The 57,671-nt window shown below is 35.5% G+C and carries 52 protein-coding genes and 2 riboswitches (2 of these 54 running past the window's edge); of the genes, 8 read left to right on the forward strand and 44 right to left on the reverse strand.

What is annotated here, in order from left to right; all coding sequences use genetic code 11:
* The 8 genes from cbiB to NSQ89_RS20890 all read right to left on the reverse strand — a co-directional run.
* Window positions 1-829 carry the 5' portion of an adenosylcobinamide-phosphate synthase CbiB gene (gene cbiB / locus NSQ89_RS20855; protein ID WP_341133244.1) on the reverse strand. 134 nt of this gene lie to the left of the window's left edge, so the window shows 829 of its 963 coding nt (coding positions 1-829); it begins with the start codon at window positions 827-829; its stop codon lies off the left edge, out of view.
* Complete coding sequence (locus tag NSQ89_RS20860) at window positions 826-2,292, reverse strand: adenosylcobinamide amidohydrolase (RefSeq protein WP_061800152.1); 1,467 nt, start codon at window positions 2,290-2,292, stop codon at window positions 826-828. The genes cbiB and NSQ89_RS20860 overlap by 4 nt, the downstream gene beginning before the upstream one ends.
* Complete coding sequence (locus tag NSQ89_RS20865; protein ID WP_172865823.1) at window positions 2,292-3,329, reverse strand: FecCD family ABC transporter permease; 1,038 nt, start codon at window positions 3,327-3,329, stop codon at window positions 2,292-2,294. The genes NSQ89_RS20860 and NSQ89_RS20865 overlap by 1 nt, the downstream gene beginning before the upstream one ends.
* Entirely contained in the window at window positions 3,316-4,281 is a 966-nt protein-coding gene (locus tag NSQ89_RS20870) for an ABC transporter substrate-binding protein (RefSeq protein WP_144545980.1), read from the reverse strand. The genes NSQ89_RS20865 and NSQ89_RS20870 overlap by 14 nt, the downstream gene beginning before the upstream one ends.
* Window positions 4,282-4,407: 126 nt before the next feature.
* Window positions 4,408-4,606: riboswitch (cobalamin riboswitch) on the reverse strand.
* 80 nt (window positions 4,607-4,686) lie between these two features.
* Window positions 4,687-5,409: a DNA/RNA nuclease SfsA gene (sfsA, locus tag NSQ89_RS20875; protein WP_341133245.1), complete on the reverse strand. Its 723-nt coding sequence runs from the start codon at window positions 5,407-5,409 to the stop codon at window positions 4,687-4,689.
* Between the two features lie 27 nt (window positions 5,410-5,436).
* Window positions 5,437-6,213: a hypothetical protein gene (locus NSQ89_RS20880; RefSeq protein WP_047944203.1), complete on the reverse strand. Its 777-nt coding sequence runs from the start codon at window positions 6,211-6,213 to the stop codon at window positions 5,437-5,439.
* 312 nt (window positions 6,214-6,525) lie between these two features.
* Window positions 6,526-6,663 carry a hypothetical protein gene (locus NSQ89_RS20885; protein WP_176474081.1) on the reverse strand — a complete coding sequence of 46 codons (138 nt, stop codon included), beginning with the start codon at window positions 6,661-6,663 and terminating at the stop codon, window positions 6,526-6,528.
* Window positions 6,664-6,762: 99 nt separating this feature from the next.
* The gene (locus tag NSQ89_RS20890; RefSeq protein WP_047944204.1) at window positions 6,763-8,097 is read right to left on the reverse strand and encodes a 5'-deoxyadenosine deaminase; all 1,335 of its coding nucleotides are present in this window, start codon (window positions 8,095-8,097) and stop codon (window positions 6,763-6,765) included.
* 63 nt (window positions 8,098-8,160) lie between these two features.
* A riboswitch (purine riboswitch) is annotated at window positions 8,161-8,259 on the reverse strand.
* 227 nt (window positions 8,260-8,486) lie between these two features.
* Here NSQ89_RS20890 and mgtE point away from each other — a divergent pair.
* From mgtE to NSQ89_RS20915, 5 genes are all read left to right on the forward strand, one after another.
* Window positions 8,487-9,845 carry a magnesium transporter gene (gene mgtE, locus NSQ89_RS20895; RefSeq protein WP_341133246.1) on the forward strand — a complete coding sequence of 453 codons (1,359 nt, stop codon included), beginning with the start codon at window positions 8,487-8,489 and terminating at the stop codon, window positions 9,843-9,845.
* Window positions 9,846-9,999: 154 nt separating this feature from the next.
* On the forward strand, window positions 10,000-11,160 hold the full coding sequence (locus NSQ89_RS20900; RefSeq protein ID WP_341133247.1) for an FtsW/RodA/SpoVE family cell cycle protein: 1,161 nt from the start codon (window positions 10,000-10,002) through the stop codon (window positions 11,158-11,160).
* A 276-nt stretch (window positions 11,161-11,436) separates the two neighbouring features.
* Window positions 11,437-11,889 carry a Dps family protein gene (locus tag NSQ89_RS20905; RefSeq protein WP_172865829.1) on the forward strand — a complete coding sequence of 151 codons (453 nt, stop codon included), beginning with the start codon at window positions 11,437-11,439 and terminating at the stop codon, window positions 11,887-11,889.
* A gap of 177 nt (window positions 11,890-12,066) precedes the next feature.
* A complete protein-coding gene (locus tag NSQ89_RS20910) occupies window positions 12,067-12,726 on the forward strand; it encodes a potassium channel family protein (protein WP_047944208.1) in 660 nt (219 codons plus the stop codon).
* 305 nt (window positions 12,727-13,031) lie between these two features.
* On the forward strand, window positions 13,032-14,537 hold the full coding sequence (locus tag NSQ89_RS20915; RefSeq protein ID WP_095322693.1) for a mechanosensitive ion channel: 1,506 nt from the start codon (window positions 13,032-13,034) through the stop codon (window positions 14,535-14,537).
* A 199-nt stretch (window positions 14,538-14,736) separates the two neighbouring features.
* Here the strand turns inward: NSQ89_RS20915 and NSQ89_RS20920 are convergent, their stop codons facing one another.
* From NSQ89_RS20920 to NSQ89_RS20955, 8 genes are all read right to left on the reverse strand, one after another.
* Window positions 14,737-15,522 (reverse strand): divergent polysaccharide deacetylase family protein, encoded by a 786-nt coding sequence (locus NSQ89_RS20920; RefSeq protein ID WP_095331064.1) that lies wholly within the window; start codon window positions 15,520-15,522, stop codon window positions 14,737-14,739.
* Between the two features lie 95 nt (window positions 15,523-15,617).
* Window positions 15,618-16,691 (reverse strand): ABC transporter substrate-binding protein, encoded by a 1,074-nt coding sequence (locus tag NSQ89_RS20925; RefSeq protein ID WP_095331066.1) that lies wholly within the window; start codon window positions 16,689-16,691, stop codon window positions 15,618-15,620.
* Complete coding sequence (locus tag NSQ89_RS20930) at window positions 16,688-17,491, reverse strand: ABC transporter permease (RefSeq protein ID WP_047944212.1); 804 nt, start codon at window positions 17,489-17,491, stop codon at window positions 16,688-16,690. The genes NSQ89_RS20925 and NSQ89_RS20930 overlap by 4 nt, the downstream gene beginning before the upstream one ends.
* A gap of 1 nt (window position 17,492) precedes the next feature.
* Window positions 17,493-18,290, reverse strand: a complete 798-nt coding sequence (locus tag NSQ89_RS20935) for an ABC transporter permease (protein ID WP_341133248.1) — start codon at window positions 18,288-18,290, stop codon at window positions 17,493-17,495.
* Window positions 18,280-19,386: an ABC transporter ATP-binding protein gene (locus tag NSQ89_RS20940; protein ID WP_047944214.1), complete on the reverse strand. Its 1,107-nt coding sequence runs from the start codon at window positions 19,384-19,386 to the stop codon at window positions 18,280-18,282. Before NSQ89_RS20940 ends, NSQ89_RS20935 begins: the two co-directional genes overlap by 11 nt.
* Before the next feature lie 45 nt (window positions 19,387-19,431).
* Entirely contained in the window at window positions 19,432-19,974 is a 543-nt protein-coding gene (locus NSQ89_RS20945) for a helix-turn-helix domain-containing protein (protein WP_047944216.1), read from the reverse strand.
* Between the two features lie 272 nt (window positions 19,975-20,246).
* Window positions 20,247-20,483: a hypothetical protein gene (locus NSQ89_RS20950; RefSeq protein ID WP_341133249.1), complete on the reverse strand. Its 237-nt coding sequence runs from the start codon at window positions 20,481-20,483 to the stop codon at window positions 20,247-20,249.
* A 416-nt stretch (window positions 20,484-20,899) separates the two neighbouring features.
* Window positions 20,900-21,613, reverse strand: a complete 714-nt coding sequence (locus NSQ89_RS20955; protein ID WP_341133250.1) for a hypothetical protein — start codon at window positions 21,611-21,613, stop codon at window positions 20,900-20,902.
* Between the two features lie 211 nt (window positions 21,614-21,824).
* Here NSQ89_RS20955 and def point away from each other — a divergent pair, with 211 nt between their 5' ends.
* On the forward strand, window positions 21,825-22,406 hold the full coding sequence (def, locus tag NSQ89_RS20960; protein ID WP_061800113.1) for a peptide deformylase: 582 nt from the start codon (window positions 21,825-21,827) through the stop codon (window positions 22,404-22,406).
* A 62-nt stretch (window positions 22,407-22,468) separates the two neighbouring features.
* Here def and NSQ89_RS20965 read toward each other — a convergent pair whose 3' ends face one another.
* The 20 genes from NSQ89_RS20965 to NSQ89_RS21060 form a co-directional block, all read right to left on the reverse strand.
* Complete coding sequence (locus NSQ89_RS20965; protein ID WP_061800108.1) at window positions 22,469-23,371, reverse strand: peptidylprolyl isomerase; 903 nt, start codon at window positions 23,369-23,371, stop codon at window positions 22,469-22,471.
* Between the two features lie 186 nt (window positions 23,372-23,557).
* A complete protein-coding gene (locus tag NSQ89_RS20970; protein ID WP_235850480.1) occupies window positions 23,558-24,997 on the reverse strand; it encodes a S1C family serine protease in 1,440 nt (479 codons plus the stop codon).
* A gap of 195 nt (window positions 24,998-25,192) precedes the next feature.
* Window positions 25,193-26,614, reverse strand: a complete 1,422-nt coding sequence (locus NSQ89_RS20975; RefSeq protein ID WP_341133251.1) for a sensor histidine kinase — start codon at window positions 26,612-26,614, stop codon at window positions 25,193-25,195.
* Between the two features lie 288 nt (window positions 26,615-26,902).
* A complete protein-coding gene (locus tag NSQ89_RS20980; RefSeq protein WP_341133252.1) occupies window positions 26,903-27,784 on the reverse strand; it encodes an ROK family protein in 882 nt (293 codons plus the stop codon).
* A 32-nt stretch (window positions 27,785-27,816) separates the two neighbouring features.
* Window positions 27,817-28,809 (reverse strand): Gfo/Idh/MocA family protein, encoded by a 993-nt coding sequence (locus tag NSQ89_RS20985; protein WP_341133253.1) that lies wholly within the window; start codon window positions 28,807-28,809, stop codon window positions 27,817-27,819.
* A 174-nt stretch (window positions 28,810-28,983) separates the two neighbouring features.
* Complete coding sequence (locus NSQ89_RS20990; protein ID WP_047944225.1) at window positions 28,984-29,934, reverse strand: siderophore ABC transporter substrate-binding protein; 951 nt, start codon at window positions 29,932-29,934, stop codon at window positions 28,984-28,986.
* A 284-nt stretch (window positions 29,935-30,218) separates the two neighbouring features.
* Window positions 30,219-30,977: an iron ABC transporter ATP-binding protein gene (locus NSQ89_RS20995; RefSeq protein WP_047944226.1), complete on the reverse strand. Its 759-nt coding sequence runs from the start codon at window positions 30,975-30,977 to the stop codon at window positions 30,219-30,221.
* Window positions 30,971-31,924 carry an iron chelate uptake ABC transporter family permease subunit gene (locus NSQ89_RS21000; protein WP_144581008.1) on the reverse strand — a complete coding sequence of 318 codons (954 nt, stop codon included), beginning with the start codon at window positions 31,922-31,924 and terminating at the stop codon, window positions 30,971-30,973. Before NSQ89_RS21000 ends, NSQ89_RS20995 begins: the two co-directional genes overlap by 7 nt.
* Window positions 31,914-32,870: an ABC transporter permease gene (locus NSQ89_RS21005; RefSeq protein WP_095322682.1), complete on the reverse strand. Its 957-nt coding sequence runs from the start codon at window positions 32,868-32,870 to the stop codon at window positions 31,914-31,916. The genes NSQ89_RS21000 and NSQ89_RS21005 overlap by 11 nt, the downstream gene beginning before the upstream one ends.
* Before the next feature lie 233 nt (window positions 32,871-33,103).
* The gene (gene qoxD, locus NSQ89_RS21010; protein WP_047944233.1) at window positions 33,104-33,409 is read right to left on the reverse strand and encodes a cytochrome aa3 quinol oxidase subunit IV; all 306 of its coding nucleotides are present in this window, start codon (window positions 33,407-33,409) and stop codon (window positions 33,104-33,106) included.
* Between the two features lie 6 nt (window positions 33,410-33,415).
* A complete protein-coding gene (gene qoxC / locus NSQ89_RS21015; protein ID WP_047944235.1) occupies window positions 33,416-34,024 on the reverse strand; it encodes a cytochrome aa3 quinol oxidase subunit III in 609 nt (202 codons plus the stop codon).
* Complete coding sequence (gene qoxB / locus NSQ89_RS21020) at window positions 34,024-35,976, reverse strand: cytochrome aa3 quinol oxidase subunit I (RefSeq protein WP_047944236.1); 1,953 nt, start codon at window positions 35,974-35,976, stop codon at window positions 34,024-34,026. Before qoxB ends, qoxC begins: the two co-directional genes overlap by 1 nt.
* Window positions 35,966-36,895, reverse strand: coding sequence for a cytochrome aa3 quinol oxidase subunit II (gene qoxA, locus NSQ89_RS21025; protein ID WP_047944237.1), 930 nt, complete (start codon window positions 36,893-36,895; stop codon window positions 35,966-35,968). The genes qoxB and qoxA overlap by 11 nt, the downstream gene beginning before the upstream one ends.
* A 618-nt stretch (window positions 36,896-37,513) precedes the next feature.
* On the reverse strand, window positions 37,514-39,613 hold the full coding sequence (locus NSQ89_RS21030; RefSeq protein WP_047944238.1) for a PBP1A family penicillin-binding protein: 2,100 nt from the start codon (window positions 39,611-39,613) through the stop codon (window positions 37,514-37,516).
* A gap of 427 nt (window positions 39,614-40,040) precedes the next feature.
* Window positions 40,041-41,192: a mannitol-1-phosphate 5-dehydrogenase gene (locus tag NSQ89_RS21035; protein WP_047944239.1), complete on the reverse strand. Its 1,152-nt coding sequence runs from the start codon at window positions 41,190-41,192 to the stop codon at window positions 40,041-40,043.
* A 4-nt stretch (window positions 41,193-41,196) separates the two neighbouring features.
* Window positions 41,197-41,628: a PTS sugar transporter subunit IIA gene (locus tag NSQ89_RS21040; RefSeq protein ID WP_047944240.1), complete on the reverse strand. Its 432-nt coding sequence runs from the start codon at window positions 41,626-41,628 to the stop codon at window positions 41,197-41,199.
* A 15-nt stretch (window positions 41,629-41,643) separates the two neighbouring features.
* Window positions 41,644-43,722 carry a BglG family transcription antiterminator gene (locus tag NSQ89_RS21045; RefSeq protein WP_047944241.1) on the reverse strand — a complete coding sequence of 693 codons (2,079 nt, stop codon included), beginning with the start codon at window positions 43,720-43,722 and terminating at the stop codon, window positions 41,644-41,646.
* 246 nt (window positions 43,723-43,968) lie between these two features.
* Entirely contained in the window at window positions 43,969-45,405 is a 1,437-nt protein-coding gene (locus NSQ89_RS21050) for a PTS mannitol transporter subunit IICB (RefSeq protein WP_047944242.1), read from the reverse strand.
* 241 nt (window positions 45,406-45,646) lie between these two features.
* Window positions 45,647-46,951: a hemolysin family protein gene (locus tag NSQ89_RS21055; protein WP_047944243.1), complete on the reverse strand. Its 1,305-nt coding sequence runs from the start codon at window positions 46,949-46,951 to the stop codon at window positions 45,647-45,649.
* 388 nt (window positions 46,952-47,339) lie between these two features.
* Window positions 47,340-47,477, reverse strand: a complete 138-nt coding sequence (locus tag NSQ89_RS21060) for a MerR family DNA-binding transcriptional regulator (protein ID WP_186440704.1) — start codon at window positions 47,475-47,477, stop codon at window positions 47,340-47,342.
* Window positions 47,478-47,706: 229 nt separating this feature from the next.
* Here NSQ89_RS21060 and NSQ89_RS21065 point away from each other — a divergent pair, with 229 nt between their 5' ends.
* The gene (locus NSQ89_RS21065) at window positions 47,707-48,738 is read left to right on the forward strand and encodes an AI-2E family transporter (protein ID WP_047944244.1); all 1,032 of its coding nucleotides are present in this window, start codon (window positions 47,707-47,709) and stop codon (window positions 48,736-48,738) included.
* Window positions 48,739-48,829: 91 nt separating this feature from the next.
* On the opposite strand, the gene ilvD is transcribed toward NSQ89_RS21065, so the two are convergent.
* On the reverse strand, window positions 48,830-50,506 hold the full coding sequence (gene ilvD, locus NSQ89_RS21070; RefSeq protein WP_047944245.1) for a dihydroxy-acid dehydratase: 1,677 nt from the start codon (window positions 50,504-50,506) through the stop codon (window positions 48,830-48,832).
* A 410-nt stretch (window positions 50,507-50,916) separates the two neighbouring features.
* Window positions 50,917-51,816, reverse strand: a complete 900-nt coding sequence (locus tag NSQ89_RS21075) for an aldo/keto reductase (RefSeq protein WP_235850483.1) — start codon at window positions 51,814-51,816, stop codon at window positions 50,917-50,919.
* 174 nt (window positions 51,817-51,990) lie between these two features.
* On the opposite strand from NSQ89_RS21075, the gene NSQ89_RS21080 reads away from it, so the two are divergent.
* On the forward strand, window positions 51,991-52,620 hold the full coding sequence (locus tag NSQ89_RS21080; protein ID WP_053215787.1) for a VanZ family protein: 630 nt from the start codon (window positions 51,991-51,993) through the stop codon (window positions 52,618-52,620).
* 82 nt (window positions 52,621-52,702) lie between these two features.
* Here the strand turns inward: NSQ89_RS21080 and murB are convergent, their stop codons facing one another.
* The 6 genes from murB to NSQ89_RS21110 form a co-directional block, all read right to left on the reverse strand.
* Window positions 52,703-53,614 (reverse strand): UDP-N-acetylmuramate dehydrogenase, encoded by a 912-nt coding sequence (gene murB, locus NSQ89_RS21085; RefSeq protein ID WP_047944247.1) that lies wholly within the window; start codon window positions 53,612-53,614, stop codon window positions 52,703-52,705.
* A gap of 200 nt (window positions 53,615-53,814) precedes the next feature.
* Window positions 53,815-54,633, reverse strand: a complete 819-nt coding sequence (locus NSQ89_RS21090) for an ABC transporter ATP-binding protein (RefSeq protein ID WP_144580922.1) — start codon at window positions 54,631-54,633, stop codon at window positions 53,815-53,817.
* A 256-nt stretch (window positions 54,634-54,889) separates the two neighbouring features.
* Window positions 54,890-55,681: a serine hydrolase gene (locus NSQ89_RS21095; protein ID WP_328283226.1), complete on the reverse strand. Its 792-nt coding sequence runs from the start codon at window positions 55,679-55,681 to the stop codon at window positions 54,890-54,892.
* An 11-nt stretch (window positions 55,682-55,692) separates the two neighbouring features.
* Window positions 55,693-56,652 (reverse strand): ABC transporter ATP-binding protein, encoded by a 960-nt coding sequence (locus tag NSQ89_RS21100; protein ID WP_047944249.1) that lies wholly within the window; start codon window positions 56,650-56,652, stop codon window positions 55,693-55,695.
* A gap of 12 nt (window positions 56,653-56,664) precedes the next feature.
* Window positions 56,665-57,582 carry a C40 family peptidase gene (locus NSQ89_RS21105; protein ID WP_341133254.1) on the reverse strand — a complete coding sequence of 306 codons (918 nt, stop codon included), beginning with the start codon at window positions 57,580-57,582 and terminating at the stop codon, window positions 56,665-56,667.
* A protein-coding gene (locus NSQ89_RS21110; protein ID WP_047944251.1) for a dipeptide epimerase crosses the window boundary here: on the reverse strand, window positions 57,579-57,671 show its final stretch. 1,008 nt of this gene lie beyond the right edge of the window; the window shows 93 of its 1,101 coding nt (coding positions 1,009-1,101); its start codon lies off the right edge, out of view; it ends in the stop codon at window positions 57,579-57,581. Before NSQ89_RS21110 ends, NSQ89_RS21105 begins: the two co-directional genes overlap by 4 nt.

Here is a 57,671-nt window from a genome sequence, read left to right on the forward strand (position 1 = left end):
CCATTCTAGCCCGATCTGATTTCTGTCCTCGATAATAATTAATCCCACCGAGCTGTATGCCAAGGAGAATAGCAGTTACTGCTTCCCCCCAGCCGCTGTTTGGAGATGGATGCTTCTTCGCATCTTGGAATAGCAGCTTCCAGGCTTCCTTTTTCGAATGGAAAGGAGTACGACTAACCAAAAGCAAAAGCATTGCTGTTATTCGACTCGGCAAGTAGTTAACAATATCATCACATTTCGCAGCATAATACCCGAATTCTCTATATTTATCATTCTTATAACCAACCATGCTGTCACATGTATTAATGGCCCTATATACAAGACTGAAAGGAGCACCACCAATAAATGCCCAAAACAGTGGAGCTGTAATGCCATCACTAGTGTTTTCTGCCACAGTCTCTACCGTTGCCCGGACAATTTCTTTTTCCTCTAACTGCTCTGTATCTCTTCCCACAATATAAGACAGCTTTCTTCTTGCCAGCACTAGATCATTAGCCCGCAATGGTTCATAGACCTCTATCGCAGCATCCTTCAGACTCTTCTGGGCAATGGTTGTGGCGATAAGTAGAGCTTCTATTATTACGCCGATCCACCAATGAAGCTGATAGCTAATATAAACAAGGAAACAGCTAAGCAAAAAGGTAAGCACTAAAACACTCATGAGCATCCATAATCCTTTTAACTGCCGATTTCTCCCCTTATTTAATCTTTGATCTAAATAGGAAATTAACTTTCCCATCCCTTTCACAGGATGTGGCCAGCTTGGAGGATCCCCAATCAACTTATCTAAAATAATCGCAATGGTAATGCTGATTAAATGACCGATCATTTAGCTGCCAGCCTCCTATCCCTTTTATCTAATGACTTTGTTAAACAGTGATAGACCCCTTCTGCTATACACTTCCCAAGTGAAGTAATCGTACCGGCAAATTCAAGGTATGTTCCTACTTGAGTGGCAGCGACCGATATACTATCTGTTGATGTACCTGTTGCAATAGTTCCTGTTTCCATATCCTTTATTTTCCGATCACGCAAGACGGCTGCTTTTGCTTCGGTAGCAGTAATGACACTTTGCAAAAAGGCTTGCTCTGATAATGTCCCATTGACAAAAATCCAAGTATTAATGGTCCCTGGATGGAACGAGGATGAATGCGCGTTTGTCTTAGCTGCATCGACAGCATTTCCTACTCCACCTGTTACCACAATCATGACAGAGAAATCCCCTTGCTCTAATAACTGATAGGCTGCATCTTCTGTATGAACAGCTGTCATCATTCCGACTGTCTCTTGTGGGCTAAAGCCATTTTGAAGCAAATACTCGTACATGTCTTTCCGGTAATCCTCGCAGCGGTATGTCTTATCTACATGGCGGTTTACAAAGTTTTTATACCAGCCCATCCCAGCACCCGTTACGCCAGATGAAAGCGTGTATAATGGGAAAGGAGCCTTCATTTCTACTCTTTCTGAAGTAACAGTAATTGCCGTTGTATCTATTTGAACTTTCTTTCTCTCTAGCTCTCTTGGCACAAGCGCTATTTGAGAAGCTGGTATGCTTGGATGAAAAGTATTTTTCACATTTGTCTTATAGATTCTTTTCACTCTTTTTTCTTGCAATACATCAGAAGGAGAGGCATCTACTTCTACTTTTCCATCATGTAATAAAAGGAGTCGATCACAATATAATCCTGCCAAGTTTAAATCATGAAAGATACAAACAATTGTTAGGTCTTTTTCTCTGCTCCATTCTCTTAAGCTATCCAATAACTCCTTCTGGTAGGATAGATCCAAATGGTTAGTAGGTTCATCTAACAGAAGGATTTCTGGCTCTTGTGCCAGGGCCTGAGCCAAATAAACACGCTGCTTTTCCCCGCCAGACAATGCATGAATAGACTTGTCTTGAAAAACAAAGACCCCCGTTTGTTTCATTACTCGTGTGATTACTTCTTCATCTTTAGAAGTCCAGGACTGAAACAGCCCCGATTGATGTGCATACCTCCCGAGCGATACAATTTCTCGAACAGTATAGGAAAATGATTCATTCACATGCTGAGAAAGCACGGCGACTACCTTTGCTAATTCTTTTGTTTTATACTGGTCAATGGATGTGCCCTTTATCTCCACCTGTCCCTCTCGCGGGGCTAAAATACCGCTGATAATTTTCATTAGAGTCGTTTTCCCACTGCCATTTGGCCCAAGGATACCAATCATTTCCCCTTTATTCACAGAAAAAGAAATATTCTGTAAAATTTGTTTTGTTTCATATTGAAAAAAGAGATTTCGTACATTCAGCATTATTTTAAACTCCTCTTCCTTCTTCTCAGTAATAATCCTGCAAACACTGGAGCACCTACTATAGCTGTTATGACCCCTATCGGGAGTTCTGTCGGAGAGATAATCGTCCTAGCCAATAAATCAGCCAAAATCATAAAACCACTGCCAGCAAAAAGAGAGACTCCCATTAAATGTCTGTGATCAGGACCTACGATAATCCGGACAAAGTGTGGAATCACAAGACCTATAAATCCGATCGTACCAGATACAGCAACAGCCGCACCTGTTAACATGGAACCAGCCAGCAAAATAACCATTTTTCTTCTCTGTACATGGATCCCTAAATGCTGGGCTCTTTCTTCGCCAAATGCTAAAGCATTTAATTCCTTTCCTTGCGAAAGAAGGAGACCGGAACCAACTACAAAAAAAGGCAGGATAATTTTAATGTATTCCCATCCTCTCATAGAGACACTTCCAAGTAACCAGCCTATAATTTGGCGTAGTTCGTTCCCTGTTAATGCAATCATAAGAGAAATAAATGCACTTAGAAAAGAACCAATAATGATGCCCGTTAAAATAATTGTTTCAACCCGCATGGCAGGGTCCATTTTTTTTGCAAAAAAAACGACAAATAATATCGTCAGAAAGGAGAATAATACACTCATAAATGGCAAAGTCAATCCGCCAAGAAACGGAATGGTAAAGTGGAAAAATAACGTAATAACGGCTCCAACCGATGCTCCAGACGAAACCCCAAGTGTATATGGGTCTGCCAATGGATTTCTTAATAATCCCTGAAATGCAGCTCCCGCTATGGAAAGACTGGCACCGACAAGTCCTGCCAAAAGCACTCTAGGGAGGCGAATATTTTGAACTATATTAACATGCATGGGATCGACATTCGTTAATATGCTTTCTGGTCCAATGTAGCTTGCAAATATTTTTAATACTGATAAAACAGGGACAGAGATCGTTCCAATGGATATTCCCATCACAATCGCAAAAAGGAGAAAAAAAGCGGCATAAACATAAGCCGCTTTTCTTTTATTTAAAAACATCCGGGTACACCGCTTTGGCAACTGCCTCTACTCCATCGACTAAACGAGGACCAGAACGAGTTACTGTGTCAGAATCTACATCTACTATTTGCTTTTCCTTTACTGCATTTATCTTTTCCCAGCCTTTTCTCGAGCTAATTTGCTCGATTGGACTTTTTTCTGAGTAGGCACCATAAGTAGTAATAATAACATCCGGATTAGCTGCAATTACTGCCTCTTGATCCACTTGAATCCAGCCTTCCTCAGAAATGATATTATTTGCGCGAATAGTGTCTAACATCTCTTGCATAAATGTCTTTTTACCAGTCGTAAATAAATTTGGTTCCGCGTTTACTTCTATGTAAACTGCCTTTTTATCACTATCGGAAATGGCTGCTGCTTTCTCCTTGATAGCACTTAACTTTTCTTTCATATCAGCAACAAGCTTGTTTGCCTCTTTCTCTGTTCCAGTGGCTTGTCCAATCATGTCCATGCTTTTATAAACATCTTCAAAAGAAGTGGCATCATTCACAACAACAACATCAATGCCCGCATCCCGGATTTGCTGCAAGCCTTCCGTAGAATTATGGGCGCTCGATGCATGTGCTAACACTACATCTGGATTTAGAGAGATTATTTTCTCCACATTAAAATCCATCCCGCCTACCTTCTCTTTTTCTGCCGCTTCTTTTGGATAGTTATCAAAGTCACTAACTCCAACTAACTCCTCCCCTAGCCCAAGCGCAAATATAATTTCCGTATTGCTAGGCATTAAGGAAACTATCTTTTCTGGTTTTTTCTCAATTACAACTTCTTGATCCAATCCATCCTTAATGGTGACAGGGAAGCTAGCCTCTTCTGTAGTAGTAGTTTGTTCTTTATTATGCTTATTTTCTGTCTTCGTTTCTCCGCAACCTGCAAGCACACCTACAACGAGCAGCATCGCTAACAGTATGGAATAAAACTTTTTCATCTAGTTCACCTTCCTAAATAAATATGGGAAAAATAAAAAACATCTCTATCATTGTCCATAGAGATGTTGGGATGTCTTCAAAAATATTTTCAAAGTGCTCCACACCTCCCTATCCTCGTAGGTTTATTTGGTGTATAGAGAATGGCAGGTCTCCTGACTCATGATTTTCGCCACATGAAGCCTTCCCATACATCCGTACAGTGGCACTTTTCCATGCTGCAATCATTTACAGTGGCGGGACCGTGTTAGATTCTCACTAACTTCCCTTTTAAGAGACTTCTGGTAAAAAGGCTAAAGAATTCCTCATCAACCATTTCCCAAAAGTCTCACCATCATCTATCTATTTTATTTTTCGTCTTTTCTGATTATACAATTAAAGGATGTGTAAATAAATATATTCCTTTACTAAAGTTTTAAAAATGGGTCGACAGGAACCGCATGGCCTAATGCTATTCCCTGCTCTGACAATATGCAGGTGTAGCTTAATAATTGCACCCCAGCATGTGCAGCTTCTTCCAAGCTTTTTGCGAATACTGGATCAATTGCAGCTGCTCCTGTCACTATTTCCACATCTTCTCTCTGCACAACAAATAAAATAGCTGTTTTTATTATTCCTTCTCTCGCAATAGCAGTTAATTCTTGCACATGCTTAGAACCCCTTTTGGTAACAGCGTCAGGAAACATCCCAATTCCATTGCTCGCTAAGGTGACACTCTTTACTTCGAGAAGCAGCTGATTGCCTTTTATATCTTTTAATAAGAAATCCCATCGTGAACTACCATAGGTATATTCAGACTTAACCCAATGATAAGTAGAAAGCTCCTCTATCATGGCTTCCTTTAACATTAATTCGACTAACTTATTAGGATACGTAGTATTTATTGACACAAGCAGTCCATTTGAATTTGATTCCACATATACAGCCGTCCACTTTGTTTTCCGATTAGGATTCATGCTCGGAAGAACATAAATCACAGCCCCTTCAACTAAAAGTTCGATCAGCCGCCCTGGATCTGCCAAATGGACCTTTTCTATTTCTTCTGTTTCCTGATTATAACAGTGTAAAATAAACCGATTAGGGCGCTCCACAAACGTCATTTTCTTTAATGCTGCCGGAAAGCTTACCATTACTTTTCCCCTCATATTCGTCACCAATTAAACGATAGCTAATTGCCATTCTCTTAATTTTTTATCAAAAACAAGTAAAGCATCACTTTTTTTCTTAGCGTTCTTCTCATATTCTTCATACATATCATCCATATTATCAAAATCCCCTAAAACCCAAATTGGTATCTCCAGCTTCAATCGTGTTTGATAGGCTTTTTCAATAGATAGTACCATGCCCTCACTCATATAACGTTTTAACTCTGTTACAATTTCTTTCGGAAGAGGCGGATAAAGCCTTTTCTTTTTAATTCCCAACAACGCTTTCTCTAATTTAAGTTCTGTCACTTTGTTTGCAATAACCTCACAAAATAATTGATAAAAGGACTCCATGTTTTTATAATAAATTTTATTAAACCAGCCGTCATCATGAGCTAAATAGGCATATTGGTTGTTTAATTGTTGAAAAAATGGCTTTTTTAAAGGCTCCTGTTTATGTCCCAAATACAAGAGTTCCGCAATCGTTTGCCCTTCTAAAATATCTAATGTTTCCGTCTCATCAAAATCGACCCATACAAAGTCCCCATATCCATAAACATCTTCCATCGATAACGATGCTAATTTATTGTTTGGAACATATTCGAACTGAGTATGTATATGAAATTCTCCATCTTCAAACTGATGCTTTAACAACAAAATAGAGGCAAGAGTATCAGCAAGAATCCTGTAAAACTCTCTAAACTCTATACCATAAGAAAGCACAAAACGTTCTTTCTCATTTAGATGGATATAAACCACATCTCGAATATCATTATTACCTTTTTTCATCAAGTAAACCTCCAAACATTATTAGCTTGTAAACTTAAAGAGCTTTAGCTTACTTTCTTGTTACCGAAATTGCCTTTACTCCATTTTATCGAAATCATGACAAGAAATATTCTCTTGTTTTTATATATTATATTTAAATTCCATGATCTGCTTATACATACTATCCATCATACATCTAGTTGTACTTATTGTAACCATTTTAGTTTAACAAAAAAGAGGAAAAATAGCTTACACAATCTAAAATTTAGAAAAAAAAGGAAGTAAATACTTGGCATGTGAATCATTTAGGGAGAAAGCTAACTGGAATATTCATTAATATTGCGGATTATTCAGCCAAGAGACATCCATCAGAGCGATTTTAGTTAATTTTGTGCTGTTCAAAGGGGCAGTAATAGTCGTTTTTAGATGAATTTTAATGTTTTTAGCTAAATAATTGATTTTATCAGCCAATCTCGACCACTTACCTCCCCCCAACAAAAATACACCGTACTAGGAAATGGAATAACGCAATTTTCCAAAATCCTAGTAACGGTGTCAATCAAATCCAGCTCAACTTATGGTTGTTTTGCTTAACAATCTTTTCATACTTTTATCCGCTTCTTTTAGCACGATACTTTTATCTATTGTTTTCATGATTTTATTTTCCATTACTATTCTACCGTCTATAATGGTTGTTTCTACATCTGCTCGTGTTGCGGAATAGACAATTCTTGAGATAGGATCAACATCATAGGACGGAAAGGTATGAAAATTTTGCAGGTTTAAAATAGCTAAATCTGCTCGCTTGCCAATTTCCAGACTGCCAATTTCCTTTTCAAGTCCGACTGCTTTTGCTCCGCCTAAGGTTGCCATGCGGAACACTGTTCTCGCATCCATCGCTGTTGGTCCATGTATTGGCTTTTGAATAAGTGCAGCTAATCTCATTTCATTAAACATATCCAAGTTATTATTACACGGAGCCCCATCTGCCCCTAAACTGACGGAAACATGATTGCAAGTAAGATGGTGTGTATCAGCTATCCCTGATGCTAGCTTTAAATTAGAGCCGGGACAATGACTAACATGGACACCCTTCTCTTGAATAATCCGCTTTTCTTCTTCATCCAGCCATATACAATGCGCCAATATCAAGCGGTCATTTGCTAAACCGAGATGATCTAAGTACACCACATTCCTCATACCTGTTTCTTTTTGCACGATTTGAATTTCTCCCTTATTTTCTGAGGCATGGGTGTGCACTTTTACACCATATTTATCTGAAAGAATCTTCACCTCTTTCAATAGCTCTTCCGTACAAGAAACCACAAATCTTGGCGAAAAGGCATATTGAATTCTTCCATTATCAAAGCCATCCCATTTTTCTAATAAATCTACACTCTGTTGAATAGACTCCGCTGTTAATTCCTGCAATGCTAAGGGGACTTCATCTCCTTTATCCATCATTACCTTTCCAGAAACAGCCCGGATTCCACTTTCCGCAAGTGCGCGAAAAGCATGTTCCGTATGATGAACCGTTTCCATATCAACAATCGTTGTTGTCCCGCTTTCCAATAGCTCTCCAATACCAAGCATGGCGGAATAATAAATAGATTCCTCGTCATGAGCAGCCTCAAGTGGCCAGATCCTTTGTTTAAGCCAATCCATTAGCTCAAGATCATCCCCTTTTCCGCGAAAAAGTGTCTGGCATAAGTGAATATGAGTCTGAACAAACCCAGGAATTACCGTTCTATTTGTCGCATCAATCATTTTATCTACGTGATTTTTTTCAAGATTCTCTCCTATTTCCTTAATGATATTCCCTTCTATATAAATATCTCCGGTTATAATTTCTTCTGCTTGATTCATTGTGACTATCTGTGCATTTTTGATTAACATATTTCCCATTTAAACTCCCCCATGCTTGTTTAAATTTCCGCATAAACACAAAAAAACTACGAAAAATATGCTAGTTCAAAGCATATTTTTCGTAGCAAGAAATTTACGGTTTCCAGTAGAGACCCTTAACCCAATTATTAAGGATATACGAAAAAAAGGCGCAATAGCAGCAGTTGCCTGCGGTCATGCATGTTATACCCTTATTTTAATCGAGAGGCAATTCTTTTCAAGTTAATTGTCAGAAAACTTAACAATATTTTTTCAAGGGATCTGTTTTTTCTCAAAATCTCCTTTTTTACAAAGATTTATCCATTTCATTCTTTCACTTAATTACATATAATAAAACAGGGTATATGTCGAATAATAGCCTATAAACATCGGAAGGGAGAGTGAGAAGTATGATACACAAAATGACAGAAAATCAGATCACACTTCACATCATTCAGACACTAAAAGATAATAAAAAATCTGAATTTGAATCCATCGTTGATGAGCTACAACCATATGATATAGCTCAAATTTATGAGAGTCTCCCCGATAAGCATAGAGCTCGTTTTTTGCTTTTCTTAAAAGTCGACTTATTAGCCCATCTCTTGGAGGAATTGGATAAAGAGGAACAGCTGGAAGTTCTAAATACATTAGGAATGGACAAAACAGGGAAAGTTCTAGATTTAATGGACAATGATGACCTAGCTTCCCTTTTAAATGAACTAGCACCAGAAAGAATTAAAGAACTCCTTTCTGGAATGAAAAAAGAAGAATCCATTATTGTACAAAACTTAATGAACTACCCAGATGAAACTGCTGGACGTCTTATGACGAATCGTTTTGTCTGGATTCGTGACTATTACACTACGCGTGAAGCTGTCGATAAACTAAAATCGTTTGCAGATTTCGCGGAAACTTTAAGCTATTTATACGTCATTGATCAGAATAGAAAATTAGTTGGTGTTGTTTCCTATCGTGATCTTTTGATTGCTGAACCGCAGGACAAAATTCGTGACATTATGTATGAACGGGTTATTAGTGTCACAGTGGATCAGGACCAAGAAGAAGTAGCCCAAACCATCCAAAAATATGATTTCTTAGCCATTCCCGTTGTCAATGAAGAAAACATCTTAATGGGGATTGTTACAGTTGATGATATGATTGATGTCGTTTTTCAAGAAGCAAATGAAGATATCGAAAAGCTTTCTGCTTCAGGTAAATCAATAGACTTTGATACAAAAGCATCCGTTGCAGCTTACAGAAGACTTCCTTGGTTAATCTTGCTGCTTTTTATCGGGGTTGTATCTGGCAGTATTATCAGCAATTATGAGGATGTTCTTACAAAGGTTGTAGCATTATCTTTTTTTATGCCGATGATTTCTGGAATGACTGGGAACACGGGAACACAATCATTAGCCGTTGTCGTTCGTGGACTTATTTCTAATACAATTAATAAAGCAGTTGTAACAAAACTGATTTTCAGGGAATTATTAGTTGGTCTGATCATTGGGATAACCTGCGGTATTATTATTACGTTTATTGCCTATGTCTGGCAAAGCGATCTCATGCTTGGCTTAGTTGTTGGTCTTTCTTTAATTTGCACACTTATCATCGGAACACTATCTGGTACTATTATTCCAATTATTCTTTATAAGTTAAATATTGACCCAGCAGTAGCCTCTGGACCATTGATTACGACTCTTAATGATATATTTTCGTTATTTATTTACTTCGGAATCGCACAAATTTTTCTTGCCCATTTAATGTGAAAGAAAAGACTGACTGTCAAAAGGCAGTCTTTTTAAATCCTGTCTATTTTTTCCACCTATCTTTTTTTATCGATTATGAAAAATAAGGAAACAATTCTGTTTCCATTTCCGTCTATATAAATAGGTAAGAAATTTGAACTAGGGGTTTGCAGAAATGAGAACAAGAAATGTTTTTTCTGAAAGATTTGATTGGACATTATGTCTTTTGCTTATGTTATTTTGTCTAGTTAGCAGTATTGCTATATACAGCGCGAACGCTGTTTACTTACAATCACAAATTATGTGGTATGTTATTGGCGCGGTTGTAATTGCCATTATTATGTATTTTGATAATGAGCAGATTCAACAAATCACTTGGATTTTGTATGGAATAGGGGCCGTTTTATTAATCGGTCTTCTAGTTGCTCCAGAAACGGCATTTACTCCACGCAGAGGCGGAGCGCAAAGTTGGTATGTCATTCCCCATATTGGCAGTATTCAACCGTCTGAATATATGAAGGTCTTTTATATTTTAGCGATTGCTAAAGTTATAAATAATCATAATGTCAAAACCATTCATAAATCTCTGCGAACAGATTTTATTTTGATGTGTAAACTGGCGATCGTAGCTGGTGTTCCAATAGCATTAGTCATTTTGCAGGATTTTGGGACTACACTCGTGTTAATGGCTATATTAATTGGAATGATGCTAGTATCAGGAATTTCATGGAAACTGCTCATTCCTTTATATGGTGCTGCTGCTGCATTTGGTTCCAGTGTTTTATACTTAGCTATCTTCGGAAGAGAACTATTAGAAAAATATCTAGGAGTGGATCCCTATCAATTCGCTCGTGTTAATTCCTGGCTAGATCCTCATAATGCTGGCGATGATGGCTTGCAGTTAGTCAAATCGCTGATGGCGATAGGCTCTGGACTTATTAGTGGTAAAGGCTTAGGAAAAGAGGAAGTGTATATTCCCGAAAGACATACAGACTTTATTTTTACGATTATTGGGGAGGAGTACGGATTTATTGGGGGCAGTATTGTCATTATTCTTTATTTTCTTTTAATATTCCACCTAGTTCGAACTGCATTGCAAACAGCCAATCCCTACAGTATTTATATAAGTGTCGGGGTTATTAGTATGATTACATTCCACGTTTTTGAGAATATCGGAATGACTATACAATTATTGCCGATAACAGGGATTCCCCTTCCGTTTATAAGTTATGGGGGCAGCTCTCTAATGTGCAATTTAATGGCAATGGGACTCATATTTAGTATTCGTTATCACCATAAGTCTTATATGTTTTCTTCTAAATCTCTTTCTTTCTAATTATAAGGAACATTTAGACTCCGCGCATCGCTGAGTCTTTTTTTATATTTGTCCATTTGATGAAATCTTTCTCCCTTTTGTTTTCTTTCCTCTGTAATTAGGGTATATATTTTAATAGAACAACAAAAACTATAAAGAAATTTTAGCAGCAAAAAGATGACTATGTTTTATCTAATTGTAATAAAAACTAAATTAAAATAATTATAAATAAGTATTGATTTTAATTTAGAATTTGTTATAATTAATATATAATCAGTCGAAGGGAGTTTGTTAAACATGGGATTACAAACAAAAGTAGAATTACAAAAAGAACTAAACGTACAAATTGCTAACTGGAGCGTATTATACACAAAACTACATCAACATCACTGGTATGTAAAAGGACCATTTTTCTTCACACTTCATGAAAAATTCGAAGAGTTATATGACGAAGCTGGTGAAGCAGTAGATGAACTTGCAGAGCGCTTGCTTGCTATTGGTGGTAAACCTGTTTCTACATTAAAAGAATTTATGGAAACTTCCACCTTACAAGAAAGTACGGAAAAACGATCTGCAAATGATATGGTGAAATCTTTAGTAGAGGATTATAGCCATATTAATACACAATTAAAAGCACTAGCAGCACATGCAGATGAATTAGAAGATGTGATTACCAATGATTTAGCCATTGATTTAATTGGCAAAATTGAAAAACACTTATGGATGTTAACTGCATACCTTTCTGAATAATATTGGAATGAATCAACCACTTTTTCGTCTTCTTAACGAAAAAGTGGTTTTTTATTTTCCCTTAAAGCTTCTTCTCCCTATTTATCTCTGAAAAGAAGAAAAATCATTTTCCTTCTTTTCGATAAAAAAGTATAATGATGGCAAAAGTATGTATTTTTCATCCCTAGGAGGATAAATATGAAAAAACAATTTGTTGTGATAGGATTAGGCAGCTTTGGTGGTAGTTTAGTGGAAGAATTTCATAAAATGGGGGCGGAAGTATTAGCCATTGATCAATCTCTTGAGAAAGTGGAAAAATATCGACCTTTCGCTACCCTTTGTGTGCAAATGACAAATATTACGGAGGCATCACTAACGCAAATCGGTATTCGGAATTTTGATCACGCTTTTGTTTCGTTTGGAGATGACGTCGAGTCTAGCACCCTTACGACCATGCTGTTAAAAGAGATGGGTCTTAGCAAGGTCTGGGTGAAAGCAGCCGATGTCTATCATAAACGCGTTTTAGAAAAAATCGGTGCTGACCGCGTCATTCATCCAGAACAAGATATGGCAAAAAGAATTGCCCACCATGTTGTTTCTGATAGTATGATTGATTATATAGAGCTTTCAAAAGAACACGGAATTGTGGAAATGGTAGCTTCTCCGAAAATACATAATAAGTCGATTTTAGATTTAGATGTCCGTGCTAATTATGGATGTACTATTATTGGCATCCAACGAGCAGGAGAAACAATTGTCTCTCCATCCGCAAATGAAGTAATCCATCAGGGCGATATCCTCATTATGGTTGGCAGTAATGACTGTTTATATAAATTTGAGGAAAAAGCATTAAGATAATCTTTTTAGAAAAACATAATAGAAAATCACTCCTTAGGAGAAGGCTTTCATTACAGTCTTCTCTTTTTTTATTAATCCTTTCCTACCTTAAACTCCATTTTATCCAACGTTTAATCCTATCCTCACTGGGTATTAAGTAGAATACATTAAGGCTGATTAAAGTTTGTTGTTTTTAATAGGAAACGTATAAATTTTCTAAAGCTCATCGGAACAAATAATTTTACTTATGTAAAAATTAACTTATTTCATTTCTATACGAAACAACATTCTTTAAAATGCCTAATTTAAATCAAGGAGTGAAGAGTATGTACTATAACTGGAATTGGAATTCCTTTTGGGACAAGCTACCTGATTTTATTCTAGCAGTGGTCGTTTTAATTATCGGGTGGATTATTGCAAAAATCATTGAAAAAGCCCTTTATAAAGGACTGCAAAAAACAAATGTTGATGAGAAAATTTTCCCTGAAGGCAAACCCAAAAAATATTCATCTGAAAAGATAATTAGTAAGATTGTTTTCTATCTATTATTAGTTTTTGTCTTTACCCTATTCTTTAATATATTAAATTTAACCGTAATTACATCTCCGTTGGTAAATCTACTTTCCACCATTCTAGGAGCAATACCAAATATTTTAAAGGCAGCATTAATTCTATTAATTGCCTGGGTAGTTGCTTCCGGATTAAGATATCTTATTAAAAAGACAGGAAGTACCTTAAAGGTTCATGAGAGATTACAGAAATGGAATCTTGCAGAAAAGAATAACCCACAAAACATAATGGATAAAGTAGCTAATATTGTATTCTATTTAGTACTCTTATTATTCTTACCTGCTATCCTAGGTGCCCTTAATTTATATGGTGTTTCTGAACCATTTGCTAATATGCTTCAAAACATGCTTGCTTTCTTACCAAAACTTTTAGCAGCAGCATTAATCATTTTAGTAGGCTGGTTTGTTGCAAAAATGGTACGTACGATTCTAACAAACTTCCTACAAGCAATCGGCACAGAAGCCTTAGCTAAACGCTTAGGTATTAACAAGCTTCTTGATAACGTAAGCTTATCTTCTGTTATCGGGAACATTGTTTTCATTTTTATTCTCATTCCAACTGTTATTTCAGCGCTTGAGAAATTGGACATTCAAGGAATCTCTCAGCCAGCCATTAACATGCTAAATGATATTCTGACAATGATTCCTAATATTGCGACAGCCATTTTCCTTATCTTAATTGGTATTTGGATAGGAAAATGGGTAAAACAAATGGTTGTTACTTTATTAGTTAAACTAAGCTTAGATACGTATGTGCGAAAAATGGGCTTAAACGCTAATACTAGTATTTCAAACATTATTGGGACAATTGTTCAAATTCTGATTGTTTTCTTATTAGCTGTACAAGCTTTAAATATTGTCGGACTTGAATTTTTAGTTACACTATCTACGGCTGTTATTGCTTATTTACCAATGGTGATTGCTGCTATTGTCATTATTGGCGTCGGCTTATGGCTAGGTTATCTTGTGCAGAAACTGCTAAGCAGCGTTTTACAAGGCAGCCACTTTAAAGTGTTACCAATTATCGCAAAATATGCGATTATCACTTTGTCTGTCTTTATGGCACTTGACCAATTAAAGGTAGCTTCTTCTATTGTCAACGCTGCCTTTATCTTAATCCTTGGCGGTCTTGCACTAGCATTTGGTCTTGCCTTTGGACTTGGCGGCAAAGAATTTGCTAAAAAACGTTTGGATAAACTGGATAGAAAAATGGAACAAACTTCTATTCAAAAACCAAATGATGATAATCCTTTAAATAGCTAACCAAGCTATAAAGGACAGGCGAAAAATTCTCGTCTGTCCTTTTTCTATATAGGTAAGACGATGTATTTTTACAATATCTTCAAAACGCCTATTGTTATGAAACCCGTTTCATAGTTTAATCTAATTAGGAGAGTATAGACCAGCGTTATATACCAATTTCATTATTCGGTATAGCGTGATGGTTTTGCTCTTATATAAATTATGGTATGTCTGTATCCAACAGTTCATAGCCTTCTACTAGAGTCGAAAGCGGTACAATATCAGCATCTTTTTGATAAAGTGGAATGTACTCCTTTAAAACACTTACTACAGCTGGCCCAGAAACTCCGACATGGCCAATCGCAATAAATTCCTGTTCTGTATCTAGCTTTTTCGCTAATCGACTAGCTTGCTTATTAATATATTGACTTGTATATATATGATCAAAAAAAAGATCATTTTCTAAATAAGGGACATTTAATTCCTCGGCTAATTCCTTTATGACACTATTGCTTGTTGTCTTACTGTCTAAATAATAAAGACTATGGTTTCGACATTCTTCTAGAATAATCTTCATTACTCTTTTATCTTCCGTCGCCTTTGAACCCATATGATGATTCATCCCAACCGCATAAGGAATACTTTCAATCGCATCCTTTACCCGTTTTCTAATTTCTTGATCTGATAAATCTGTTGTAATAGCACCTGGTCCAAGCCAGCTCTTTTTCCCTTTTTTTGGTTCTAGCGGCAGATGAACGATCACTTCATGCCCTTTTTTATGGGCACGAATGGCATCTTCTTTACTTGTAGATAGAAAAGGCATAATTGCAACCGTAATAGGAACAGGTAGATTGAGCATCTCCTCTGTCCCCTTCATATTATTACCAAAATCATCAATGACGATGGCAAGCTCTTTTCTAACTTGATTTTTAGATGGAGCTGCCTCCTGAGCGGAGATTCCTAGCGGAAACGTAAGAAAACAGAAAAAGCATATTATTTTTTTCATGTTATAACCCACCTTGTTTTTCGTTAGTATTTTCTATAACAGGCGGTTACATACAAAAACAGCCCGCTAAAAATTCAGCGAACTGTCTTATTTCTTTATTTCCGATGCATCTTAAACTCCAAGAATAAATCATTATATTCTGCTAGAGAACGATGACCAAGATTTTCGTATACTTCTAATTTAGATGTCAATTCTTCATCTGGATAGAAACGTTCATCCCCAGTAATATCCTCTGGCAAAAATTTCATTGCCGCCTTGTTAGGAGTAGAATAACCGACATACTCTGTATTTTGGGCAGCATTTTCAGCATCTAGCATAAAATTAATAAATTGATGAGCCCCATCAATATTCTTGGCTGTTTTTGGAATAACCATATTATCGAACCATAGATTAGATCCTTCTTCTGGAACAACATATTCTACATCTTCATTTTCCCACATAATCTCAGCAGCCATTCCAGACCATAACACACCGATTGATGCTTCTTCATTTTCAATGAGCATACGAATTTCATCGCCTACAATTGCCTTTACATTTGGTGTTAAAGTATCCAATTTTTCCTTTGCTTCCCGCAAGTGATCATGATCTTTATCATTTAAAGAGTAATGTAAGCTATTTAAGCTCATCCCCATGATTTCTCGTGCACCATCTATCAGCATAATTTTATTTCTTAAATCCTTATCCCATAAATCATTCCAAGAAGTAATTTTCTTATTATCAAGCATTGCTGGATTATAAACAATTCCTACTGTTCCCCAGAAATAAGGAATGGAGTATTTATTGTCTGGATCAAAGGAAAGATCCATAAATCGGCTGTCTATATTTTTCAAGTTAGGAAGCTTCGAATGATCAATCGGAATTAATAAATCTTCTTCCTTCATTTTATCGATCATGTATTCAGAGGGAATCGCAATATCATAGCTTGTTCCTCCCTGCTGGATCTTTGTCATCATTGCCTCATTGGAATCAAAGGTTTCATAAATTATCTTAATCCCTGTCTCCTCTTCAAACTTAGAAATTAAGTCTGCATCAATGTAATCTCCCCAGTTATATACCGTTAATGTCTTACCACTCGTATACCCTCTGCTCGAATTTAATTGATGAACAATAAATAGCAGGATGAAGGCCAGTGCAAAAATAACAATTAATCCACGAATGAGAGACTTCATTTTCTCACCCCCGCTTGTGGAGTTTTATTAACTCGTTGCGTAATGAAATAGTAACCAATGACCAGAAGCAACGTAAATAAGAATAATAAGGTCGATAATGCATTAATATTTAAAGAGATCCCTCGTCGTGCTAAAGAATAAATCTCTACAGATAAGGTGGTAAATCCATTACCTGTTACAAAAAATGTTACAGCAAAGTCATCTAAAGAATAGGTTAATGCCATAAAGAAACCAGCAAATATTCCTGGTGAAATATAAGGAATAATGACTTTTGTCAATACATCCTTCCAGCTTGCTCCAAGATCTAATGCAGCATCGACCAAAGTCGGACTCATTTCTTCCAGCTTAGGTAAAACCATAATCACAACAATAGGAATTGAGAAAGCTATATGTGACAACAGAACCGAAAAGAATCCTAGTTTAATTCCAATGATCGTAAAAAAGATTAAGAAGGAAGCACCAATAATAACATCAGGGCTTACAATAAGCACATTGTTTAAAGACAAAATAGAATTCCTTAAGCCCTTTTTTCTCATCATAGAAATACTAATAGCCCCAAGTACTCCAATAATAGTTGATACGGCTGCAGACAAAAGAGCAATAATAATCGTATTTAAAACGATTATGAGCAATCGTGTATCTTGGAACAACTCCTTATACCAGTCAAATGTAAAGGTATCAAAATCATGCATGGTTCCCCCGCTATTAAACGAGTAAAAAATCAAATAAAAGATAGGGGCATATAATATGATAAAAACAATGCATAAGTACAATACAGACCATTTTGATAGCTTTTTCATCTTATATCCCTCTCTTTCTGTTCCCCGTAAGAACCATGATGATAATCATACTAATAATCAAAAATACAGCTATCGTCGAACCCATTCCCCAATCTTGTGTAATCAGGAAATGCTGTTCAATCGCAGTACCTAATGTTATAACACGGTTCCCTGCAATTAAACGAGTGATCATAAATAGGGATAGAGCTGGAATAAATACAGCTTGGCACCCAGACTTTACTCCATTTAATGTTAGAGGAAAGACAATCTTTTTAAATGTCGTCCAAGATGACGCTCCTAAATCCTGGGACGCATCAACTAAGCTAGGATTCATCTTCTCTAATGCATTGAAAATAGGCAGAATCATAAAAGGAATAAAGATATACACACTTACAAATAGAAAGCTAAAGTCTGTAAAGAGTATTTGTTGTTCCCCAATTCCAAGGAAATTGAGCATTTGATTGGCTGCACCATGTGTTCCAAATATCCCCAAGAACGCATATGCCTTTAATAGAAGATTAATCCATGATGGTAAAATAATTAATAACAGCCATAATTGCTTATGCTTCGTTTTAGTTAATAAATACGCAGTAGGATATGCAATAATTAAGGAAAAGAACGTTATTAAAAAAGCATACCAAAAGGAGCTTAACGTCATTTTCAAATAAACTGGTGTGAAGAACTTCTGATAATTTTCAAACGTAAATGTCCCTTTAATATCAAAGAAAGAATAATAAACAACAAGTGCAACTGGAGCAATAACAAAAAGTACAATCCAAAGATAGTAAGGGACCGTATACCATTTAGTACTACTTTTCATTGGCTGCCCCCTCATACGCTTCTAGTCGTTTATCAAACTCTTCTTCTGTTTCTCCAAGGCGCATAACATGAATAGCCTCTGGTTCAAAATAAAGGCCAATTTCGGTTCCTACCGTTGCTTTCTTTGTAGAGTGAACAAGCCATTCATTTCCATCCTCGTCATACCCACAAATCTCATAATGTACGCCTCTAAATAATTGAGAGTCTACCTTTACCTTTAATTTTCCCGCTTCTAAAGAAGTAATTTCTAAATCCTCCGGGCGTATAACTACTTCAACAGCTTCATTATCGTCAAAGCCACCATCGACACAATCAAAAGTTTTACTGCCAAAATGAACAACAAAATCTTTTTTCATCGTCCCTGGTACAATATTCGATTCCCCGATAAAGTCTGCTACAAAACGATTAATTGGTTCATCATAAATGTCAGTTGGTGTTCCGCTTTGCTCAATGCGTCCTTTATTTAAAACAAAGATTTCATCTGACATGGCCAAAGCTTCTTCCTGATCGTGTGTCACAAAGATAAAAGTAATCCCTAATCTTCTCTGTAATTCTCTTAACTCATATTGCATTTCTGTACGAAGCTTTAAATCAAGTGCAGATAATGGTTCATCGAGAAGAATAATTTCTGGTTCATTTACAATAGCTCTTGCAATTGCAACACGTTGTCTCTGTCCACCAGACATCTCACTAATTTCTCTATTCTCATAGCCTTCCAAGTTAACAAAACGTAGAGCCTCTTTTACTTTTTCTTCAATTACTTGCTTCTTCCATTTTTTTATACGAAGACCAAAGGCCACATTTTCAAATACATTTAAATGGGGGAATAGCGCATAATCTTGGAAAACGGTATTTACCTGTCTTTTATTTGCTGGTATTTTATTAATCAGCTTACCGTTAAAGTAAATATTTCCTTCTGTCGGTTCCATAAATCCAGCAATTAATCGTAAAACAGTCGTTTTACCACAGCCAGATGGACCAAGCAATGTATAAAATTTTCCTCGCTCAATTTCAAAGCTTACATTTTCTAAAACGGTCGTATCTTGATCATAGCTCTTTGTTACATTTTCAAATTGAATAATATGCTGCTCAGACATAATATCCCCCTCTTCATTTATTTTTTTATTGTTTATGAATTCTTCCTATAAATAAGAATCTGTGACTACAAGAATTAATTCCGTAACATCATCTGCTAGATTTATTAATTGATGTTCCTCTGTAGCATGATAGTAAATAGATTCCCCTTTTTTAGCCCGATACTCTTGTCTGCCTAATTTCAACAGAATTTCCCCTTCTACTACGTATGCAAATGTTTCTGATAAAGAAGGTTCAAATTTTTTAAATTCTCCATTTTTAGAAAAGAATAGCCGTATTGGTTCCATTTCTTTTTCATTTGATTCAGGAACTAGCCATTGAATCCGATACCCTTTCTCTTCATCAAGAAAATCTGTTATATCTTCCTCTGTATAAACAACCTTCTGCTTTCGCTCTTCATCGTCGAAGAATTCTTTCGGTGAACATCCCAACACTTCTAAAATATCAAAGAATGTCTCAATGGAAGGAGAACTTAAGTCTCTCTCTAGCTGAGATATATATCCCTTGCTTAAATCGGTTCTTTCTCCTAATTCTTCTTGTGTTAACCCTTTTTTCAACCGTAAATTCTTTATTTTTTTTCCAATTTCCATGATTCAACCTACTTTTTGTTTAGAAATAGTAAACTTGAAGGCACAAAAGTTTTGTATAACTAAACTTAAAGTTTAGTTATACCCAGTTATTATACATTAATTTCTTTAACTTTCAATCCCTTTTTCGCTCTGTGAACTATTTTCCAATAGCATTCATATAAATTATTTCTATAAAGCAAAAATGCCCCATAACATAATGTTTTAAAGCTTGTAGTGTTTGTAAACAAAACACCGCTCTACAACATTTTTTATGAGGCAACTGCGACCTTTTATTACTCTTCTTTCCCTGTCGCTAGTGGTATATACTTTCCGTTATCTATTTTTTCAATTTTTTTAAAATGAATCAGCTTTTTTAAAGATGCATTGCAATATGCTGAAGCATCATAGGAATCTCTACCAACTCTTATTCCAATCCCTACCTTTCCCCCTTTTTCCTTATACAAATCACACAGTGCGTTATAAATATTTTCATCTTTTTCCGTAATTCGTAGTTTGGAATATTGCTTCAATCTTTATTCCTCCTATTGCTCCCATTTTACTGCAGCTATTAACAGATTTCTTTTCCCTTACATAACTATTCTTTTTCGTCTAAATTTTCCATAAACCATATATACTGTCTAAGTCTGCTAAGTTAAGCATACTAATCCTTTATAAAAATTACAGGCTTTTATGCTATTTTTTTAAAAAATAGATAATACGTTTCAAAATCCCAATTGTTAATAGGGCAAAAGGTTTATTTCAATATATTGAACACCTCTTCCTCTTTCCTATTTTTTTGGTAATCAATCCCCTATTGGTAAATGCTGTTTTTGACTCTTTTCCCCTATTTCGAATATACCAATCTCCTATTTTGTTCAAAATAATGAACAAAATAGGAGATAAAGAAAAAACACTTGAATTATTCAAGTGTTTTTTTAGGTAATATTTAATGTTCTCTGTTTAATTTATAGTGCTTTTTAAACATGAAATGTTCCCCATACGAGGGAAACAATTTTAACTTTTTCACTTCTTCTGGATGTTTAATCATCATTTCTTTTAATAACTCTTTTGGCTGTTTCTTTTCTGTCTCAATCCCCAACTCTTTCGCTTTCTTAATAATTTGTATATCTCTTATCTCATCGGCGATTTGCTTAAAATCTTTTCCTTCCGTTTGAATATTAAGCTTTTTTGCTTCAGTCATAATCATTTTTTCTTGCACTTCTTTACCTAGCTGCTGCATTGTTTTTCCTTTTGTATCTATTCCCAGTTCTTTTGCCTGTTTCGAGATTTTCGCCTCAAACACTTCTTTCATTAATGTTTTGGCATCTTTCCCCTCTGTACTGATTCCTAGCGACTTTGCTTCCTCTTTAAGATGGGCAGTATGTACTTCCATCGCTATTTGCTGTAAATCTTTCCCCTCTGTTTTTATTCCTAATTTTTGTGCTTCCTTCTTTATTAATACGTCATGAATTTCTTTTTTAATCGCAGCTGTGTCTTTACCTTCTGTCTTTATTCCCAGACTTCTTGCCATTTCTATTAGAAACTGTTTATCTTCTTGGGTTATCTCTCTTTTCTCTGGAGATGGAGTTGCACTTGCTAAAGAACTAAAGCTGGTTAATGCTATAGTAGTTAGCATCAACAGCAACATTATTTTTTTCATCTAACTCTTCCTTTCCATTTAAATAGGTAAAATTTATACCTTCATAGCCTTTCCTCTTCTTTGTTTTATATGTAAGATTTTCCTAAAAATATTTGCTTTTTTGTAATCCATTTTCTTATCTAATTAAGGATTTATGCTTAACCATTAGACATCTAAAGCTCCTTCTGCTATTTTACATATATACCATATTTGCTGGAGATGAGTTTATTAGATGAGTAAATTTACAAAGGAATATATTATAACCATGGAGGATATTGTGAGAGAAGGCGATCCTATCCTTCGTGAAAAAACAAAGGAAGTATCTATTCCTCCTACTGAAGAGGATAAAGAAGAGCTGCAATGCATGCTGAAATATTTGAAAAATAGTCAGGATCCAATCTTGTCAAAAAAATACCAACTACGAGCAGGGGTAGGATTATCGGCAAACCAAATTGGCTTAAATAAACGAATGTTTGCGAGTTATATGAGGCAAGAAAACGGTGAAGCATTGGAATATATGTTAATCAACCCTAAGATCATTAGTCATTCTACTGCCATGACCTATATTCCCGAGAGTGAAGGCTGTCTTTCTATTGATCGATCCATTGTTGGCTATGTTCCACGCTATCGTAGGATAACGGTTCGAGCATACAATATACATGGCGAAGAAGTAAAAATTAAATTAAAGGATTATGAAGCAATCGTCTTTCAACATGAAATAGATCACTTAAACGGAATACTATTTTATGATCATATCAATAGTAAAAATCCATTTGAGCTGCCTGCCAATGTGGATATTACTCCTTTATATTAACTTTTTATTTCTTCATTCTGAATATAAAAAAGCAGATAGCATTTGCTATCCGCTTTTTTTATTTACTTTTTATCTTTTTGATCTTTTTGATCTTTTTCTAACTTATTATCAATTTTATATTTTGCAGTAGCCTCATTTAACCAAGTACCAGCTTTTTCTTGTACCTTTTGTGCTAATAAAGCTTCTTTAATTTTCGCTTTTGAATCTTCTAATGTTGCTTCTTTTGCTTCTTTTTTACCAGTTACTTTAATAATATGGTATCCAAAATCTGTTTTAACTGGGTCGCTAATTTCATCTACTTTCATTGAGAACGCCGCTTTGTCAAAGGCTTCAACCATTTTTCCTGTAGTAAAGTAGCCTAATTCTCCACCTTTATCTTTTGTTTGTGTGTCAGTAGAATATTCTTTAGCTAATTTAGCAAAGTCTTCCCCGTCGTCTAACTTCTTCTTCACTTCTTTTGCAGTTTTTTCATCTTCTACTAAGATATGACTTGCCTCCACTTGCTCTGGAGTGCCAAAACTTGCTTTATTATCTTCAAAGTATGTTTTAATCTCATCATCTGTGATTTCGATAGACGGCTCAAGAATTTTTGTTACTTTTAGATTTTGTTCCACTTGTTCTTTAAATAAATCTTCTGTCATCCCATTTTGAGCTAACAACATATTAAAGGTTTCTTGCCCACCGTACTGTTTAATCATCTTGTCCAATTCTGCTTGGACGTCTTTATCCGTTACTTTCACTTTCGCTTTATCAGCTTCAAGATCTACTACTTTATTAGAGATCATCATATTTAATACAGTTGCGCCATATTGTTTGTTTAGCTCTTTATTTAGTTGCTCTTGTGTAATCTTTTCGTTTTCCACCGTTGCGACTGTTTTACTTCGTTGTGTTAGATAAACCGCTCCTATTATTAACGCTACTAGTACTACCGCTAGAATAGGAATAAGAACCTTCTTATTTTTCATATTAAGCTAAAATCCTCTCTGCACAAAATTTTGGATATAACGGGCATACCCCTATTATAACTCTTACACTATATTATCATATAATTATGACGAAATTATTAACAGATTTAAAAAAATTCCATCCTATTACGAAATAAGATGGAATTTTTTCGACAAATTTCGTATGTTTCACATGAAACTTGTCGATTAATTTATCGTATTATTACTTGTTAACGTTAATTCCACTTTTTGAGATTTGCCATCTCTATAAATTTCTAGTTTTACTTTATCGCCAATTTTCACTTCTGAATATAGATATTTTCGTAAATCTGTTGAATTAGCTACTTTTTTGCCATCGATGGCTACAATAACATCCTGAACTTTCAAACCAGCTTTAGCAGCGGCAGAATTAGCATCAATATTAGTAATCATTACTCCTTCTGAAACTTTATTTGGCAGGTCTTGCAAATACATACGAGGAACTTCTTCTAAGCTTGCTAATCCTACTCCAAGATATGGACGTTCTACTTTTCCCTTCTCAATTATCTCATTAACTATTGGAATTAAGTCATTACTTGGAATCGCAAAGCCTAGTCCTTCAACACCACTATCAGCGATTTTCAAACTGTTTATGCCAATTACCTCTCCTTTTGAGTTGATTAATGCTCCACCACTGTTACCAGGATTAATAGCTGCATCGGTTTGAATAACATTAAATTCCCAATCACCGGCAGATGTATTTACTGTAATGCTTCGATCTACAGCACTTACTATACCTTGTGTGACTGTTCGAGACAGCTGTTGCCCAAGTGGATTCCCAATAGCCCATACTTGATCGCCAGGTCTCAATGTAGAAGAATCGCCAAAATTGATAATATCAGAAGCATATTTAGCATCAATTCTTACTACCGCTAAATCAGTTAAGGCATCTGCCCCAATTAGCTTAGCCTCCGTTTTATCCCCGTTATAAAGGGAGATTTCTAATGCATTTGCTCCTTCGATTACGTGGTTATTTGTCACTATATATGCATATTGATTATCTTTCTTAAAGATAATACCAGATCCAGAACCAGATTCTACATCACTGGAATTCTGAGAAAATGGATTTGATTGCTTTTGCATGTTTACAATCCCTACAATTGCTTTAGAAGATGACTCCACCATATCCGCAATAGCTAATGTACCATCACTAGTTTTTGTATTCGATGTTGTATTGGCAGTAATTGATCCCGTCTGTTTACCTTCCACTTTATTAGATAGCTCTGCGACCTGCTTTTCGAGCTTATCATAGGAATCATTATAAAGGTCTGTATGGGGAATCGTAAAAAAAGTTAACGCAGAACCGACAACACCTGCTGCCAACAAAGAAAGGAAACCTTTTGTTTTTGAAGCATCTTTTCGAGTATTATATTGTGTTCTTTCCGAACTGGCTTCTGCTTGTTCTTCTTCTTTTTCAAGATGAACTTGCTCTTCTTTTCCAGCAGCATATTCCGCTTCTTCAGGCTTGTTTATTTCTTCTTTCACTACAGGATCTTCTGAAACTGTTCGGTCTTCCTTCTCTTCTAATATTTCTTCTCCCCCAAGGTTTGTATCTGCAGCCTCAGGGCGATCTTTCTCCCATTCATTTCTTTTTTCCAAATCACTCATTATTTGTTCCTCCTATTAACAAGTATCAACATATATTTCAGTTCATTACTTTTCTTTTCATTTCTAATAATTTGTTTATACATACATAGTAACCATCATATATGAATAAATTATGAACAAAGTTTGAAAAGACATAGAAGAATTTTAGAACATTTTATTCCCTCAACCTATTTTATACAAGGCATGAAAGCTCTGTTACTTTTCTTCTGGAAGAGGGAAGAAAAGAGTAAAGGTAGTGCCTTTCCCTTTTTCGCTCGACACTTGAATATTCCCTTCATGGAACTGAACTAATTGCTTAACAATAGATAAACCAAGTCCAAATTCGCCGTAAGGGTTATTGGTTCTAGAGAGATCCGCTTTATAAAACCTTTTCCAAATGTTTTCTATTTCGTGTGCATCTATACCAATTCCAGTATCTTTTACCTCTATGATTGTTTTGCTTGCTTCCGTTCGTCCTCTTAACCATATATTTCCGTTCTCGGTAAACTGTATGCTGTTTTTCGTGATGTTCATAATGATCTGGATAAGCCGATCATAATCAGCATAAATCACAGCATCACTATCCACATCAATGTGGATTTTAACCCCTTTCTCCTCTGCTAAAATAGACAGCTGGTCATCAATTATTTCTAATACTTCTTGGAGGGAAATAAACTCCTTCATCAGTACAATTTGGTTGGAACGTATTTTATCATAATCAAGATTCTCATTTACTAATCGGATAAGTCTTTTTGCCTCATGGCTAATTAATTTCAGACCTTTCTCCCGCTCATTTTCTGGTATCATATTATTGTTTAATCCTTCTATGACACCGCTAATCGTTGTTAACGGGGTCTTTAATTCATGAGAAACATCTGACATAAATTGCCGTCTCCGATTTTCTAGTGCATCAATTGCTTCCTTCGACTCTCTTAATTTATCTACCATCTGATTAAAATCTTCCCCTAATTCTCCAATCTCATCAAATGTAGAAGAGGAAACTTTCACGCTATAATCTCCTTCTGCAACATGGCTTGTAGCTTCCTGAAGTTTTTTTATTCGATTAACATGTACTCTTGAAAAAATAAAGCTCATCAATAAGGCAATCGCAAACACTAGAAAAAGAATATAAATTAAATAGCGATTAATTTCCTGAATCATTTCTTTTGCTTCTAAAAGAGGTGACGTTAAGATGATTCCTCCCACAACTACATCATTAACAGAATACGGAATTGCAACTAAAGCTACCTCTTGGTCTCCTCTTTTTGTACTAGGTTTAATGACTGTACTGCGACCATCCTTTATTTCATCCCACTCTGCATGAGTAATATTGATATCCAAATCCTTTCCAAAAGACCAAATACGATTTCTTTGTGTATTGAAGATGCCAATCGTTATCCCAGTGCCCTTTAGCTCTTCCGAATATCGTAATAAGGTAGAATAAGTTGCTGCGGACCATAAATCCGCTCCTTGAACTTCTTGGACTATATTATATCCGTATCCCTTTAGTTCATCTGCCTTCATAGAGAAAACCAATTTCTCAATATAATGTGAAAAAACAAGACTTAATACTAATAGGGCTACGAGAATAACGCTTAAGTGACTAATTAGCTGCTGATAGATGTATTTAATTCTCATGTATTACCACCGTTTCATCAAATTTATAAATGGTTAAATTAATCATATCATATTTATTTAGGCAGAAATGTGGATATGCCAACACACTCTATTTACTTTTTTAAATATTTTCTTGGCTTTGGACAATATTGTGGATTTTCGCGAATTACGAGAAGTTTTCCGCGAATTATTAATGATTTTTAGCGAATAAGTCACATATTTTCGCGAATAAAATCTCCATCAGGAAAGCTAAAAACATAAAAAGGCCATTTAAAAGATATTCTCCTTTAAATGGCCTCCATTATTGACTTATCTTTCGTGAAAAACTTTTTCTGCAAGGAGAAGTCCACCTGTAATTCCAGCATTATCTCCTAAACCTGGTCTAACAATATATTCATTCATTTTATCCTGCACTTCAGGGTAGGAAACATAGCCATTTAAAAGCTCTCCCAAATAGCGATAAACATATGTTAGCACATGCTCCTGATTCATAACCCCGCCGCCAAGGATAATCTTTTTGGGAGATAGAATAAGAATATATTGCATAAGGGCTTGTGCAATGTAATAGCCTTCCATTTCCCATACTTCCTCTTTATCACTTAAGTGAAATGCTTTCTCGCCCCAGCGTTCTTCAATTGCCGGCCCAGCTGCTAATCCTTCTAAGCAATCTGCATGGTATGGGCATCTGCCTTTATAGCTATCTTTGGGATGCCTTCTTACTAAAATATGACCCATCTCTGGGTGTGTTAATCCTTGCAGCAATTCCCCATTAATATAAGCTCCAGCACCAATCCCTGTACCAATCGTTATATATAAACAATTATCCACACCTTTAGCAGCGCCTAGCTTTGCTTCTCCTAGTGCGGCAACATTTACATCTGTATTAAAACCAGTTGGAACAGAAAATTCATCTTCTATTGTTTTTAGCAATGGAAAGTCCTTCCATGCAAGCTTTGGTGTCGTTGTTATATTTCCATATGTGGCATTGTTTTTATCCACATCAATAGGACCAAACGAGCCAATTCCAATTGCGTCAACGGAAAACTTTTTAAAGAAAGCAATAACCTCTGGCATCGTTTCTTCCGGTGTTGTTGTTAGAATGGATATTCTTTCTTGGATATTTCCTTTTGCATCCCCTACTGCACAGACAAATTTTGTTCCACCAGCTTCAATAGCGCCGTATAGTGACATGGTTTCTCTCTCCTTATAATAGTTTTATATACTTACTGTTTTGTGTCAGCCGGGAAAACTATTCCCGTTTGTCTTCTTACCTCATCCATCACTTCCATTACCGCTAAAGAAATATTAAAAGAGTTAACAGAGGATTCGGTTTTTCCTGCCTTAATCAATTCCATAAATTCCTGTGCCTCATAAAACATCGAAGCTTCCTTTTGAGGAAGGGTAAGATTCTCCCCTTCTCCATTCCGTGGTATAAACTCTACTTTTGTAGGAGTATTCATTTGATTGATTACTAAATTGCCATCTTCTCCTTGGATTTCAGACGGAATATGAGAGTTGGTTATTTTCGAATACATGAGAATGATATCCATATCTGGATACTCTAGAATAATGCTTCCTTCGCCGTCAACACCTGTTTCCAATAAGAAACTATTTGCCTTAACTTTCTCTGGTTTTCCAAAAAGAAGTACCATAGGATAGAGACAATAAACCCCAATATCCATTAATGCTCCATTTGACAGCTCTGGCTTAAAAGCATTTAATACTGTTCCTTCTTTATAAGCATCATACCGCGAAGAATACTGACAATAACTTACAAATGCACGTCTAATTTTCCCAAGTTTATGTAAATTTTCTTGAACAACTTTAAAATTAGGAAGAAATGTTGTTTTGAGTGCCTCCATTAAAAGAACTTCATTTTCCTTGGCCGCAGTAATCATTTCTTTCACTTCTGCTGTATTAGAAGCCATCGCTTTTTCTGTTAAAACATGCTTTTTATTTTTCAAAAATAGGATTGCCTGTTGCGCATGATAAGCGTTAGGGCTTGCAATATATACAGCATCTATTTTGTCGCTCTTTGCCATTTCTTCTAAATTAGTATATGTATGTTCAACATTAAATTTAGCAGCAAACGCTTTCGCTTTATCCGCTGTTCGTGAGTATACGGCATTTAATTGAAAATCTTCTATTTCACCAGCTGCCTTTATAAAAGATTCTGTAATCCAATTGGTTCCGATAACTCCAAATTTAATCGTCATCCAAAGACCTCCTCATTCGATGAATATTCCCTTCTTCCCTTTTATTTTGGAGGGAACTCCTAAAAAAAGCAACTATCTACTAGAATTTTTATCTTTTGAAAATGATCTATTATTTTATTTACTATTAAAAAGTCCAACAAGTAGTTTTTTACTCGTTGGACTCTTTACCCAGCGTTATTTGGAAATGGCTTCTGAAATTTCTTTAACCATCTCACTTGTTGACAGAAGACCGCCCCCTGATAGATACCAATAGCTTGGGTCTAAATAAACAATATGATCATTTTTAGCTGCATCAATTCCATTTATAAGTTTGTTATCAAGGACCTTCTCAGCAGAAGACTCCCCTCCAACAACTGCTCCTCTATCAATAACAAATAAATAGGCTGGATTTTTTTCTGCTACATATTCAAAAGTAACCTTTTGTCCATGTGTAGAAGCTTCAATATTTTCATCTGCCGGTGCCAGCCCAAAAACATCATGAATAATGCCGAAACGAGAGTTTTTCCCGTATGCACTTATGCTACCATCATTCACCAATAAGATTAAGGATTTACCATCTACTGCTTTTGCCTTTTCGTTAAGTGCAGCAATATCTTCATCTATTTTTGCTAATTCTTTGGTAACCTCTTGTTTCTTATCAAAAATCTCTCCAATAATATTCATATTATGCTTAAAGGAATTGATATAATCTGTTGTATCAACACCAAGATATACAGTTGGGGCAATTTTTTTCAATTCTTCATATGCAGCCGACTGTCTTCCAGAAATAAAGATTACATCCGGTTCTAATTCACTAATTGCCTCGAAATCTGGCTCTTTTAAACTACCTACATTTGTATATTTTGAATCTTCATATTTAGAAAGATATGGTGGAATATTCGCCTGTGGAACCCCGGCTACTTCTATTCCCAATTTATCTAAAGTATCTAAAACACCAAAATCAAAAGCAACAACTGTTTTAGGGTCTGCTTTAACTGTATCTTCTCCTAAATCATGGGTTACTTTAATTTCTGCCGATTTCTCGCTATCTTTCTTTGTATCAGCATTCGATTTTTCTGTATTTCCACATGCAGCTAATACTGCAAAAATCAATGTTAATAATAATAGGGAAAGCTTTTTCTTCATCTTATAAACACCTCTAAATTTAATATATAAACTAAATTGAATGCATTGCATTTAAAGACAGAATACCCTATGATAAGGTATTATTAGCCTTTTTCCTTCCTCATTTTCCTAGAATGATTTAGGATTTTGCTAATATCTAATGGTAGTGTTATTATGGTTTTCTTCTGGCGAAGGGACTTATTTTTAAGTCAGCCATAATTACACTGCCTCCTTTCTATTTTTCTTCCACCATTAGCTTCTTTCTACAATGAATCAATCATTTATCCATAATCAATGTTCATTTTTTATGCGAAATAAACACATATTCTTTGATTATTTATTTCTTCAATTTGCATATCCATTTCATAAATATCTTTCAATACTTTTTGATTAATGATTTTTTTTGCTGGTCCATCGTTTATGATTTTGCCATTCTTTAATGCTACGATATTATCGGAATAAACTGAGGCAAAATTGATATCATGGATTACGATTACTACTGTTTTCCCCAGCTCTTCTACTAATCTTCTTAGAACCTTCATTATTTGGACAGAATGCTTCATATCTAAATTATTTAATGGCTCATCCAATAGGATATATTCTGTATCTTGAGCAATTACCATCGCAATATAGGCTCTTTGCTTTTGTCCTCCACTTAGTTGATCTATGTATTTATGCTGCATATCTTCTAATTCCATATATTTAATAGCTTCGTCTACCATTTTCTCATCAAGGGCATTTAATTTTCCTTGCGAATATGGGAATCGGCCAAAGCTGACTAGTTCTCTTACAGTTAAGCGGAGGTTTATATGGTTTGCCTGTTTTAAAATAGAAATTTTCTTGGCAAGATCATTACTCTTCGATTTATCGATATGCTGTCCATCAATATAGACATCTCCACTGTCTGCTTTCGTTAAGCGACTTATTACTGAAAGCAATGTACTTTTCCCTGCTCCATTTGGTCCAATAAAAGAAGTGATTTTCCCTTTCTCTACTGAAAGAGAAACATTATCGAGCACTTTTTTGCCCCCATATTGTTTGGTAATATTCTTTACTTCTACCATGCTTTTCTCTCCTTTAGTAATAGATAGATAAAATACACTCCACCTACAAAGTTAATTATCACACTGATTGTCGTTGAAAAAGTAAATACACGTTCTACAATCAGTAACCCACCAACTAAAGAAATAATACTCAATAAGATAGATCCAGTAATTAAAGTTCGGTGTTTATATGTTTTTAAAAACTCACGAGCTAAATTAACAACCAATAATCCAAGAAAGGTGATGGGTCCCACTAAGGCAGTGGAAACCGACACTAGGATCGACACCACAATTAGCATACGGCGTACTACTTTCTCATAATCAATTCCTAAATTAATGGCCTGGTCTCTTCCTAATGACATGACATCAAAGAATTTACTATATCTCGTAACATAGACAGACACAATAGTAACAATAATAATACTGATTATTAAAATATTGGTGTTTACATTATTAAAACTTGCAAACATTTTATCTTGGATAATAAGGAACTCATTTGGATCAATTAACACCTGCATAAAGGAAGAGAGACTAGAGAAAAAGCTTCCTAATACAATTCCAATCAACAGCAGTAATAATATGTTTTGATTATCTCTCCTAAAGAATAGCTTATAAAGAATACTTGAGAAAAAAACCATTAAAACGACGGATAACAAAAAATTAATATTGCTATTCATCACAGTCATTGTACTTGAACCAAAAACGAAAACCACTACAGTTTGAATGAAGAGATAAAGGGAGTCTAGTCCTAAAATACTCGGTGTTAAAATACGATTATTTGTAATCGTCTGAAATACCATCGAAGTAAAGGCGATACAGCCGCCTGTTAAAAGAATCGCGATGATTTTTATGGCTCTACGTGGAATCACATATTCCCAGTTATTACTACTAACCTTTATTAGCATAAATATGGAAATTAATAATACTGCCACTATAGCTAGTATTATAAGTTTTACTCTAGGTTGCATCATAAGACTTTCTCCTTACTAGTAAATACAAGAATACTCCACTTCCAATGACACCCACCATCACACCGATCGATATCTCATACGGATAAATAATCACTCTGCCAAGAATATCACAGAATAATACAAAGACTGCTCCTAATAATGCTGTATGGGTTAAGCTATTTTTCAGATTATCTCCTCTGTATAACGAAACAATATTGGGAATGATTAGACCTAGAAAAGGAATCATTCCTACTGTCAGCAATACAACAGAAGAAACTAACGCTACGATAATTAACCCTATATTCACTACTCTTTTGTGATTGAGACCAAGATTAGTAGAAAAATCCTCACCTAGTCCAGCAATTGTGAATTTATTGGCATATAAGTATGCAATAATAACCATCGGAATACTTATGTAAAGAAGTTCATAACGTCCTTCCATGATTAAAGAAAAATCTCCTTGTAACCATGAAGACATATTTTGAATCAAATCATATTTCATGGCAAAAAAAGTGGTAATCGAGCTAACAATATTCCCTAGCATTAAACCGATTAATGGAATAAAGATAGCATCTTTAAATTTAATCATATTAAGTATTCGCATAAACAAAAAGGTTCCTCCAAGTGCGAATACAAAAGCGATTAACATTTTAATAATCGGGCTCTCGCCTGTAAAAAGCATTAAAGCAACTAAAATCCCAAGTCTCGCCCAGTCCATTGTTCCAGCAGTTGTAGGAGAAACAAATTTATTTCTCGATATCTGCTGCATGATAAGTCCACAAATACTTAGACTAACACCAGCTATAATAATACTGACTAAGCGAGGAAATCTGCTAATCAGGAGAATTTCTCTCTGATCTGCTGTTAAATGAAAAATATTTTGTGGATGAATATCAATTACTCCTACAAATAGGGAGATGATAGATAAAACTATTAACATTATAGTTAAGTGTCTAATTTTCATAGTGCCAATGAGTAATATTACTCGTTTCCCTCACTCCCAACTTCATCGCAAATGATTTTCATTATCATTTAGATTCTTTCTTTATTTTATCATCTTTTTCTAGCCCGTCAATGCTTTTTAGAAGGCCAAATGTAATTATCACAACATTTCAAAAATAATAATCCCTATTACCTAGTTATTTAGTCTTTTATATACAAAAAAAGCCCCCAAAGGGAGGCTTTTTTCTAACTTTATTAGTAATGTACGTGTCCTGACGTCATTACCCAAATTGTTCCACCGGCAACGACAATTGCGCAGAAGAAAGCATAAATGATATTAATAGTCTGTACTTGCCCTTCTCCTTCTGTAAGATGCATAAACATAAACAGTTGAAGAATTGCCTGAATCACAGCTAATGCCCCGATAATCCACATTACAGTAACCATTGGAAGATCTGTATATAACTTAGCCCCTACAGCTGCGAAGGTAAGTAATAAAGAAACAATAAAACCTGCAATATGACTAATTGGAAATTTTTCATTTTCATGATTTTTTGCCATCTTTTATTACCCTCCCATTTTCATTCTAGCAAGATAAACGAATGTGAAGATGAAAATCCACACAACGTCTAAGAAATGCCAGTATAAACTTATAATAAATGTCTTACGAGCAGTTGTTGGTGTTAAGCCATGTTTAAGCAATTGAATAATAATCAATATCGCCCAGCCTATACCTAAGGATACGTGCAATCCGTGTGTTCCTAGCAATACAAAGAACGAAGAAAGGAAGGCACTTGTCTGCATTGTCGCTCCTTCATGTACATAATGAATAAATTCATTTACTTCCACAAAGACGAAGCCTGCACCCAATGCTAAAGTGATAATTAACCATGTTAATAATCCTTTTAAATTTTGGCGACGCATATACCAGATAGCGATCCCACAAGTGAAACTACTTGTTAATAGTAAAAGTGTTTCAATCATTACATCTTTTAATTTAAATAATTCAGCTGGAGTAGGTCCGCCTGCAAAGTTATCCTTTAAAGATCCATAGGCTGCAAATAAGGTAGCGAATAATACAACCTCCGCACCAAGGAAAATCCAGAAGCCTAGAATATTTAAACGACTTTGCTCTGTTTGATATTCTAGTGGTAAGGACTTATCGACTTTTGCCATTATTTCTCACCTCTCCATGCACGTTCCGTTTTCTTAATAACATCCAGTTTAATATGATAACCTTCGTTATAATCAAAGGAACGAATGATTAAGCCAACAAAAATACCTAAGCTACAAATTGCAGCTGGAATAAACCATTCAAATATTAGGAAGAAACCGACGATACCAAATACAACACACATATAGAATGGAAGCCCAGAATTGCTTGGCATGTGTATTTCCTCTAGTTCTTCTTCTTTTAATACTAAGCCTTCATTATTTTTCTTCATATACCAGAACGCATCTAATGCTTTTACTTCTGGAGTAATTGCAAAGTTATATGGCTGAACTGGTGAAGCTGTATGCCATTCTAGTGTTCTTGCATCCCATGGATCTGTAGAAATCTTTCTATCTGCATAACGAGTACTATAGTAGATGTTATAAACTAGTACGGCAAATCCAGCAGCAAGAATAAGAGATCCGATTGCTGATAACATGAACAATGGCGCAAATCCAGATTCCGCTGAGAAAGTATAAGAACGTCTTACTGCTCCTTTTAAGCCTAAGAAGAACATTGGCATAAAGGTTACATTAAAACCAATATTAAACAACCAGAAATGCCATTTTCCTAAACGTTCGTTTAATGCATAACCAAACATTTTTGGCCACCAGTAATAGAAACCAGCAAATACTGCATATACAACACCTGGTATTAATACATAGTGGAAATGAGCTACTAAGAATAATGTATTATGATATTGATAGTCTGCTGCAGCCATTGCCAGCATAACTCCCGTTACCCCACCAATAGTAAAGGTCGGAATAAATGCAAGCGCCCATAGCATTGCCGTTGTAAATTGGATACGTCCTTTTCTCATAGTAAACAACCAGTTGAAAATCTTAACCCCAGTTGGAACTGCGATTAACATAGTTGTGATTGAGAATACAGAGTTTACAACTGGTCCAGATCCCATTGTATAGAAATGGTGAACCCACACAAGGAAACTCAATAATGCAATACCGACAATAGAGATAATCATTGAATTATAACCATATAGGCGTTTTTTCGAGAATGTAGCAATAACTTCAGAGAACATTCCAAATGCAGGCAAGATAACAATATATACCTCTGGATGTCCCCATAACCAGAATAGGTTATTCCATAACATCGCATTTCCTCCACCAGAAATCGTGAAGAAATGAGTTCCGAATAAACGGTCAAATGTCATTAATGCTAATGCAACAGTTAAAATAGGGAATGCAAACACAATAATTACGTTTGTAATTAATGAAGTCCAAGTAAACATTGGCATTTTCATTAAGGTCATCCCTTTAGCACGCATTTTCAGGATTGTCACAATAAAGTTAATACCTGTCATTAACGTACCAATACCTGCGATTTGCAGTCCAATTGCATAGAAGTTGTTTCCAACTCCTGGTGTAAATTCTTTCCCCGCTAGAGGGAAATAGGATGTCCATCCTGCATCAGGAGAACCACCAATTACGAAAGAAATATTGAATAGCATTGCTCCACTGAATGTTAACCAGAAGCTTAATGCATTCAATTGTGGGAACGCAACATCACGTGCACCAATTTGCAATGGAATAACTACGTTCATTAATCCAATCAATGCTGGCATCGCCATAAAAAGAATCATGATAACACCATGCGTTGTAAATACTTCATTATAATGCTGTGGATCTAAAAATTTCATTTCAGGAGCTGATGTTTGATATTTCATCATCAAACCGTCTACTCCACCACGGAAGAACATTAATACGGCAACAATAATATACATGATACCGATTTTTTTGTGATCAACCGTTGTTATCCATTCATCCCATAAATATTGCCACTTCTTAAAATAAGTAACACCAACTACTACAGCAAGCATGGTTAGAATAATACCTATTTGAGCAGACAATATTAGGGGATCACCAGTAATAACAATGTCATCCCACTTAATGTGCATCCTTTTCACCTCCGTCAGACTCTTGATTCTTTTCAAAAGTTCTACCTGGATATCCATGAACTCGATATAACTCAGGGTTTAAATAATAGTTTGAGTCTCCACCTTTACCGTGGTCAATCCACTCTAAATGTGTATTAGAGAAAGTCATACGCCCTAAATGTGTAGGCTTGATAATTTCTCTGTATTTCTCCTCTGTTAACTTAGGAGCAGTGTCTTTTACTTCATCTACCCATTTATCATAATCCTCAACAGATTTTGCTTCGACATCAAACTTCATCTCCGCATAACCTTTACCGTTAAAGCTTGTATTTTGTCCTTCATAGTTACCTGGGTTATCTGCTACCACATAAAGTTCTGTTTCAGCACCATACATTGTATACTTTTGACCAGCTAAAGCAGGAATCCAAAATGATTGCATTGTACCAGCAGAAGTTAATTTAAACTCAACAGGTACACCAGCAGGGATATTTACATAATTAACTGTTTCAATCCCCTCTTCTGGATAACTAAAAATCCATTTCCAATCTGCAGAAGTAACGTTAATCACTACTGGATCACGATCTTTATAATCTTTTGGAACATCTTCTAAAGCAAAGATTGTTTTTACAGTTGGAACCGTTAATGCAATGATTATTAAGAACGGTATTACAGTCCAAACAATTTCAAGCTTTGTGCTTCCATGTTCATCTGGTTCATAGTCAGCATTTTCTTTGGTTGCACGATACTTCCAAACTATGTAGCCAAATAGTGCAAAAACTACTAGACAAACAAAAGCCATTAATACAATTGACCAGTTAATCAAGTCCGTAATACTTCTAGCAACAGGACCTTGCGGGTCAAATACTACCATGGATTCACAGCCACTTAAAATGAATAATGGTACAATTGCTAAAAGCGAAACTAAAACTCCCTTTTTCATTTGTACAGCTCCTTCCATATAAATTAAAATGTTAAATTATTCACAGAATGTTCGATATTTAGACACAGAACATTCATATTACAGAGGTAAAATAGGAATTATTACTACCTGTATGATGATATCATATCTTGAACCTATTATATGTGACAAAAAACGTAAGTATAATTTTACCAATTTTCACATTTTCTATCCTTATGTTTTCCTATATTCAAGATTTTATCAACCTTTTTATTATAGCAGATACCATTATTAAAATCCACGTCCACAATTATGTCACAAACATTTTTACAAATTAGATCATTTCTTCAAATCTCCTTTTAAAAACGCTTACATCAATTATAATTTATACTGGTTGCTTTTTCCATCATTTTATTCGTGTTTTTCCTTCTGTAAATGAACATTCCCCCTTTTATTTATTCTGTTATATTTATCACAGGCTCGATATAAATAAACCTCATACTCTTTCCTAATTCTATCCATTATTTATCTCTAGTTATACAAAATTATAAGAAACAAATCTTCCCTTCTTGCTGCTTATGAAAAAAAAAATAGAAATTTATACTGATATTAATAGCAGCTGCCACTAGTATCAGTATCTACTTCTATCTTTTGAAACGATTAATTTCCTAGTATTTCTTGTAATTTCCCTTTTACCTTATCATTTACCTTTTTCGCATCTTCTTTAATCTCGTCTACAACTTGGCTCCACTTGGAAGAATTCTCTTTTATAGTTGTTTCTATTTCTTCTGCTTTCTCTTTAATTGCCTTTTTCGTTTCTTCTACTTTTTTATTTACATTTTTACTATCCTTATTTGCAAGTCTATCACTTACAGATTGAACCTGAAAATTCTCTGGCTCTACATATTGTACGGCTTGATCCATAATTGTTTTGAAAATTGGTACTACATCGCCAGAACTTTTGCTTGGCAGATAATGATTGTTATCTGTTTTATCATATCCAAGCCACATCGACCCAACTAAATTAGGGGTATACCCTACAAACCATTGATCCTTTGTACCAGGAATATTCGAATCCTTTAATTGAGTGGAACCTGTTTTTCCGGCAAGTTGAAATCCTGTTATTTTTGCTCCTTGGCCAGTTCCTGATTTAATAACATCCAATAACATGGAGGTCATGTCATTTGCCACGGATTTGGAAGTAACTCTTGTCGATTTTGGCTCATATTCAGCCACAACATTGCCTGTCGGTCCAACAATTTTTGTAATCAAATGACTTTCCATTCGGACTCCCTCATTAGGAAATGTAGAATAAGCGCTCGCCATTTGTAATGGTGAAACACCACTGTACATCCCGCCTAAAGCTATTCCTAGATATTCATCCTCTTTTTCATAAGGAATGCCGAAGCGATCAAGGGATTTAAGACCATTTTCCAAACCAATTTTATCTAGCAGCCAGACTGCTGGCACATTTAAAGAGTCTTCTAATGCTTCATACATCGGAACTTCGCCTCTATAAGTCTTCGTGAAGTTTTTCGGTTCATAATCACCCTTTTTGAAAGGCTTATCTTCAAGCATAGAGTCAATTTTATACCCTTTTTCTAAAGCAGGTGTATAAACAGCAAGTGGCTTCATCGTAGATCCTGGCTGGACTTTAATTTGAGTAGCTCGATTAAAGCCTCTGAAAACTTGCTCTCCTCTTCCTCCCACTAATCCTCTTACTCCCCCTGTTTCCGGATCAAGTAAAACCGCTCCGCCTTGCACTAGTGTTCCATCATAACTTCTTGGAAACAGGGAATCTCTTGCAAAAGTTTTTTCTAAAGTAGATTGAAGGTTTTGATCCATTTCTGTATAAATCTTATATCCTCTTTTTAAGATTTCTTCTTGTGTAAGTCCATACTTGCTGATTGCTTCATCGATCACTGCATCTACAAAGTAGGGATAATCTCTTTCAATAAAAGATCCTCCCCCATTTTCTAATACAATTTTTTCGTTCACTGCTTGCTGGTACTGCTCTTCTGTAATTTTTTTTAACTCTGCCATTTTCTTCAGAACAAGGTTGCGGCGATTAATCGCACCCTCATAATTTTTATAAGGGTCTAATGCAGATGGAGCTTGCACTATTCCTGCTAGCAATGCAGCCTCACTAATAGATACATCCTTAATATCTTTATTAAAATATTTCAATGATGCTTGGCTGATACCCCAGGCACCACTGCCAAAATAAACGTGATTCAAATACATTTGTAGAATTTCATCTTTTTCATAATGCTTCTCTATTTCTACAGCAAGGAATAGTTCCTCTGCTTTCCGCTTATAGGTCTGTTCGGAAGTTAACAAAGCATTTTTTGTTAATTGCTGGGTAATCGTACTTCCTCCACCAGTAATTCTCCCTGCAAAAATATTCTTAAAAAACGCACGGCTGATCCCTTTAATATCAAACCCATTATGTTGATAGAAACGTTCATCTTCGATAGAAACAACTGCGTCTGGAACATATTTTGGGACATCCTTTAATTCAATGCCTTCTGTTCTTTCCGTTCTTATTCGAGTTGCTTCATCTCCATCTTTGTCATAAATAATGGTCGCCTGACTTAAGCCAGCCTTTAATGTACTAACATTTGCTTGTGTTGCTAGGTACGTAAAATATAATATCGCTAATAAAACAAATAATAACAAAGCCAACAGTATAATTTGGGTAAGATGTCTCTTTTTCCAGAAACGTCGAAACCCTTCCCAATATGGTTTTAATCGATCCATCTATTACCTATCCTTTACTTTTACTCATAGAATAAATCTTCTTCCGTTTTTCTCTCTAATCATTAGACGGTTATTTTCTCTTATATGTTGCAACTATCTATGAAAACTATATTCTCTTTTTTTCTAAATTACAAGAAGGGATCTCTATCTAATATTACCAAATTTAACTAGAATAGGGGTTATTGTTTATCCATTTGATTTCTTGGGAAAAGAATAAGTAAAGGCTAAAAGGATGTGAGAGATAATGAAAAAAATGTTCAGACGACTAATTACGTGGGGACCTATCATTTATCCCTTCGCCAAAAAAATGTGGGACAAGCGCAAACAGTCAAAGGCAGCCTCAGCATTAGCAACACGCTCTAAGAGCTTCTAATTACTCTAGAAATAAAAAATCCAATGGGCTTTGAAACCTCATTGGATTTTTTATTTATGCATTTATTTTGTTATAAGTAAGCACTACTTCTTTCACTAAAGCATGATCTTCGCTTAAACCAGAAACTTCACTAAAAGCAGCTTGAACTCCTTTTTCATCTATTAAGTTCTTTAATTCAACAGACTCTTGATCTTCTGCTGTATAAAAGTGAAGAGCCGATGCCATTACTTCTACTAAATAAGAAGGAATTTCTTTAAACTCATTATAGTATGCTAGCGCTGGAGCAACTAATCGATCATTCCCGCCCAATTTTCGAAGCGGTGATCTACCAACTCGTTTTACATCGTCTACAATATAAACATTCGCAAAGCGGCCTAAAATTTTGTCGATATATTTTTGATGATCTGCTGCATTAAAACCATATTTTGCTACTAATACTTTTCCCGTTTCTTGTAAAACATGAAGCACCTTTTCTTTCACATCTTCATGTTGAATTGTTTCAGAAATGGTTTCATAATTCTTTCTATTGCCTAAATAGGCTGTTGCTGCATGACCAGTATTTACAGTAAATAACTTTCTTTCAATATATGCCTGTAAATTATTTACGAAATGCGCCTCGGCAATTTCAGGTTTCGCTCCTTTAATTGCCGTTTCATCTACAACCCACTCATGGAAAGGCTCTACCAGAACATCTAATAAGTTTTCATTCTTCTGGTTTGGCACAATTCTATCTACAGCTGAGTCAGGGAAACCAACGTATTCCTCTGTCCAAGCTGCTTCCTCTTCATTTAAATGCTCTAACACAAACTGTTTAAGGGCACTACTACCACCAATCATATTTTCACAAGCAATTACATTAACAGGTGTTTGATTACTTTTCATTCGTGCTTTAATTCCGTCAGCAATTAGCGGCGCGATGAACTTTAGAATATTAGGTCCGATAGCTGTAGTCACAATGTCTGCATGGATAAATTGTTCAACCACTTGTTCTGGATTTACTTTACTATTAATTCCTTTAATATTCTTAACTGTGAATTGATCTTTCGCTTCATTTGCCAATAAAACATGATATTGACCAACACGATTAATTTCATCGATAATCTGTTCGTTTACATCCACAAAGGTAATAGCATAATTTGACTGATGTAGTAATAGACCAATAAATCCTCTACCTATATTTCCAGCTCCAAAATGAATAGCATTCATCGTATTATTCTACCTCGCTTAAAATTTGGATTATTTCCTCTTCTGATTTCGCAGCAACTAATTTTTCGACATTTTCCATTTCAGAACATACAATGGCAATTTGTGATAACAGCTCTAAATGTTCGCCATCCTTCCCAGCAATTCCAATGATTAATTTAACAATATTGCCATCTCCAAAGTCTACGCCGTTTGGTGCTTGAATAACAGATAATCCAGAGTTTAATACTGCTGTTTTTGCTTCATCTGTACCATGGGGAATAGCTAAGAAGTTACCCATATAAGTTGATGAAATTTCTTCTCTTTGCAGCATAGCTGGGACATAATCCTCTGAAACATAGCCTTGTTCCACTAGAATTTGACCTGCTTTTTTGATAGCTTCCTCTTTACTTGCTAGACTGCTGTTTAAAATAATGTTCTCTTTTTTTAAAATACTCATTGTTTATTCCTCCTATTAATTTCTCAAATGATGTTTTAAAAACCTGCTGCTAATAAAATTTAATAGTTCTTCTTTCTTGCCGTTACTGAATACATGAATACTTCTTTCCGATTCAATAATAGAGGCACTTAAAAAACTTAATACTTCCATTACATTTTGATTTGCATCTAACGGCGCAAGCAAAAGTAATACCCGCTTCACCATTTCATTAGCACCATTCATTGCCCTCAAACTCACCATCTCGGGCAAGTCTATGATATTGAAAGATGGTTTTTCAATTTGATTATTACTTGTGTGATAAAGAGCTAAATTGGTTTCCGGAATAGCAAGCCCCCCTATTTCAGCCCGTGCTTCTAAAGCAGCAAATACTTCTTCCACGCTTGAAATAGAACCTTGTTGTTTCAATATCCTTAATCCCTTGTTTAAGCTTGCACTTAAACTTGCTCTCTCATCCCAAATATCCAGCTCCTTTAAAATAGAGGATAATAGCTGGGCTTGCTCTGAAAAAAGGAGAAAGGTCTGGAAATCAATACATTTTTGTTTAGGAACTTCTATTCCCTTTTCTTCCCTTATTACATGACCGATATTCTTTTGAAGATAGGTTTTTACTTCTTCCAAATCCTTATCATTTAAAATCGGATTTACTAATAAATAATCTCTAGAGATATCCTCTAATGGAATAGTCGAAAGAATGGCATCATAATCATCGATGGAAATATTCTTTAACTCGAATACAGATGCTGTTTTCACTTCTGATAGGCTTGGAATTTGATTAACAATTTTTGCTGCAAGCATTTTAGATGTCCCAATTCCGGATGAACAAATGATCAATAACTTGATATTTTTTGTTATTTTTCTATCATTTAACGCAGAACCAAAATGAAGAACTAAATAGCCGATTTCTTCTTCTGGTACATCTCTGTCAACAAGTGTTTTTTCCACAGCTTGCTGAACCACTTCAAACAACTCAGCATAATCCTCTTTAATATCTTCTAATAAGGGATTGGAAATACTCATTTTCTGATCTAAACGATATAATGTAGGCTGAAGGTGAGCTAATAACCCTTGAAATAAAGAATCATCTGCCAATGTTGTATGCAGTAATTTTTCGACATTTGCAATTAATGTCCTAACTAGCATTGCTACTTCAACATTTTCATCTTCAATGCCGACTTTATTGTCATAACGTACCTTTGCTCCCCTTAAATGCATCGTAATATAACCGACTTCCTCTGTAGGAATCGAAATATCAAAAGTACGTTCTAGTCTTGATACGATTTGGCGCGCAAAATCAAATTCTTTTGTTTGCGACAGCTCCCCTAAATAATCTTCTTTAAAAGAAATATTTTCTCCTCGCTGGATTCTCTCCATAGCAAGAGCAATGTGAACGACCAATCCAACATAAGAACTATCCGCCAGCGGATAAGGTAATTGCTCGTTGATATCTTCAATAATATTTTCAATACGCAGCAATTTTTCTTTTTGTACCAATCCTAAAAGCCGTTCGGAAATTGAGTCGATTTTATTGCTAGACTTTTTTTGAATGTTTTCCTTCACCATTTTAAGAAACTCTGGGACATCAAATCGGTCGGATATAAGACTGCGAATCGCTTTTCTCTTATCTTCCTCTGTTCCAACTAATTCAATACCATAACCTCTTTTTCTCATTAATTGCAAATCATACTTTGCTATAATCGGTTCCAGCTTATCCAAATCATTGCTTACCGTGGCAGTTGTTACTCCTAGTTCTTTTGCTAAAGAAAATAGTTTAATCGGTTCTTGATGATCTAATAAGGTACATAAAGCCACGATTATCCGTTCATCGGGTGTGTATTCTATATAATCCTGTTTTAAGATAGATACCCTTAGTTGATAAATATCATTAGGATTTCCTACAATTTTCACGCCGACTCCAGCTTTTTTATTCATTTGAAGATGAAAATCTTTTAGTATAGATTCGACATTCTTTAAATCACGATGTATCGTTCGTTCACTAACATTTACATGTTCAGCAATTCCCTTAATCGTCATTTCTTCCTCTATATTTTCTAATAGTATCTGTAAAATAATTCTTTCTCGAGCGGAAATAATCATAGCTTATCCCCTTAATCACCTGACATAATTTAATTATAAAACTGTTATACACACTTATTCAAACAGTATTAAACATATTTTTTTCAATTTCATTGTTGCCATTTCTAATTTATACTTCCCTATTTTTATCTATAAATACTGAAATTTAAGTACTTTTTCATGGAAAAAGATTAAATAGACATAAACCGCGTTAAACACAAAAAATACCAGCCAATCTACTAAGTTGGCCGGTATTTCTGCTAATTCTTATTTTAATTTTTCAATGATCTCATCATATTTAGGGCTGTTCATGAAATTCTCAACAGAAACATGGTGTGCAGTCGGTAATTTTTCTACTGCTCTATCTGTTAGATCTTTATGGGTAATAACAAGATCCGCATCACTTGGAAGGTTTGCAATAGAAGTATTTGTTACATCTACTCCTTCAATTCCTGCTTTTTTCACTTTATTACGCATAATTGATGCACCCATCGCACTAGATCCCATACCAGCATCACAAGCAAAGATTACTTTCTTCACTGATTTGTAATCAAATTCTGAAGTTTCAGCTGCATCAGGAGTTGCTGTAGTCTCAGTAATTGCACTTGCAACCGAGCTTTTCTTCCCTTTTAATGCTTCCATTTTTTCTGTTGCTGCATTAATATCTTCTTCTTTATCTTTACTTGTTTTCAAAATAATAGCTGCAATCACGAAAGAAATAATCGTTGCAACCACAACACCAGCGATAACACCTAAATGTTGTCCTTTTGGCGCCATCATCATTAACGCAATGATGCTACCAGGGGATGGAGTCGCTACTAGACCTGCATCAAATAGTGTAAAGGTGAATACTCCACCCATACCACCAGCGATTACAGCTAATAACATTACAGGTTTCATTAAAATATATGGGAAGTAAATTTCATGAATACCACCCAAGAAGTGAATAATTGCTGCCCCAGGTGCTGTCTGTCTTGATGTACCTCTTCCAAATATACAATAAGCTAATAGTACCCCAAACCCAGGACCAGGGTTTGATTCTAGTAAGAATAGAATAGATTTTCCTACCTCTTTCGCTTGTTCTACCCCAATCGGACCTAAAATACCTTGGTTGATGGCATTATTTAAGAACAATACTTTAGCAGGCTCAATAAAGATACTTGCTAATGGTAAGAGGTTTGCATTAACAATTAATTCTACACCGTTCGATAAGAAGTTACTTAATGCTGCTACAATTGGACCAACATATTTAAAACCAATAATGGCAATAAGCGCTCCCAAAATACCAGCTGAGAAGTTATTTACTAACATTTCAAATCCGGCTTTAATTTTTCCTCTAAATAAATCGTCCACTTTTTTGATTAAGTAGCCACCAAGTGGACCCATAACCATCGCACCAAGGAACATCGGAATATCTGCACCGACGATTACACCCATGGTTGCAATTGCACCAACTACACCACCGCGCTCTGCGTAAACCATCTTACCGCCTGTATAACCAATTAATAATGGCAATAAATACGTAATCATTGGACTTACTAGTTTTGCTAACTCTTTGTTAGGAGCCCATCCTGTTTCAATGAATAAGGCGGTAATTAACCCCCATGCGATAAATGCTCCTATATTAGGCATAATCATGCCACTTAAATGACTACCAAAACGCTGTATTTTGACACGAAAACCATTTTTATTTTCGTCTGACATTTTGTTTAACCCCCTTAATATTTCAGTTTGATTATAAAGCGGTTACAGATTATTCTCAATTCAAAGTAAATACACTTTTGACAGACACAATGTTGACACAATTAAATTAATTTAATTGGTAAAATTCAATAAAATCAGCATTCGCTTTAATTTCCTCTTTATAAAATGCCACCACCCTTCCTATTTATACGTAACTACACATAAAAAGAGAAGGGTTTCCCCTTCTCTTAAAAGTCTTTCATCAAGCTTCCACTACACTTGTATCTTTGATTACTTCAATGAAATGTATATGGTGTTCTTCAATATTTTTAATTTTGAAGATATATCCTTCCTCTTTTAATATATCTCCCTCAACCGCTTCAAAATTATTAGTCAAAAACCATCCGCCTATTGTATCTACTTCATCTTCTGATAAGTGAGTTCCTAAAAGATCATTTACTTCACTAATCAATACTTTGCCATTAAGAATATAATGATTATCCTTTATTTTGCGAATGTCAGAGATTTCGTCCTCATCAAATTCATCTCTAATGTCTCCAACAATTTCTTCCAGAATATCTTCAGCTGTAACAATTCCTGAAGTACCACCATACTCATCAAGCAAAATCGCCATATGTGTACGTTCCTTTTGCATTTTAATCAGCAATTCGCGGATAGGAACTGTTTCAATTACCCGGATAATTGGTTTCATATAATCCTCTAATTGAATTGCTTCTCTGCTTTGAATAGTTGCAGTAAGAAATTCGCGAATATTAATTAAGCCGATCACATTATCCTTATCCCCATTTACTAACGGGTAGCGAGTATAATTTTCTTCCTCTAAGATAGCCATTATTTCATCAAATGTATTGTCCACACTGATAGTCACCATTTCTGTTCTTGGGACCATTATTTCTTTGGCAATTCGTTCATCAAACTCAAAAATATTATTTACATATGCTAATTCGTTTTTATTGATTTCACCGCTTTTATAGCTTTCTGACATTAAAATTCTTAACTCTTCTTCCGAGTGAGCAAGTTCATGTTCTGACGCTGGCTTTAATCCAAAGATACTTGTCAAAAGTCTTGCAGAGCCATTCAACAACCAAATAAAAGGGTATAATAGACGATAAAACCAAATAATTGGTGTTGCAAAGGTTAATGTTATTAATTCTGCTTTTTGAATAGCTACTGTTTTCGGAGCTAATTCTCCAACAACGACATGCAAAAAAGTTACAAGTAAAAAAGAAATAATGAAGGCAATCAAGTGCGATAGCGCCGTTCCGATCGATAAATGAACAAATAGAGGCTCTAGAATTTCTGCGAAAGTAGATTCTCCAATCCAACCAAGACCTAAGGCTGTCACAGTTATCCCTAATTGACAAGCTGATAAATATTCATCTAAATGTGTCGTAACTTTTTTTGCTGCTAATGCTCCTTTTTTACCTTCAGCAACTAACTGATCAATTCTTGAACTCCTGACTTTTACGATCGCAAACTCTGTTGCCACGAAAAAAGCAGTAAATGCAATTAATATCACGAATAAAATCAAATTAAAAATTTCCAATAAGTAGCCCGTAAAGGGGCTTACACCTCCTGATTAATAAAAGCCGCATGCCTTTCTCACATTACAAAAGGAAAGACGCTGCTACTAGTTAAAATTCATTCCTACTTCCGAATATATAAATAAATGCAAAACAGTTAATTTAGCAAAAGAAGCAGTGCTTGTATAAAGAAATGCTTTCATGGATAATAGTATTTCTTACTTCTCTATTTTTATGTTGGACCTGTGCATCTCTAGAGGTAAGCATCTGATGCATTTTATCACTTAGACTCTTCCTATTTGCTCTCAGTTCCTCTATACCTATGGAATGCACTTGTTGATTATTTAATCGTTCCTTCTTTTCCTCCAGCGTAAGCTTACTCTTTTTATATTCTTCAATAGCTTTATTTATTCAATTTTGTTCTTCACCATAGTAACGATAATTAGTTTGGGAACGCTCTGCTTGAAGAAGGCCAAGGTTTGTATAATAATCAATGGTTCTTTTTGCCACACCAGTAGCTTTTGCTAAATCACCAATTCTTAATTTCACAGCCCCATCGCTTCTCCTCCTAACCATAACGTTTTAGTTATACTTAATTAATTATATAAGTCTAAGGAGAAAAGTTTCAAGCAAAATACTTCCAATATATTTTGCACACGCTTTTTATCTTGCTAAATTTTCAAAAATGTCGGCTTTTTTATATGATTAAAAATCAATTTAGGTTAGAATATAGGTAGATAGATAGACAAGAAAAAATATATCAAAAAGGGGAAATGGAGTGGAAACAATTATCAATTTTCTTACAAGTAAAAGTGTAAAAAGGTTTTTCATCTTTGCTCTCATGATTCTGGGTATCTACACACTTAGGAGTATGATTAATTTAATGCTTTTTACCTTTATTCTTTCATTTTTAATGGATCGTATGGAAAAAATTATCTCTAAGCGAATTCACGTAAAACGAAACGTTATAGTTAGCATCCTCTATCTCATAACCATCGGATTACTTTCTTATAGCTTTATTAAATATTTGCCCATGTTAGTGGAAGAAATAACAGCATTAGTTAGACAACTAATGGATTTTTACTCTCGTCCCCATGATAATGCTGTCTTAAATTATATTGTTTCCATTATTCAAGAAAGACAAATAAACAGCTATTTGGAACAAGGGCTGGGCATTATCGTTAAATATTTTTCCAGTATTAGTTCCCTAAGTTTACAATTCATACTAGCTATTATCTTAAGCTTCTTCTTCCTGTTAGAGAAGCCGCGTTTGATTAAATATAAAGAAAACTTCCGCACAAGTAAAATAGCTCCTTTTTATAACGAAATGGAGTTTTTCGGCAAAAAGTTTGTGTTAACTTTCGGAAAAGTATTAGAAGCACAGGTTATTATCGCTTTGGTAAATTGCATTTTAACGACAATCGGATTATGGATACTCAGTTTTCCTCAATTACTAGGATTATCTCTTATGGTATTTGTTCTTGGTCTTATTCCAGTTGCCGGGGTTATTATTTCCCTCATTCCCTTATTAACAATTGGATATACCATTGGCGGATACCCCTATATCATTATTTTGATTATTTTTATTTGTATCATTCATGCAATCGAAGCTTATATTCTTAACCCGAAGCTCATGTCTTCGAAAACAAATTTACCTGTATTTTTCACCTTTATTGTCCTTATCTTCTCAGAGCATTTCTTTGGAGTATGGGGATTAATCATTGGTATACCTGTGTTTGTGTTTCTTTTAGATATCCTCCAAGTACAAAGTATGGATCCAAAAAGGAAAACAAACTTAGTAAAAGAATAGTTCTCGTTTCATTTCTATTCAATAAAAGCAGGCTGGATTCACACAAGAAAGTGAATCCAGCCTGCTTTTATTCTATAATGAGCAGTTCAAATTAATACTTTAATACTGCTCCTGTATTCGCAGATGTCACAAGCTTCGAATAACGTGCCAAGTAGCCGCTTTTTACTTTCGACTCAAAACCTTTCCATTCTGCTTTTCTCTGTTCCCATTCTTCCTCTGGAACAACAACATCCATTGTACGATTTTCAATATCAATTACAATATGATCGCCATCTTTTACAAATGCCAATGGTCCTCCTTCGGCTGCCTCAGGAGAAGCATGACCAATCGAAATACCTCGAGAAGCCCCGGAAAAACGCCCATCTGTTACCAGTGCTACTTTTGGACCAAGACCCATTCCAACAATTTGGGAAGTAGGTGCCAGCATTTCCGGCATACCAGGTCCTCCTTTTGGTCCCTCATAGCGAATGATGACAACATGTCCTTCCTTCACTTTTCCTTTTACTAATCCTTCCAGCACTTCATCTTGTGAATTAAACACAATAGCTGGTCCCTCATGTCGTTGAATGCCATTTTGGACTCCACCTGTTTTAATAATAGCACCTTGAGGAGCTAAATTCCCAAATAGGACTGCCAATCCACCTGTTTGAGTATGAGGATCATCAATTGGTCGAATGACTTGATAATCTTTCACTTTACATCCAGCGATATTTTCTCCAAGTGTTTTTCCTGTAACAGTTAACGTATCTAAATGGAGAGCTCCTTCCTTTTTCGATAATTCGTATAGCGCTGCTGACACACCGCCTGCTTCGTGCAGATCTTCAATATGTACATCAGACGAAGGCGCAAGCTTCGATAAATGAGGTACTCTAGATGCTACTTCATTGATTCTTTCAAGAGGATACTCTACACCTGCTTCATGAGCCAATGCTAATGTATGAAGCACTGTATTAGTGGATCCACCTAATGCCATGTCTAAAGCAAACGCATTATCGATTGCCTTTTCTGTAACAATATCTCTCGGTTTGATATCTTCTTTTATTAGATTCATCAACTGTTTCGCAGATTTCTTTACAAATTCCTTTCTCTCTGGTGCCACAGCAAGAATTGTCCCATTTCCAGGTAAAGCAAGACCTAAAGCTTCTGCCAAACAATTCATGGAATTTGCTGTGAACATGCCGGAACAAGAACCGCATGTCGGACAGCCAAATTGTTCTAATTCTCTTAGTCCACTTTCATCGATTTTACCTGACTGGTAAGCCCCTACACCTTCAAATACAGATGATAAGGAGATCTTTCTGCCATCACTAGTAACTCCAGCTTTCATCGGCCCCCCACTTACAAAAATAGTAGGAATATTTAAGCGTAAAGAAGCCATCATCATTCCAGGTGTGATTTTATCACAGTTAGGAATACAAACCATCCCGTCAAACCAGTGTGCTGCAACTACTGTTTCAATAGAATCTGCAATAATTTCACGGCTTGGTAATGAATAGCGCATTCCAATATGTCCCATTGCGATCCCATCATCTACCCCAATTGTGTTCATTTCAAAGGGAACGCCGCCCGCTTCTCTTATTGCATCTTTTACAATTTTCCCAAATTCCTGTAAGTGGACATGACCTGGAACAATATCAATATATGAATTGACCACTGCAATAAACGGTTTATCAAAATCCTCCTCTTTAACACCAGCTGCACGCAGTAAGCTTCTATGCGGAGCTCGGTCGAATCCTTTCTTAATCATATTACTTCTCAATTGTGTCACTTTTACCCCTCCAATTATCCGACTAAATCGAAAAATCTGTATATTTAAACTTTTACCTATTGTAACACTATGATAACAAAATTGGTATAATTTATTCTTGTGATTATTCAGATAAGTTTATTTTGTTTACTTTTTCTAGAAAAAGGTAAAAACATCGTTATATCAATAACCACCTAACGATAAATGTTAGAAAACCTAACAAACAGTCCCGTCTATTTTTTATATTTCCTTCCATTTTCTTGATGCCGTTCCAAAATAAAGATATATTAAAATAACTTTCTTTCTTTTCTCAATTATTGGCTGTTGTAAAAAACCTAAAAAAAACGATGAAGATTTATATCCCTTCATCGCTTTTTTATTGATATCATTATTCTCTCTCAAGTTTATTCGCACATTAGATGCATTACCTCTTATGCAAATATCTCACTAATTTTCTTTACTTCTTCTTCCGTTAATGACACGTCTAATGTTCGAAGATTATTCTTAAGCTGTTCAGTTGATTTCGCCCCTGGAATGATTACATCAACCGCAGGCTGCTCTAACAGCCATGCTAGTGCAAAATGTGTTGCATCAAAGCCTTTAGCTTCAGCCATTTGCTTTAATTGATCCACCTTTTCTACATTACGAATAAATGCTTCTCCCTGGAAAAGTGGATTATTTTCTTTTCCGCCGCTGATGATCGAATCCTTCGAGTACTTCCCGGTTAATAATCCAGAAGCTAATGGAAAATACGGAATAAAGCTAATATTGTTTTCTACACAATATGGTAAATATATTTCCTCTGCTTGTCTTTTAAATAAAGAATACTCTGCTTGGAATACCTCTAGATAACCATCTTGGTTAAATTCCTCTATTTGTTCGGCATCTAAATTCGAAGCTCCAACTGCAAGAATCTTTCCTTCATCCTTTAATTCTTTTAATGTTCCTGCTACCTCAGCCATAGGAGTAACTCCATCTGGAAAGTGAACATAAAATAAATCAATATAATCTGTTTGCAGACGCTTTAAACTATCTTCTACCGCTTTACGTAAAAATTCTTTACTATTATCAAGTTCAATTTTGCCATCTACTAATTTATGAGCAGCCTTGCTTGCAAGAACAATATCTTGGCGGTTGCCTCTTTCCTTCAGCACCTCTCCGATTAATTCCTCTGATCTCCCTAATCCGTATACATAAGCGGTATCAAGAAAATCAATCCCAGCATCCAATGCACTTCTTACTACATTTTTTCCTGTTTCATCACTTAAATTCGGAAATAAATTATGACCACCGACAGAGTTTGCACCATATCCTAGCTTCGTAACATGCATAGCCGTTTGACCGATTTGAACTTTACTACTCAAAAGATTCATCTCCTTCATTAGTATATAGACAACTATTCTCTTTCTCCCCTAGTATGCTTTTTTCTTAAATAAGAGTAAAGCAATTCGCTTTGTATTCTATTTTCAAACAAGCTTCATATACTTTTAGGAGAACAAACATTAATGAAAGGACTTCGATTATCTGTGCATGTATTAAAAAGTGGAATCTTTGTCATCATTTTTCTCTTTCTATTTATTACATTATGGTCGATGAGTGGAGTTCAATTACGATTAAATTTTCCTTTTATTCTTATTCTGGCCGTGCCGTTATGGGTCTATTTCCGACTTCAACGAAAGAACGAAAGAAATTCAGTCATTTTTTCTAAAGAAATTCTGCTCAATCTATTTTTCTTTTATTTACTGACTGTTGCTTATGTGACTTTAGCTCCTTTTCACTTCACTCCACCAACCATAACGGAAGGAAAAATGAATATTACACCCTATGTTCAAATTTTGTATCAATATAAATATAAGCCGCCTTTCTTTTGGATGTTATATACTTTAGGCAACATCGTCTTGTTTATTCCCTTTGGTTTTATACTGCCTATGTTATATAAAAAACACTTTCAAGCATTGATCACAATAGGACTTGCTATCCTCTGCTCCCTTTCCATTGAACTAATCCAATTTTTCTTTACTACAGATCGAGCTGCCGATATAGATGATTTCATTCTAAATGTCTTTGGTGCGATAATAGGATATCTTCTCTATCTATTAATGCGGTTATTTTTGCGGAAAATAGATAGAAAATAATCACCAAAAAGGGGTATCTGAAAAAGATGAATTCTCCTTCAAATACCCCTTTTGTCCTGTTAAAGAAAACAGAACAAACCTATTATTCCTCACCAATAATTCTAACTTCTGTCTCAAGGTCGACGTTAAAGTTTTCTTTTACTGTTTTTTGGACATGTTTTATTAAGGATAGATAGTCATTGGCTGTAGCATCTTCTACGTTCACAATGAACCCTGCGTGTTTCGTAGAAACTTGTGCACCACCTATTTTCGTTCCTTGAAGACCACTGTCTTGAATCAGTTTCCCTGCAAAATGGTTAGGCGGTCTTTTAAAGACACTCCCACATGAAGGATATTCTAACGGTTGTTTAGATTCACGCAAGAAAGTAAGTTCATCCATTTTCGCCTTAATTTCTGCATACTCACCTGTTTGCAGAGAGAAAGTTCCTTCTAATGCCACCCAGCCATTTTTCTCTATACTACTAGTACGGTAGCCAAGTTCTAATTCCTCTTTTGTTACTGTTTGAATTTCACCTGTTTTCGTTAATACTTTTGCTGATTCCAAAACATCAGCAACCTCTCCACCATAGGCCCCCGCATTCATATATAACGCTCCGCCGACAGAACCTGGAATTCCACAAGCAAATTCCAATCCAGTTAAAGAATGCTCTAATGCAAATCTAGAGGTCTCAATAATCGCCGCACCACTTTGGGCAACCACTTTATTGCCTGCAAGAGAAATTTCCTCAAGCTTAGTTAAATTAAATACAACCCCACGAATTCCACCATCTCTAATCAACACATTAGAACCATTTCCTAATATCGTAATCGGCACATTTTGTGTAAGGGCTAATTTATACGCTGACTGTAATTGTTCATATGTTTGCGGAAAAAGTAAAAAATCAGCCTTCCCACCAATTTTAGTATACGTATATTTATTTAACGCCTCATCCATTTTTACACTTTCTTCAGGCAATATTTCAAGAAATTTTTTTAGCAGTATATTTTTATCCATTAATCTCAACCTTCTATACATATTTCTGACTACACTATTCTAATAGTATACCAAAATTATAAATAGGTACGACGATAATAAGCAAATTTATGTGAAATGTTACTCAATCCCATTATATGAGAACCCCCTTCTCTTCATGCTAAAAAAAGAATAAGACAAGTTTTCATATATAAAAAAAAGCTAAGTAATCTTTTTATCCATTACTTAGCGAATGCTACTAATTCTCTTTCCTTTTGGTGTAATAAGTCGTAAGAAAGACAAGCAGGCTTATTCGTTCTAGGGTCCTGTACAACAACAGCATCTATTTGGAAAACTTCTTTTAGAACCTCTTCTGTCATTACCTCTTCCGCTGTTCCCTCTTTCATCAATTTACCATTTCTCATCGCGACCATATGATCGGAAAATCTTGCTGCATGGTTCAGATCATGAATAACCATCACAATAGTTCGATTTTCTTCTTCATTCAGTTTCTTTAACAATTTCAGTACTTCCAGTTGATGAGCCATATCTAAATACGTTGTCGGTTCATCTAATAACAGAAGATTTGTTTCCTGCGCAATCGCCATCGCAATCCACGCTCTTTGACGCTGACCACCTGATAATGTATCAACTTCTTGATCCTTCAGCTCTGTTAAACCAGTTACTTCTAATGCCCAATTTATCACTTCTTTATCTTTCTCTCCTAATCGCCCAAATCCTCTTTGATGAGGGGAACGACCATAGGAAACTAAATCATAAATCGTTAATCCATTCGGTGCGTCTGGTGATTGAGGAAGCACTGCCATTCTTTGGGCAATTTTTTTAGTAGGGATTTTGTGTATCATTTCTCCGTCTAGATATACAAACCCTGCCTTTGCTTTATGAATCCGCGCAAGAGTCTTTAATATCGTGGACTTACCACAACCATTAGGCCCAATAATGGTTGTAATTTCCCCTTCCTTCACGCGTAGATTCAAGTCATCGACAATAATTTTATCTTCATATCCAATTTTGAGTTGATCTGTAGCCAGTATGTCCATTCTTCTTCCCCTCCTTCCTGTTCTTTCTATATGTTTTATAATAAATTCGGAGTCATTTTCTGTTGCTATTTTCCGCCGTTATTTCCTTCTTTATTCGAAGATAAAAGAGATATCTATTTCTTTACAAACTATAAATGATAATGATTTTCATTATTTATTATAGTTTGAACGAGGATTTCATTCAAGACTGTTTCACATATTTACACGAATTTTTCTTGCACCTTTCTGATTTGACTCACGCAAAAAAAAGTCTGCCTTATCCGTTCAGACTTTTTTTATCATATAAACACTCAAAAATACTGGCTCCAATTAATTGGATTAGTTCTTTCCCTTTCTGATTGGCTGTAAGCTGATCTGTTAAAATCGCAATAAAGATAATTTCATCCTCGTGCTCTATGATGGCACAATCGTGTTCCACCTTATCCAATTCTCCAGTTTTATTAGCAATTCTAATACCACTATTCTCTCCGCGATAATACGGCAGTTTATCAAGAAGTTGCTGATGATATAAGATTGTCTTCCCACTCTGATTTCTATCGTTATAAATCGCCTTTAGACATCGGAGAATATCATGAGGAGAAGTATAGTTTTCAATTTTTCTTTTTCGCGCTTCTCGGTCCATCATTTTTCGCTGCAGAACGGTTGATGACATCCCAAGCTGTTGACATCTTCTATTCACATTGTCCATGCCAAGTCGCTCAATCAAATAATTGGTTGCCATATTATCCGAAACAATCATCATTAAAGTAAGTAAATCACGAATCGATAAACGACTTTGCGGAGACATGTATTGAACAATACCCGCTCCCCCTGTTCTTAGGAGGCTTCTAACCTCCACTAAATCTTCTAACGCCAGTGTTCCACCTGAGCTTTGCATAAAGCTTTCGACCATAACTGGTAATTTAATGAGACTAGCACTGGGGAAGACGTCGTTTTCATTTAGAAAAAAAACTTGCCCTCTCCATTCCATAGCTATCCCAAAATGACCTTCTCCCTCATATTCCTGTACAATTTTATTTATAAGCTTGCTTAATTTCTCCATATTCATCCTGTTATATCCTAATAAAGGTGACAGGCTACAAAATGGCCATTTTCTCGCTCTTGCCAATCTGGCTTTTTATTGGCACAAATATCCATCGCATGGGGACAGCGGGTTCGAAAAACACAACCACTTGGCGGGTCAACTGGACTTGGTAATTCCCCTTTTAAGATAATTCGTTCTCTTTTGTCTTCTATATCTGGATCTGGAATAGGAATAGCAGAAAGAAGTGCCTGTGTATATGGATGTAGGGGATTGGAATACAATGCCTTACTGTCTGTTAACTCTACTAAATTCCCTAAGTACATGACACCAATTCGATCACTAATCTGCTTTACCATCGATAAATCATGGGCTATAAATAGATAGGTTAATTGTTTTTCTCTTTGCAGCCTTTTTAATAGATTTACTACTTGTGCTTGCACAGAAACATCTAGTGCGGAGATCGGCTCATCTGCAATAATAAATTCCGGCTCTAGGGCTAATGCTCTCGCAATGCCAATTCTTTGTCTTTGTCCCCCGCTAAATTCATGGGGAAAACGATTGGCATGTTCTCTATTCAGCCCTACACTTTCCAATAACTCATCTATACGAGTATTTTTTTCTTCCTTTGTTCGATAGACTCCATGAATTTCTAAAGGCTCTGCCAAAATTTCCCGGACCGTGGAACGAGGATTTAACGAAGCATAGGGATCCTGAAAAATCATTTGCATTTTTCGTCGAAAGGAAAAATTATCCTTTTCAGACATACTTCCCATATTGATATCATTGTATAAAACTTGCCCATTCGATGCTTTATATAATCCCATAATCGTTCTGCCTAATGTCGATTTTCCACAGCCTGATTCACCGACAATACCAAATGTTTCTCCTTTCTTGATAGAAAAGGATACATTAGATACTGCTTGTAATGTCGTATTCTTCTCTAATTCAAAATGCTTCGATACATTTTCTACTTTCAATAGAACCTGCTGTGTCATCCCACTCTCTCCTTATTCCCAATATCTTCTTGCTACACATAATTCTTTTTCATAGATTGTATTTTCTAAAGGAATAATTTCGATTGTCTTTCCTGTCTTTGGGGAATGAAGCAATTTATTTTCTCCATAATAAATACCTACATGGTGGATATGTCCTTTCCCTTCCTCGTAAGCAAAAAACAATAAATCTCCTGGTTCCATTTCCTCTAAAGGAACATTTTTCCCTGCCTCTGCTTGCTCACTGGCATCTCTCGGTATCACATACCCATTCGCTAAGCACATACTGTAACTGAAACCAGAGCAATCATAACCGAACGAACTCATGCCGCCCCATAAATAGTCCAGTTTCAAAAATCGTTCTCCTTGTTTTACTATATCTTTCCCTGTTCCTTTACGGACATCTTGAAAAGAGGGATAAACGACTACATCCGCTGCTCTAATCCACCCTTCCCCAGAAGGTGTCGACACTTGAACCCATTCTCCTTCTTGTTTTTTTAGCGGGAGTCTCGTTTGAAAGGATAATGACAATATTGCATTTTTATTACCATCACATAACTCTGCTGCAGATGCTTCAACTATTGCAATCGGTCCACTTTGTAAAGAATAACCTTCCCTTTTTACAAGTTGTTTTTTAGGTATCCACCCCGGGTAGCCAAGCTGATTTTTCCGAGTTGCTTGATTGGGCAATGCTACATATGTCCAGTTGCCTTTTTCTTCCAATACATATACCTCTTGCCCATACAATACTTGTGATTGTACTAAGTTCTCTGTACAAAGCTCTAGTCCTTTTTCATAATCAAGACTCGCAATCCAGCTCTTTATATCACAAGGATTATCAATTGCCCCTGCGTCTATTTCTCTTGCTGAATATTCAGTTGTCCAGAGGGTAGCAACAGGAACATCCACTATTCTCACATCATATTTCGTCATCCCACATTCTCCTTTTCGTGTACAAGAATATGATTTATCCCTAAACCAAATTGCTTAGATAAAATGATGTTTCTTCCGTCATATTGAAC

It is taken from the genome of Niallia sp. FSL R7-0648, assembly GCF_038007005.1.
In the GTDB taxonomy this organism is placed as follows: Bacteria; Bacillota; Bacilli; order Bacillales; family Cytobacillaceae; genus Niallia; species Niallia circulans.

Bases quoted from the DNA above. Each gene is read 5' to 3' on its own strand.
- NSQ89_RS20860 (WP_061800152.1), bottom strand. From the start codon at position 2,292: ATGCTGAATGTACGAAATCTCTTTTTTCAATATGAAACAAAACAAATT.
- NSQ89_RS20865 (WP_172865823.1), bottom strand. From the start codon at position 3,329: ATGTTTTTAAATAAAAGAAAAGCGGCTTATGTTTATGCCGCTTTTTTT.
- NSQ89_RS20870 (WP_144545980.1), bottom strand. From the start codon at position 4,281: ATGAAAAAGTTTTATTCCATACTGTTAGCGATGCTGCTCGTTGTAGGT.
- sfsA (WP_341133245.1), bottom strand. From the start codon at position 5,409: ATGGTAAGCTTTCCGGCAGCATTAAAGAAAATGACGTTTGTGGAGCGC.
- NSQ89_RS20880 (WP_047944203.1), bottom strand. From the start codon at position 6,213: ATGAAAAAAGGTAATAATGATATTCGAGATGTGGTTTATATCCATCTA.
- NSQ89_RS20890 (WP_047944204.1), bottom strand. From the start codon at position 8,097: ATGGGAAATATGTTAATCAAAAATGCACAGATAGTCACAATGAATCAA.
- mgtE (WP_341133246.1), top strand. From the start codon at position 8,487: ATGATACACAAAATGACAGAAAATCAGATCACACTTCACATCATTCAG.
- NSQ89_RS20900 (WP_341133247.1), top strand. From the start codon at position 10,000: ATGAGAACAAGAAATGTTTTTTCTGAAAGATTTGATTGGACATTATGT.
- NSQ89_RS20905 (WP_172865829.1), top strand. From the start codon at position 11,437: ATGGGATTACAAACAAAAGTAGAATTACAAAAAGAACTAAACGTACAA.
- NSQ89_RS20910 (WP_047944208.1), top strand. From the start codon at position 12,067: ATGAAAAAACAATTTGTTGTGATAGGATTAGGCAGCTTTGGTGGTAGT.
- NSQ89_RS20915 (WP_095322693.1), top strand. From the start codon at position 13,032: ATGTACTATAACTGGAATTGGAATTCCTTTTGGGACAAGCTACCTGAT.
- NSQ89_RS20920 (WP_095331064.1), bottom strand. From the start codon at position 15,522: ATGAAAAAAATAATATGCTTTTTCTGTTTTCTTACGTTTCCGCTAGGA.
- NSQ89_RS20925 (WP_095331066.1), bottom strand. From the start codon at position 16,691: ATGAAGTCTCTCATTCGTGGATTAATTGTTATTTTTGCACTGGCCTTC.
- NSQ89_RS20930 (WP_047944212.1), bottom strand. From the start codon at position 17,491: ATGAAAAAGCTATCAAAATGGTCTGTATTGTACTTATGCATTGTTTTT.
- NSQ89_RS20935 (WP_341133248.1), bottom strand. From the start codon at position 18,290: ATGAAAAGTAGTACTAAATGGTATACGGTCCCTTACTATCTTTGGATT.
- NSQ89_RS20940 (WP_047944214.1), bottom strand. From the start codon at position 19,386: ATGTCTGAGCAGCATATTATTCAATTTGAAAATGTAACAAAGAGCTAT.
- NSQ89_RS20945 (WP_047944216.1), bottom strand. From the start codon at position 19,974: ATGGAAATTGGAAAAAAAATAAAGAATTTACGGTTGAAAAAAGGGTTA.
- NSQ89_RS20955 (WP_341133250.1), bottom strand. From the start codon at position 21,613: ATGAAAAAAATAATGTTGCTGTTGATGCTAACTACTATAGCATTAACC.
- def (WP_061800113.1), top strand. From the start codon at position 21,825: ATGAGTAAATTTACAAAGGAATATATTATAACCATGGAGGATATTGTG.
- NSQ89_RS20965 (WP_061800108.1), bottom strand. From the start codon at position 23,371: ATGAAAAATAAGAAGGTTCTTATTCCTATTCTAGCGGTAGTACTAGTA.
- NSQ89_RS20970 (WP_235850480.1), bottom strand. From the start codon at position 24,997: ATGAGTGATTTGGAAAAAAGAAATGAATGGGAGAAAGATCGCCCTGAG.
- NSQ89_RS20975 (WP_341133251.1), bottom strand. From the start codon at position 26,614: ATGAGAATTAAATACATCTATCAGCAGCTAATTAGTCACTTAAGCGTT.
- NSQ89_RS20980 (WP_341133252.1), bottom strand. From the start codon at position 27,784: ATGTCACTATACGGCGCTATTGAAGCTGGTGGAACAAAATTTGTCTGT.
- NSQ89_RS20985 (WP_341133253.1), bottom strand. From the start codon at position 28,809: ATGACGATTAAATTTGGAGTTATCGGAACCAATTGGATTACAGAATCT.
- NSQ89_RS20990 (WP_047944225.1), bottom strand. From the start codon at position 29,934: ATGAAGAAAAAGCTTTCCCTATTATTATTAACATTGATTTTTGCAGTA.
- NSQ89_RS20995 (WP_047944226.1), bottom strand. From the start codon at position 30,977: ATGGTAGAAGTAAAGAATATTACCAAACAATATGGGGGCAAAAAAGTG.
- NSQ89_RS21000 (WP_144581008.1), bottom strand. From the start codon at position 31,924: ATGCAACCTAGAGTAAAACTTATAATACTAGCTATAGTGGCAGTATTA.
- NSQ89_RS21005 (WP_095322682.1), bottom strand. From the start codon at position 32,870: ATGAAAATTAGACACTTAACTATAATGTTAATAGTTTTATCTATCATC.
- qoxD (WP_047944233.1), bottom strand. From the start codon at position 33,409: ATGGCAAAAAATCATGAAAATGAAAAATTTCCAATTAGTCATATTGCA.
- qoxC (WP_047944235.1), bottom strand. From the start codon at position 34,024: ATGGCAAAAGTCGATAAGTCCTTACCACTAGAATATCAAACAGAGCAA.
- qoxB (WP_047944236.1), bottom strand. From the start codon at position 35,976: ATGCACATTAAGTGGGATGACATTGTTATTACTGGTGATCCCCTAATA.
- qoxA (WP_047944237.1), bottom strand. From the start codon at position 36,895: ATGAAAAAGGGAGTTTTAGTTTCGCTTTTAGCAATTGTACCATTATTC.
- NSQ89_RS21030 (WP_047944238.1), bottom strand. From the start codon at position 39,613: ATGGATCGATTAAAACCATATTGGGAAGGGTTTCGACGTTTCTGGAAA.
- NSQ89_RS21035 (WP_047944239.1), bottom strand. From the start codon at position 41,192: ATGAATGCTATTCATTTTGGAGCTGGAAATATAGGTAGAGGATTTATT.
- NSQ89_RS21040 (WP_047944240.1), bottom strand. From the start codon at position 41,628: ATGAGTATTTTAAAAAAAGAGAACATTATTTTAAACAGCAGTCTAGCA.
- NSQ89_RS21045 (WP_047944241.1), bottom strand. From the start codon at position 43,722: ATGATTATTTCCGCTCGAGAAAGAATTATTTTACAGATACTATTAGAA.
- NSQ89_RS21050 (WP_047944242.1), bottom strand. From the start codon at position 45,405: ATGTCAGACGAAAATAAAAATGGTTTTCGTGTCAAAATACAGCGTTTT.
- NSQ89_RS21075 (WP_235850483.1), bottom strand. From the start codon at position 51,816: ATGCATGTTACGAAGCTAGGATATGGTGCAAACTCTGTCGGTGGTCAT.
- NSQ89_RS21080 (WP_053215787.1), top strand. From the start codon at position 51,991: ATGAAAGGACTTCGATTATCTGTGCATGTATTAAAAAGTGGAATCTTT.
- murB (WP_047944247.1), bottom strand. From the start codon at position 53,614: ATGGATAAAAATATACTGCTAAAAAAATTTCTTGAAATATTGCCTGAA.
- NSQ89_RS21090 (WP_144580922.1), bottom strand. From the start codon at position 54,633: ATGGACATACTGGCTACAGATCAACTCAAAATTGGATATGAAGATAAA.
- NSQ89_RS21095 (WP_328283226.1), bottom strand. From the start codon at position 55,681: ATGAATATGGAGAAATTAAGCAAGCTTATAAATAAAATTGTACAGGAA.
- NSQ89_RS21100 (WP_047944249.1), bottom strand. From the start codon at position 56,652: ATGACACAGCAGGTTCTATTGAAAGTAGAAAATGTATCGAAGCATTTT.
- NSQ89_RS21105 (WP_341133254.1), bottom strand. From the start codon at position 57,582: ATGACGAAATATGATGTGAGAATAGTGGATGTTCCTGTTGCTACCCTC.